The following is a 56,702-nucleotide window of genomic DNA, read 5'->3' as shown; positions in this document are numbered from 1 at the left end:
GCCGAAGGTACCGCCGAGCAGGAACGCCGCGAAAGCACCCACAGCGAGGGGTCCCCATCCGAGGTACGCGAGGACGAGCCCGAGCACGCCGGCCAGCTTCACGTCGCCGAGGCCCATCCCGCGGGGGACCGCGAGGGCCAGGAGCAGGTAGACGCCGCCGAGGACGACCATCCCGACGAGGCCCCGGAGCAGTGCGCTCCACTCGCCGGTGAGCGCGGACGACAGCGTCAGCAGGACGAGCAGGACCGGGTACGCCGGGAGCACGATGCGGTTCGGCAGCCGCTGGGTGTCCAGGTCGATGAGGGCCAGCGCGACACTGCCCGCCATCGCCGTGAGCAGGGCGGCGAGCAGGACGAGCTGCCCGGCGAGCACGGCGGGGGTCGACCCGGCCCCCGGGAGGAAGCGGACCGCGACCAGGACGAACAGGACCGCGGTGGCCGCCTCGACCAGCGGGTAGCGGACGGAGATCGGCGTCGCGCAGTCGCGGCAGCGTCCGCGGAGCACGAGCCACGACACCACGGGGACGTTGTCACGCCTGCGGATCGGGTGCGCGCAGCGCGGGCAGGCCGAGGCCGGCGCCACCACCGAGAGCCCCGCGGGCACCCGGTGCACCACGACGTTGAGGAACGACCCGAGCGCCAGTCCGAGGGCAGCGGTCAGGCTGCCGATGAGCGTCACGGCAGCGGTCACGGGATGGCCGTCCCGCTCGCGGTGTACGCCGTCCTCGACTCGACCTGTGTGGCGACACGGTACGTCGTGACGGTCGGCTGCGGGAACTTCGGGGGTGTGTAGACCGCGAGACTCGAGTCGAACTGGTACGCCTTCGTGTACCCCTGACCGCTGGCCAGTCCGACGGCTCCACGGAAGTTCTGGGCGATCGAACCGTTCACGGTGAGGAGGCCACGCCCGTAGGCCGAGCCCCGCGTCCAGTTCTGGACGACGAACGTTCCGGTGTTCGAGAGGATCGCAGCGTCGATCTCCCGGTTGCTCGGCAGGACGGCGTTGCCGTCCGGACGGATCGGGTTCCACACCCACACGGCGCGCTGCCCGATCAGCCCGAGGACCGTCGAGGCCGAGCGGTTCGCGCTGTAGGTGATGTCACCCGTGACGTAGAGGTAGTTCTCCGCCGCGATCGTGACGGCCTTGTCGACGGTTCCCTGGACGAAGACGTCCCCGCGGTCGCAGCCGTACGGGTTCGACACCGCCGCACCGGCACCCGCGGTCGGGTCGGTCTCGGAGACGCTCGTCGAACTCCCCACGTACGGGTAGCCGACGCCGTTGCCGCGCAGCGACGTCGCGCTGTCGCGACCGACGGTCGGGTTCGGGACGGAGCACGCCGTGGCCGTGGTCTTCATCGGCGACCCGTTCCAGTAGTTCGGGTCCTGTGCGGTGCCGGCCGGTCGAGCGCTCGGCTCGTTCTGGACGTAGACGAGGTTGTTCTTCGGCACGGCGATCGTCGCACCCGAAGCGCTGCGCAGGGCGGCGACCGCCCCGCACTTCGCGACCGCGTCACCGCTCGTGATCTGTGCTCCCGGGACGGCGCTCTCGCCGCGCACCTGGGTCACGATGGTGAGCGGTGACCGGACGGTCATCGTCCCGTCACCGTTGAAGACGATCTTGGTCGGCCCGGTGTACAGGCAGCCGGCGCCCTCGACCGTCTCGGTCGTCGACGGGAGGTCCGAGCGGGTGTAGTCCCGCAGGTCGCCGATGGTCGCCGGCGGTGTGAGCGTGGACGACGTGGTGGGGTTGGACGCGTAGTTGCCCGTCGAGCATCCGCTGCTCGAGACGCCGAACACGCTCTGGACGGTGTTCTTGAAGGTCGCGCCGCAGACCTTGATCTGGTCGTTCGAACGGACCGGCCCCTTCAGGACGTCGCCGGACCCGAACTGGATCTGGTCGCAGGTCGACGTCGTCGCGAGCGGACGGTACGCCGAGGTGCACGCGGCGGAGCCGATCCCCTTCTCGTTGGTCACCGACGGGTCACCGGACTCGTAGTTCGTGAAGTACAGGTAGTTCGAGAAGCCGTCCGGGCGGACGTTGGCGACGACGGTGCGGGTGGTGGTTCCCGAACGACCGGTCGACTGCACACGGATCACGCCCTGCGAGGACAACTTGCTGTTGTCGACGGCGTACCGGAACGCCGAGTCGCTCGCGGAACCGTCGCCCGTCGGCACCGACACCCACGCGTCCTGCGCGCGGTACCCGAACGCCGGGTTGCCCCCCGACCCCTTGGCGAAGACACTGCCGGAAGCCGCGCTGAAGGGCGCGTCCGCCTGCCCGTAGTTGCCGTAGGAGTTGTCCGCGTTGAGACGGGACTGGTAGTCGGCGACGCCCGCGTAGGCCGCGGCGATCGCACGGTTCCAGGACCGGTCCGTCGAGGTGACGCGGGCACCGGACGTCGCGACGGCGACCATCGTCCCGACGAGCAGCATGACCACCGCGCCGATGCCGACGACCGCGACCAGGGCCATGCCGCGGTCGTCGTCGCGGCGGCGGAGCGCGCGGAGCAGACGGATCACGACGAGGCTCCCATCACGATGTTCGGCAGGCTGACGGTGCTCGCCAGGGTGACCGCGTTCGGGTCGTCCGTGCGGGCGCCGACCGTGACGGAGACGTCGACGGAACGGATGTTGGCGAGCTCCACGGCGGAGACGGCCGCCCCGGTCGCGTTCAGCACGTCGCCGTCCGCGTTCTTGAGGCGGAACGCGACGGGGCTGACGGCGGACGAGACGAGCGTGCGCTTGTTCGTCGGTGTGGCGGACAGCGTCGCACCCGTGGCGAGCGGGAAGGCGTAGTACGACGAGTTGCCCGCGATCGCCGTGCCCTTCCAGGTGGTCTCGGTGATGCGCTTCGTCGCAGGGTCGAGGGTGAGCTGCACCTCGACCGGCTGCGAGAGCGTCGAGTCGAGGTTCACGTACGCGAAGAAGCGCAGCGACGTGGCGCTGGCGTACTGGAACGCGAACTGCGAGTCGTCCCCGGTGGGCACCGGGTTGTCGGTCGCCGCGCGGAGCATGCGGCTCATCTCGTTCATGGCGACCGACGCGGCGCGGGTGTTCCCGCTCGTCGATGTCGCCGTGACCGCGGCCTTCTGCGCCGAGACCAGGAACGACCCTGCGATGGTGAGCACCAGCAGCGAGAGGCTCATCGCGACCAGGAGCTCGACCAACGTGAGACCACGGTCGTCGGCCGCCCGGTCGATGCGACCGCGGAGGGAGGCGATCACGGGCTCACCACCGTCCGCGGATCGAGGGTGACGACCTTGCCGCTCGTCGAGACCTTGAGGTTCATCACGTCCGGGTTCGCGGCCACGTTCACCGAGCCGTTGCTCAGCAGGCCGCCGAGCACCGTGGTGCCGGCGAGGGTGTAGGTCCCGAACGGCAGCGCGATCGTGGTCGCCTTGGCCGAGTTCAGCCCGGTGAACCAGTAGGTCGTCGTGTTGCAACCGGGGTCGCCGTTCGGCACCGCGGTCGTGTTCTTCACCGTCGCCGAGAGCACGGTGTCGAGGCCGTTCGTCTTCACGTCGATGACGCCCATCGGCGCTCGGGCCGTCACGGTCAGGTCCGTCGTCGGGTTGAAGCCGGGCGTCGTGCCGTCCGTGCCGTTGAAGATGTTCGGCGACGCCGTGAAGCCGCCCGCCGCGGGCCACTTGGTGGGGTCGACGTTCGGACAGGTGCTCGAGAAGGTCCCCGCGATCGCCGTCCACTGGTACGGGTACAGCAGCGTCGGGGTGGTCGTGGCGGTCCGGACGGTGTCGCCGGAGACGTAGGTCATCGGCAGTGACGTCGGGAGCTTCGCGCTGACGCCGTCCTTGAGGTTGAGAGGCCCGCCGGTCGTCACGCTGATCGCGCGGTCGAACGCGAACGTCTTGTTGCCGACTCCGCCGGCGATGGTCTTCACGACCGCGTCGGGCGTCGAGTCACCGGTGGGGTCGATGTTCCCGGCCTTGGCGATGGTCACCTTGTACGTGCCCGGGGTGACACCCACGGCGTAGCTGCAGCCGTTCGCATCGGTGACGGCGGGCGGCTTCGCGAGGCTCTTGGCGCCGTCGGAGCTCGGCGTGATCATCACGGAGACCCCGGGGTTCGCGGCACCGGTCGCGGTCTTGACGCCCACCACGATCGTCGACGCCGTCGCGCTCGACACGGCGGACGACGGGGAGATGAGGGTGTCGAGCACGACGTTCTTCCGGCGGGGCGACGTGCCGCTCGTCCACGAGACGGTGATGGCGACGCGCTTGTAGGCGAGGACGCCGGAGCCGGCCCCGCAGGTGTTGTCGGAACCGTCCGAGTTGATCCAGTTGGTCGTCTGCTTGACGGTGTAGTCCTGCTCGCCGACCGTCGCCGGCAGGATCTCGTCGTCGAGGGTGAAGACGTCCTTGGTGCTGCGTGCGGCGTCGAGCGCCTGGTTGGCGAGCTGGAGCGCGGCTTCGCGCGACCGGTTGTCCTGCGTCAGGTACATCGTCGAGACGATGCCGGCGGCGACGCCGGCCGCGATCATCGCGAAGATCGTCATCGCGACCATGACCTCGATGATCGAGAAGCCCTCGTCGGACTCTCGCGCCGCCCGGAGGCGGTCGACGATGCGCAGCAGCATGCTCAGCCTCTCGATCCTGGATGGGTGGGACAGGTGGACGGACCGTGACGAGCGTCACGGTCCGTCCTGATGCAGTGTCCTCAGCAGGTGCTGCCGCTGACGACACCCGAGCTGTCGGACGCGCAGAAGGTCTTGCCGGTCGAGCTGGTGCCCACGACGCGGAAGGTCGGGGCGGCCGCGGTGCCCCCCGTGGTGTACGCGATCGACGACGTGTCGGAGCCCTGGCTCGCACCCGCGCCCTTGAGGTCGGCGGTGAGGGCGTTCGTGCTCGTGTAGGTCGCCGCTGCCGGGAGGGTGCCGTTCGTGGTCTGCATGCTGACCACGGCGGTCTTGAAGTTGGTCAGGTCCGACTTGACGCTGGAGTCCTTCGCGTTGTTCTGCACACCCAGGTACACCGGGATGGCGATCGCGGCGAGGATGCCGATGATGATGACGACGACGAGGAGCTCGATGAGCGTGAAGCCCTTCTCCTTGTCCTCGAGGAGGCCCTTGCGGCGAGCGTCGAGCTTGCCCATGAGAGCGAAGTACATGGTGTTTTCCATTCTTCTGGGAAATGCGTTGGGGGATGTGCCGCAGACTGCTCCGCCGCCGCTGGCAAGCGTATTCACGGCATTCAGGGGACATAATCCCGAGAACGGGGGTGATCTGTGCTACGAAATGCCCCCAGTACCGGGGGTGCGGATCACCTGACGGCCTCCGGAACGAGGGACGTCGGTCGTCGTTCTACTTGACGAGCGAGGAGATCTGGAAGATCGGCAGGTACAGCGCGACGATCATGCCGCCCACCACCACGCCGAGGAAGCCGATCAGGAGCGGCTCGATGAGCGACGTCAACGCTTCGGTCGACGCCTCGACCTCGTTGTCGTAGAAGACCGCGATGCGTTCCAACATCAATTCCATGGAACCCGCGTCCTCGCCGACCGCGATCATCTGCGCGACCATTGCCGGGAACACCGTTTCGCGTTCCAGTGGGGCGGCGATGGATTCACCTTTCCGCACCGCTTCGGAAACCCGTCGCAACGCCCGTTCGACGACGATGTTGTTCGACACCTTGCCGGCGATCTGCAGCGCCTCGAGGATCGGGACGCCGGCGCCGATCATGTTCGACAGGTTCCGCGAGAACCGTGCCATCACGATCTTCCGCGCGAGTTGACCGAACACCGGCATCCGCAGCTTCAGCGGGTCGACGAGACCGCGGACCCGATCGGTGTTCTTGTTCGCGCGCCACCAGACCCACCCGACGATCAGGAGCACGGCGAGCACGGGACCGATGTAGACCATCGCGTGCGACAGCCAGACGAGCATCATCGTCGGCAGCGGCAACTGCCCGCCGAGCGACGCGAACATGTCCTGGAAGATCGGGACGATGAACACGAGCATGATGACGACCGCCAGCAGCGACATCACGAGCACGACGACCGGATAGGTCATCGCCGACCTGATGGTCGAGCGGAGCTTGTGCTCCTTCTCGAAGTTCGTCGCGATCGAGTCCATGGCCTGGTCGAGGAACCCGCCGGTCTCCCCCGCCCGGATCATGTTGATCATGATCGGCGGAAAGTCCACCGGGTACTTCGCCACCGCGTCGGAGAACGAGACGCCGCGCTCGACGTCGTCGCGGACCTTCCCGAGGATGTCCTTCAGCTTCTTGTTGTCCGTCTGGTCGGCGAGGATCGTCAGCGCACGGAGCAGCGAGAGCCCCGACGACAGCATGGTCGAGGCCTGACGGGACATGATCGCGAGGTCCTTGAGCCCGACGCCCTTCTCGAACCCGGGGATCTTGATCTCGGTCTGCAGCCCGGTGCCGGGCTTCGCCTCGGTGATCGCGATGGGCGAGACACCCATGCCGCGCAGGCGCTGGACGACCGCCCCCTCGGAGGCGGCGTCGAGTCGGCCCTTGACGAGCTTCCCGGCGCCGTCGCGACCCCGGTAGTCGAAGGCGAGTGACATCAGTGGCCTCCCGAGTACTTGTCGCCGAAGTCGATCTCGGACGCTGCGATCGCCGCGGCGGACGAGTCGGACGGCGACTCGACGCGCTGCACGAGCCGGTCGAAGCCGTCCTCGTCGTGCACCTTCTCGAGCGCGGCCTTGCGGGTGATCGTGCCGACGTTGACCAGCTCGGCGAGGTCCTGGTCCATCGTGTGCATGCCGGCGTCGCGCCCGGCCTGCATGGCGGAGGTTATCTGGTACGTCTTTCCCTCGCGCACCAGGTTCGCGATCGCCGGCGTGGTCTTCATGATCTCGGTGGCGACGACCCGGCCCGCTCCGTTGGCCTTCGGCACGAGCGTCTGGCACACGACGCCCTCGAGCGTCGCGGCGAGCTGCGTGCGGATCTGCCCCTGCTGGTGCGGCGGGAACACGTCGATCACGCGGTCGATCGTGCCGGGCGCGCTCTGCGTGTGCAGGGTCGCGAAGACGAGGTGGCCGGTCTCGGCGGCGGTGAGCGCGACGGAGATGGTCTCGAGGTCGCGGAGCTCGCCGATGAGGATGACGTCGGGGTCCTGGCGGAGGACGTGCTTGAGCGCCCGCGCGAACGAGTGCGTGTCCGCACCGACCTCGCGCTGGTTGATGATCGCCTTCTTGTGCTCGTGCATGAACTCGATCGGGTCCTCGACCGTCACGATGTGGTCCGCACGGGTCTCGTTGACGAGGTCGATGAGCGCCGCCAGCGTGGTGGACTTGCCGGAACCGGTCGGACCGGTCACGAGCACGAGACCACGGGGCAGCTTCGCGAAGTCGCCGACCTGCTCGGGGATGCCGAGCTGCTTCAGCGTCTTGATCTTGGTCGGGATGATGCGGAAGGCGGCACCCCAGTTGCCGCGCTGCTGGTAGTAGTTCACGCGGAAGCGGTACTCGGGCGACAGCGAGTACGCGAAGTCGAGCTCCTGCTCGTGGTCGAACTGGCCGGCCTGCTCGGCGCTCAGCAGCGTCTTGAGTGCCGCGACGACCTTGTTCCGCGCCCACGGGCCTCCCGGCACGGCCGGTCGGAGCGAGCCGTCGACGCGCACGGTGGGGGCGGCGTCGGCGGTGACGTGGAGGTCGGACGCACCCTGGTAGACCACCTGGGCGAGCGCCGTGACCAGGTCGGCGTCCGCGACCTCGCGTGCGTGCCGGGTGAAGGCGATCTCGGCCTGCCCCTCGGGGGCACGGCCGCGCAGCGTGGCAGTCGACGCGACCGGAGCACCGAGCGCCTCGGTCTCCGCCTGCGCGTAGCCGTAGGAGGCCGTGGACGGCGGGACGGCGGCGGGGGGCGTCGCGGGGACGGAGTGCGGCTGCGCGACGGGCACGGCGACGGCCTGGCCGGTCGGTGCCGGCCACGAGGCGGCGTCGCTCTGCAGGTCGTAGACCGGGCCGGCCGCGGCCGGGGCGGTCTGGTGTCCGTGCGTGGCGGGCGCCAGCGGAGCCGAGCCGGCGGCGAGCCGGGCGGCACGGCGGCCGCCGATCGCGCCGGCGGGCTGCGCGGGATGCCAGCCCGCGACGGGCTCGCCCTCGGGCACGGAGATGTCGTAGACAGAATCGGTCATCGTCCCACTCCCACGCCTACGCGACCACGCGCAGGATCTCGTCGATGCTCGTCATCGCGAGCTTCGCCTTCTCGAAACCGTCCTGCCGGAGCGTGAGCATGCCCTGCTCCTGCGCGACCCGGCTGATCTCGGCGCTGGACGCCCGCGCCACTGCGAGCCGCTCGATCTCCTCGGTCACGGTCATCACCTCGTGCAGGGCGATGCGGCCCCGGTAGCCGGTGTTCGAGCAGACGGCGCAACCGACCGGCCCGAAGAGCGCCGGCGCCTGGTCACCCGGCGCGATGAAGCCCATCGCGACGAGCTGCTCGGCGCTGTACACCGACGGCGCCTTGCACCGGTCGCAGAGGCGGCGTGCGAGACGCTGCGCGACCACCGAGTCGAGCGCGGACCCGACGAGGAACGGCTCGATGTCCATCTCGGTCAGTCGCGTCACGGCCGAGGGGGCGTCGTTCGTGTGCAGGGTCGAGAGCACGAGGTGGCCGGTCAGCGAGGCCTCGATCGCGATCTGCGCGGTCTCGTGGTCGCGGATCTCACCGAGGAGCACGACGTCCGGGTCGGAGCGCAGGATCGAGCGCAGCGCGGATGCGAAGGTCAGGCCGGCCTTCGGGTTGACCTGCACCTGGTTGATGCCGCCCATCCGGTACTCGACCGGGTCCTCGACGGTGATGACGTTGATCTCGGGCTTCGCGACGGCGTTCAGCGTCGTGTACAGGGTCGTCGACTTGCCCGAGCCGGTGGGGCCGGTCACGAGGATCATGCCGTACGGCTTGGAGTACGAACGCCGGTAGGCCTCGGCGTTCTGCTCGAGCAGGTTGAGGTCCTTGAGCGTCAGCGAGGTGTTCGTGTTGTCGAGGATCCGCATGACGACCTTCTCGCCCCACACGGTCGGCAGCGTCGCCACGCGGAGGTCGATCTGCCTGCCGCCGTGCCGCACCGACATGCGGCCGTCCTGCGGCTTGCGTCGCTCGGCGATGTCGATGTCGCTCATGATCTTCAGGCGGCTGATGACGCCGTTCTGGATGTTCTTCGGCGCCGGGGCCATCTCGTGCAGCACGCCGTCGATGCGGTAGCGGACGCGCACCTCGTGCTCGCCGGGCTCGATGTGGATGTCGGACGCGTGGTCCTGGATCGCCTGCGAGACGAGCAGGTTCACGAACCGGACGATCGGGACGTCGTCGAGCGAGCCGTCGGTCAGGTCGGCCTGCTGCTGTGCCTGCGCGCCCGCTTCCTCGCCCATCGACGAGGTCAGGTCGCTGAGCTCGTCGTCGGCGCGCAGGTAGCGGTCGAGCGCGGCCTGCAGGTCACGCTCCTCGACCTGCAGCGGCTTGACGGTCCGGCCGGAGGCGGCACGGGCGTCGTCGATGGCGAGGACGTTCGTGGGGTTCACCATGGCCAGGACGAGCGTCTCGCCCTCGAACCCGATGCCGAGCACCCCGTGGCGACGGCACAGTGCCGCGGGCAGCATCGACACCGCGGTGCCGTCGACCGGGTAGTCGGTCAGCGGGACGGTCCGGGAGTTGTGCGACGCGGCGCGCGCGGTGACGAACTGCGCCTCGCTCACGACCCCTTGGTCGACGAGGGTGCGGATCGCGCGCTCGTCGATCTCCTCGTCCCCGGTCATGGCGTCGAGGTGCTCGATCGGGAGCGCGCCGTTGAGGATGAGGATCTCGGACAGCGTGGCCATGTGCCCCGCACCTCCTTGGACTCGCTGGTGCGAGGGTCTTCGGGTAGTGCGCCGCCAGGGACGCGACGCCCGATCACGGTACTTGCGCGACAGTCGTCGAATGCAGTCCCACAACGAGGGGGCGGGGCCGCGAGGGGTGGCCCCAGTGCGGGGGTACCGGTGGGTATCGGGCTGCGCGGAGGGGGTCGTCATGCCGGGATCATCGCGCTCTGCACGCCCCGACGAGCGGCCCGGGGACGGTCCTGTGGAGGCGGGTCCGGAGGGCGAACCTGTGCAGGAAGACCCTCGACGCGCGGGCCACCGGCGGGACATGATGGGGCATGGACATCACGAGCGTGACCGTGGGGTTGCCCGTCTCCGACATCGAGGCGTCCTGCCTCTGGTACGGCGCCGTGTTCCAGCGCTCCGACCCGGACCTCGAACCGGAGGACGGCGTCGTCGAGTACGAGATCGGCGGCATCTGGCTGCAGCTGTTCCGGGCATCGGACGCCGAGCAGCGTCCCGCGACCGTCCGCTTCGGCGTCGACGACGTCCGCGCGCAGCACGCCCGCATCGGCTCGCTCGGCATCGACGTCGGCCCGGTGGAGTGCGTCGACGGCGCGGTCGACTGGTTCGACGTCCGCGACCCCGACGGCAACGTGCTCAGCCTGTACTCGCTGGTCGACGAGAAGGGCCGCACCGCCTGACGGCGGGACCACCTGACGGACGGGAGGCGCGGGTCGGGCCCGCACCGCGCCTCCAGGCCGCCACCGGTACCGTCCGGCAACGAGGAAGGCCCCCGCATCCGAGGATGCGGGGGCCTTCCGGGTTCAGCTCAGACTCAGTTGTAGGTCCCGGGCGTGAAGTCGTCCGACGAGAAGCTGTCGAAGTCGACGAAGCTCAGGTCGGCGTCCGAGAACGAGGAGTCGTCGGCGAAGATGCGGTTGGGGTACCGCTCCGCCTTGGCTTCCTCGGTCGCGGCGACGTCCACGTCACGGTACCGGCTGAGGCCCGTCCCGGCGGGGATGAGCTTACCGATGATGACGTTCTCCTTGAGGCCGACGAGGTGGTCCTGCTTGCCCTCCATGGCCGCCTGCGTGAGGACGCGGGTGGTCTCCTGGAAGGACGCGGCGGACAGCCACGACTCGGTCGCGAGGGACGCCTTCGTGATGCCCATGACCTCCTGGCGAGCCGAGGCGGTCTTGCGACCCTCCTGCAGCGCCGCACGGTTCAGCGCGTTGTAGCGCGACCGGTCGACGAGCTCACCCGGCAGCAGGTCGGTGTCGCCGTGGTCGACGACGGTGACCTTGCGGAGCATCTGGCGGACGATGACCTCGATGTGCTTGTCGTGGATCGGCACGCCCTGCGAGCCGTACACGTCCTGCACACCGTTGACGAGGTGCTTCTGGACCTCGCGCACACCCTTGACCCGGAGGACCTCCTTCGGGTCCACCGTGCCGGCGATGAACTGCTCGCCGAGCTCGACGTGCTGGCCGTCCTCGATGAGGAGGGTCGCACGCTTGAGCACCGGGTAGATGAACGGCTCGTCGCCGTTGTCCGGCGTGAGGATGATCCGACGACCCTTGTCCGTGTCCTCGATCGTGACGCGGCCGGGGGCCTCGGCGATCGGGGACGCGCCCTTCGGGGTGCGGGCCTCGAAGAGCTCCGTCACGCGGGGCAGACCCTGCGTGATGTCGTCGGCCGAGGCCGAACCACCCGTGTGGAAGGTACGCATCGTCAGCTGGGTACCGGGCTCACCGATGGACTGGGCGGCGATGATGCCGACCGCCTCGCCGATGTCGACGAGGTTGCCCGTGGCGAGCGAACGGCCGTAGCACTTCGCGCAGACACCGACGGCCGACTCGCAGGTCAGGACCGAGCGCACCTTGATGCTCTCGACACCGGCAGCGAGCAGCGTGTCCAGCAGGACGTCACCGACGTCCTCGCCGGCCTCGGCGACCTGGGTGCCCGAGGCGTCGGACGCCGGGGTGGCCAGGGTGCGCGAGTACACGGTGTTCTCGACGCGCGGGTCGCGGACGAGGGCGCCGTCGGCACCCACGGTCGCGATCGGCAGCTCGAGGCCACGGGTCGTGCCGCAGTCGTCCTCACGGATGATGACGTCCTGCGAGACGTCGACGAGACGACGCGTCAGGTAGCCCGAGTCGGCCGTACGGAGAGCCGTGTCGGCCAGACCCTTGCGGGCACCGTGCGTGGCGATGAAGTACTCCGCCACGGTCAGGCCCTCGCGGTACGAGTTGATGATCGGGCGGGCGATGATCTCGCCCTTCGGGTTGTTCACCAGACCACGCATACCGGCGATGTTGCGCACCTGCAGCCAGTTACCACGAGCACCCGACGACACCATGCGGTTGATGGTGTTGTCGACGGGGAAGTTGTCGCGCATCTCCTGCGCGATCTCGTTCGTGGCCTCGGTCCAGATCTTGATCAGGTCGGCGCGGCGCTCCGCGTCGGTGATCAGACCCTTGTCGAACTCGCCCTGGACCTTGGCGGCCTGGACCTCGTAGCCCGCGATGATCTCCTTCTTGCGAGGAGGCGTCACGACGTCCGAGAGCGCCACGGTCACACCGGAGCGCGTGCCCCAGTAGAAGCCCGCGTCCTTGATCCGGTCCAGCGCGGCGGCCGTCTCGGTCTTGGAGTAGCGCTCGGCGAGGTCGTTGACGATCGCGGAGAGGGTGCCCTTGTCGGTGACGCGCTGGACGAACGGGTAGTCCGCCGGCAGCGTCTCGTTGAAGAGCGCGCGGCCCAGGGTGGTCTCGAGGAGGATCGGCTGACCGACCTCGTAGCCCTCCGGCGCCTCGCCCTCGGCGAAGTGGACACCCGACATGCGGATCTTCACCATCGCGTTGAGGTGCAGCGTGTTCTGGTCCTTCGCGAGGATCGCCTCGGCGACGGAGGAGAACGCACGGCCCTCGCCCGTCGCACCCTCGCGCACCGTCGTGAGGTGGTGCAGACCGATGATCATGTCCTGCGCGGGCAGGGTCACCGGACGGCCGTCGGACGGCTTGAGGATGTTGTTCGAGGCGAGCATCAGGATGCGGGCCTCGGCCTGGGCCTCGACCGACAGCGGCAGGTGCACGGCCATCTGGTCACCGTCGAAGTCCGCGTTGAACGCAGCACACACGAGCGGGTGGAGCTGGATGGCCTTGCCCTCGACGAGCTGCGGCTCGAACGCCTGGATGCCCAGACGGTGCAGCGTCGGCGCACGGTTCAGCAGCACGGGGCGCTCGCGGATGATCTCCTCGAGCACGTCCCACACCTGCGGACGCGAACGCTCGACCATGCGCTTGGCCGACTTGATGTTCTGCGCGTGAGACAGGTCGATGAGGCGCTTGATGACGAACGGCTTGAACAGCTCGAGCGCCATCTGCTTCGGCAGACCGCACTGGTGGAGCTTGAGCTGCGGGCCGACGATGATGACCGAACGGCCCGAGTAGTCGACGCGCTTGCCGAGCAGGTTCTGGCGGAAACGACCCTGCTTGCCCTTGAGCATGTCGCTCAGGGACTTCAGGGCGCGGTTGCCGGTACCGGTGACCGGACGACCACGACGACCGTTGTCGAACAGCGCGTCGACCGCTTCCTGCAGCATGCGCTTCTCGTTGTTCACGATGATCTCGGGGGCGCCGAGGTCGAGCAGGCGGCGGAGACGGTTGTTGCGGTTGATCACACGACGGTAGAGGTCGTTGAGGTCCGACGTGGCGAAGCGGCCACCGTCGAGCTGCACCATCGGGCGGAGCTCCGGCGGGATGACCGGCACGACGTCGAGCACCATCGCGGCCGGCGAGTTGCCGGTGGCGAGGAAGGAGCTGACGACGCGCAGGCGCTTGATCGCGCGGATCTTCTTCTGGCCCTTGCCCTCGGCGATCTGCAGACGCAGCGCCTCGGCCTCGGCGGCCAGGTCGAAGGCCTCGAGCCGCAGCTTGATCGCCTCGGCGCCCATGTAGGCGTCGAAGTAGATCCCGAAGCGGTCCTGGAGCTCGTGGAACACGGCGTCCTCGGGCTTGAGGTCGCCGACCTTGAGGTTGCGGAAGTCCTCCCACACGCGCTCGAGCCGGGTGATGTCCTCGTCGAAGGACTTGCGGACCTGGGACATCTCCTTCTCGGCGGTGTCCTTGGTCCGGCGCTTCACGTCGGCCTTGGCGCCCTCCTCCTCGAGCGCTGCGAGGTCGTCCTCGAGCTTCTTGAGGCGGTCGGCGATGATCGAGTCGCGCTGACCCTCGAGGTTCTTGATCTCGAGGCGCATCTCGTTCTCGAGACCGGGCATGTCGGCGTGACGGCCCTCTTCATCGATGTCGATGATCATGTACGCCGCGAAGTAGATGACCTTCTCGAGGTCCTTCGGCGCCATGTCGAGGAGGTAGCCGAGGCGCGACGGGACGCCCTTGAAGTACCAGATGTGCGTGACGGGCGCGGCGAGCTCGATGTGGCCCATGCGCTCGCGGCGGACCGAGGACTTGGTGACCTCGACGCCGCAGCGCTCGCAGACGATGCCCTTGAAGCGGACCCGCTTGTACTTGCCGCAGGCGCACTCCCAGTCGCGGGACGGACCGAAGATCTGCTCACCGAACAGACCGTCCTTCTCGGGCTTCAGGGTGCGGTAGTTGATGGTCTCCGGCTTCTTGACCTCGCCGTACGACCACTGACGGATGTCCTCGGCGGTCGCGAGGCCGATCCGGATGGCGTCAAATGACGTTGCTTCGAGCAATGTTCTTCTCTCTTGCTGAGTTCGAAACGTGTTCGGTACGGGCCGGCTCAGATGTCGTCGACGGACGACGACTCGAACCGCGAGGAGATGTTGATGCCGAGCTCTTCAGCGGCACGGAAGACCTCGTCGTCCGTGTCGCGGAGGCTGACCGCCTGGCCGTCCGCCGAGAGGACCTCGACGTTCAGGCAGAGCGACTGCATCTCCTTCATGAGGACCTTGAACGACTCGGGGATGCCGGGCTCCTGGATGTTCTCGCCCTTGACGATCGCCTCGTAGACCTTCACGCGGCCGAGGATGTCGTCGGACTTGATCGTCAGGAGCTCCTGGAGGGCGTAGGCGGCGCCGTACGCCTCGAGCGCCCACACCTCCATCTCACCGAATCGCTGGCCACCGAACTGCGCCTTACCACCCAGCGGCTGCTGCGTGATCATCGAGTACGGACCGGTCGAACGGGCGTGGATCTTGTCGTCGACCAGGTGGTGCAGCTTGAGGATGTACATGTAGCCGACCGAGACGGGCTCCGGGAACGGCTCGCCGGAGCGGCCGTCGAAGAGCTGCGCCTTGCCGGAGGAGCCGATCAGGCGCTCCCCGTCGCGGTTGGGGAGGGTGCTGTCGAGGAGGCCCTCGATCTCACGCTCGTACGCACCGTCGAACACCGGGGTGGCGACCTTCGTGCCGGGCTCGGCGCTGTGCGCCGCTTCCGGCAGGGCGGATGCCCACTCCTGGATGCCCTCGACGTTCCAGCCCTGCTTAGCGAGCCACCCGAGGTGGATCTCGAGGACCTGGCCGAAGTTCATGCGGCCGGGGACGCCGAGCGGGTTCAGCACGATGTCGACCGGGGTGCCGTCCGCGAGGAACGGCATGTCCTCGACCGGCAGGATCGTCGAGATGACGCCCTTGTTGCCGTGACGACCGGCGAGCTTGTCACCCGCGGTGATCTTGCGCTTCTGGGCGATGTAGACGACCACGCGCTGGTTGACGCCCGAGCCGAGCTCGTCGTCGCCGTCCTGCGCGTCGAAGACCTTGACACCGATGATCGTGCCCTCTTCACCGTGGGGCACCTTCAGCGAGGTGTCGCGCACCTCGCGCGACTTCTCGTTGAAGATCGCGCGGAGCAGGCGCTCCTCGGCGGAGAGCTCGGTCTCGCCCTTCGGCGTGACCTTGCCGACCAGGATGTCGCCGGGGCGGACCTCGGCACCGATGCGGATGATGCCGCGCTCGTCGAGGTCGGCCAGGAGGTCCGGGCTGACGTTCGGGAGGTCGCGGGTGATCTCCTCCTTGCCGAGCTTCGTGTCGCGGGCGTCGACCTCGTACTCCTCGATGTGGATCGAGGAGAGCGTGTCGTCCTTCACGAGGTTCTGCGACAGGATCATCGCGTCCTCGTAGTTGTAGCCCTCCCACGGCATGAACGCGACGAGGAGGTTCTTGCCGAGCGCGAGCTCGCCGTTCTCCGTCGCGGGACCGTCGGCGATGACCTCGCCCTGCTCCACGCGCTCGCCTGCGGAGACGATGACGCGGTGGTTGTAGCTCGTGCCCTGGTTCGAGCGGTCGAACTTGCGCAGGTAGTAGGTCTGCGTGCCGCCCTCGTCGAGCTGCAGGGTCACGGCGTCGGCCGAGACCTCGGAGACGACACCGGCCTTGTCGGCGGTGACGACGTCACCGGCGTCGATGGCGGTGTAGCCCTCCATGCCGGTGCCGACGAGCGGCGACTCGGAGCGGAGGAGCGGCACGGCCTGGCGCTGCATGTTCGCACCCATGAGGGCGCGGTTCGCGTCGTCGTGCTCGAGGAACGGGATGAGCGAGGTCGCGACCGACACCATCTGGCGCGGCGAGACGTCCATGTAGTCGACCTCGTCCTTGCCGACGAGCTCGACCTCGCCGCCCTTCTTCCGGACGAGCACCTTGTCGTCCTGGAAGTGGAAGGAGTCGGTGAGCGGCGCGTTGGCCTGGGCGACCACGAAGTCGTCCTCTTCCGAGGCGGTCAGGTAGTCGATCTGCGTCGTGACCTGGCCGTCGACGACGCGACGGTACGGGGTCTCGATGAAGCCGAAGGAGTTGATCCGACCGAACGACGCGAGCGAGCCGATCAGGCCGATGTTCGGGCCTTCCGGGGTCTCGATCGGGCACATGCGGCCGTAGTGCGACGGGTGGACGTCGCGGACCTCGACGCCGGCACGCTCACGGGACAGACCACCCGGGCCGAGGGCCGACAGGCGACGCTTGTGCGTCAGACCCGCGAGCGGGTTGTTCTGGTCCATGAACTGCGACAGCTGGGACGTCCCGAAGAACTCCTTGATCGCGGCGACGACCGGACGCACGTTGATGAGCGTCTGCGGCGTGATCGCCTCGATGTCCTGCGTGGTCATGCGCTCGCGGACGACGCGCTCCATGCGGGACAGACCCGTGCGGACCTGGTTCTGGATGAGCTCGCCGACGGCGCGGATGCGACGGTTGCCGAAGTGGTCGATGTCGTCCACGTCGAGGCGGAGCTGGACGGGCTCGCCGTCGCGGACGCCGTCGAGGTTCGTCTTCTCGGCGTGCAGCGAGACGAGGTACTTGATCGTGCGGACGATGTCCTGCACGGAGAGCACCGAGTCCGACAGCGGCGCGTCGATGCCGAGCTTGCGGTCGAGCTTGTAGCGACCGACCTTCGCCAGGTCGTAGCGCTTCGGGTTGAAGTAGAAGTTGTCGAGGAGCGCACGCGCGGCCTCGGCGGCGACCTGCTCGCCCGGACGCAGCTTGCGGTAGATGTCCTTGAGCGCCTCTTCCTTCGTGAGGACGGCGTCCTTCTCGAGCGTCGACTCGATCGAGGCGAAGCCCTGGAACTCCTCCATGATCTCCTCGCTCGTCAGGCCGAGGGCCTTGAGGAAGACGGTCACGGACTGCTTGCGCTTGCGGTCGATGCGCACGCCCACCTGGTCGCGCTTGTCGATCTCGAACTCGAGCCAGGCACCGCGCGAGGGGATGATGCGCGCGGAGTAGATGTCCTTGTCGGACGTCTTCTCCTGCTGGCGCTCGAAGTACACGCCCGGCGAGCGGACGAGCTGCGAGACGACGACGCGCTCGGTGCCGTTGATGATGAACGTGCCGCGCTCGGTCATGAGCGGGAAGTCACCCATGAAGACGGTCTGCGTCTTGATCTCACCGGTCATGTGGTTCATGAACTCGGCGTTGACGTAGAGCGGCGCGGCGTAGGTCTTGCCACGCTCCTTGCACTCGTCGATGGAGTACTTCGGGTCCTCGAGCTCCGGGGACGTGAACGAGAGCTGCATGGTCTCGCCGAGGTCCTCGATCGGGGAGATCTCCTCGAAGATCTCCTCGAGGCCGGAGTGCAGCGCGAGGTCGGTGCGACCCTGCTCCTGTCCTTCGGCGAGGCGGGCCTTCCAGACGTCGTTGCCGACGAGCCAGTCGAAGCTCTCCGTCTGGAGGGCGAGCAGATCAGGAACCGTGAGGGTGTCCGTGATCTTGGCGAACGAGAGTCGCGAGTGGTTGCGACCGTTCTTGGGGTTGGTGGATGCGTTGGGCGCAGCAGCCAAGGGTGTGACCTCCGGTAGGCCCCGTCGGGCCGGTACTGACGAGCAGCACGTAGGTGAGTGGATTGATCGCTCGGCGCGACCCCGGGACCGACGCACGTTGTACCCCGCGACCTGCACGCCAGGGGGCGTGCCTGCCGGTGGGCTGTGCGAAGATCAGTGAGCGGGTCCCGCCGCCATATACGGGACCGGCTGACCAGGGCGCGTGTTCGACCGCAATATGACGACACACGAATGCCAGGGAGCGCGAACTGCAAGCATAGGTCGCCCTGCGTGCGCTGTCCAGTCCTGGCTTGACCGGATTCGTCGGAGGCGTGTATAAGCACGCCGACCACCCTGCGGCGGGGGACACCGCGTGCCGCGGATCCCGCTGTTCAGGCGGCCAGGGCGAGCACCAGCCGCTCCGGGTGCTCGGCCCGCACGAAGGTCACGCGCCCGCGGTCGTCCGTGATGCGCACGCCGCGACCGGGCGTCAGGATGAGCGCCCGGACGCCGCGGTGCAGCCGGAGCCCGATGCCGCCGTACGTGCGCGCGTCGGCCTCGACGACGGTCACCTCGGCGATGCGACGGCGGGCGATGCGGCGCGCGGGCAGCGGTCGGAAGCCCAGGACGACGTCGGTCTCGGTCACCGCGATCCGCGTCCGGGCGAGCAGCAGCAGCGCACCGGCGACGAGCGCGACGACGCCCGGCACGAGCAGGGCGACCTCGGGCGCGTCCCCCGGCCAGCCGAGGACGGCCGCCGTGAGCACGCCGCCGGCGAGCAGGAGGGTCGCACCGAGCAGCCGCATCCACGCGGGCGCCGTCTCGCCGTCGCTGGGCGGCGCGGGACGCCGGGGACGGGACGCGTCGACGGGCAGCGGCCGGGAGGCGCGGGTCGCCCGGTCGCGTCGGGTCGGTTCGACGAGGCCATGCGTGGGCAGGCTGACGGTGTCGGTCACGGGGGACTCCAGGGGTGGATCCGGTCCGCGTGCCGCGCAGGGTGGGGTCCGGGCGCACGCGTGGGGGCGGTGCGCCGTCGCACGGGGCGGCGCACCGGGACGCGCGCCGTCGGCGGGGCGGGACCGTGCCGTGCGGCACCCGTGTGGGGAGGGTGCCGATCGGCGGCCGGTCGGGGCCGCGCCGTGGTCACGACGGCGGGTGCGGAGCTCCTGCGTCCGGCGCTGCCGGGCGGAGTACTCGACACCTGTCGGGTGACGACCGAGTGAACGGTACGTGACGATCCTCGAAGCCGGCTGGGTGGTGTCGCCGGGTGGTGGTCAGCGGAGGACGAGGGCCACGGCCTCGGCACGGGTCCGCACGCCGAGCTTCGCGAAGACCTGGTTGACGTACGACTTCACGGTCGGCACCGTCAGGAACAGCTCTGCGGCGATCTCCGGGTTCGTCCGGCCGTCGGCGATGCGCTCGAGGACGTCGGCCTCACGCGGGGTGAGCGCGGGGAACCGGTCGCGCAGGTCGGTCCCGCGGCCCTCGTCCGACGGGGTCGCCGCGGGCCCCCCTTCGGCCAGCCGCGCGACGAGCCGGGCCCCGACGCCGGCGTCGAAGGTCGCCTGGCCCGTGGCGACCGCACGGACGGCCGTGGCGAGCTCGGCCCGGCCGGCGTCCTTGGTCAGGTACCCGCGGGCGCCCGCCCGGAGCGCCCCGACGATCGACTCGTCGTCGGCGTAGGTGGTGAGCACGAGCACCGCGACCCCGGGGTGCGCGGCCGTGATCGCCGCCGTCGCGGTCGGACCGTCCGTGCCCGGCATGCGCAGGTCCATGAGCACGACGTCCGGCGGGTCGGCCGCGACCATCGCGACCGCCTCGGCGCCGTCGGTCGCCTCGCCGACGACCTCGAGGTCGGGCACGAGCGAGAGCACCGTCACCAGGCCGTCCCGGACGATGGCCTGGTCGTCCACCACGAGCACGCGGATCGTCACCCGGTCACCGCCGGGAGCCGCATCGCGACGACGAACGAGCCGTCGACCGGCCCGGCCTCGACCGAGGATCCGTCGCCGAGCTCCGCGAACCGCTCCCGCATCCCGGCGAGGCCGTGTCCGTCGGCGGCGGGAGGGACCGTCCCGCCGGGAGCCGCGCCGGAGCCGTCGAGGGCGTTCGACACCATCACCCGCACGGCGGGACCGTCCCGGTCGACGGACAGCACCACGGGACGGCCGGGGGCGTGTCGGCGGGCGTTGCTCAGTGCCTCCCGGGCGGCCGCGACCACGACGTGCCGGTGGGCCCCGTCGACGGCGGTGAGCGCCGTGTCCCCACGCGTCGTGACGGTCCCGCCGAACGAGCGGTGGGCGGCGACCAGGCCGGCGAGGTCCGTCGACAGCTCGGGTGCTGCGGAGACGGTGTCCTCGCGCAGGGCGTGCACGGCCCGCCGTGCCTCGGCGAGACCGCTGGCGGCGAGGGCCCGCGCGTCGCCCGCGCGCCGGGTGGCCTCGTCGACGCGGCCGGCCTCGAGCAGGGCCTCCACAGCGTCGAGCTGGAGCACGAGGCCGCCGAGGGAGTGGGCAAGCACGTCGTGGACCTCCCGGGCGGTGCGCGACCGGTCCGCCAGGAGCTCGGCGCGCTGCCGCTCGACCTCGGCACGGCGGGTGCGCTCCTCGACGATGCGGGCCTGCCGGCGGCTGAACCCGACCACGGCGGCCAGGAGCAGCCCGGCGCCGGCGCCGAGCACGGTGCCGACGGGTGCGTCCGTGACGGCGGCGGTGGCCGCGACCACCACGAGCGACACGGTGGCGGCGACCGGTCCGTCCCACACCGGGCGGGACCGACTCGCACCGAGGGCCACGACGGCCACGATCGGCACGGCGACCACCACCGCGCCCGACGGCACGACGACGGCCGACCCGGCGAGGACCATGCCCCACGTCGCGACGAGCCGCACGCGCTCGGAGCCGGCGGCGACCCGCAGCGCCCACGCGGCGAGCGCCACGGTCTCCAGGACCCACACCCACACGGGTGCGTCCCCGGCGAGCGCGGTCCGGACGACCCAGTACGTCACGACGGCGATGCCGAGGAGGTTGAGCACCGGGGCGAGCGCCGAGCCGGAGCGGTCCTGCCCGGGCTCGGCGCGCACGGCGGTGGACTCGTGCGGGCCGGTGGTCACCGGACCATCATGCCGCGCGCGGTGTGCGGGATCCGCTGGTCGACGACGAGGGCACGGGCGGCCCGGTTCAGCGCCAGGACGAGCAGGACCGCACCCGTCGACGTGAGCAGGTGCGCGCCGAGGTGCCCGCCGACGACGTCGAGCCCGATGCGGACGACGACGACGAGGACCCAGAGCCCGGCCCCGGCCCAGCCCGTGCGCGCCTGCAGCGTCCGGCCGTGGGCGTCCGGCGTCGGGGCGGTGCGGAAGCGGGTCATCGCGCCCATCGCCAGTCCGGCGGCGACGGAGACCAGGGCCTCGACGCCGAGCAGGAGGACGTCGAGCGTGGTCACCACGGCGACGGACTGCGCGAGCACGACCACCCCGACCACGCCGAGCACGATCGGCGTCCGCCAGACCCGTGCGGGGTCGAGGGAGCGCCAGGTGGCCTGACGGTACGCCAGGAAGCCGACGAGGACGATGCCGACGACGGTGTTCGCGAGCAGCTGGGCGGTCATGGTGTGCCTTCCGGGAGCGGGGGTCCGGCGGGGGTCCCCGACCGGTGGAACCAGCCTCGCGAGCGGACCGCGACGGGCACACCACCCACGGGTGGTGGTCCGGGTGGGGATCGACGGTGGTGTTCCATGGAGGCATGGCTGATGCGTTCGACGGGTTCCGGATCGGTGCGGGCTGGGCGTCGGTGGAGCCGGACCGGCACCGACCGGGCTCGTTCACGCTCGTCGTGGACGGGACGCCGCAGTCGCACGTCGACCTCGAGGACCCCACGCATCTGGCCTTCGAGTACATCCGGCGGATCGGGCACGCGATCGACCTGCTGCCGGAGGGGCCGGTCACGGCACTGCACCTCGGCGCCGGTGCCCTGACGCTGCCCCGCTACGTCGCGGTCACCCGCCCGGGCTCGCGACAGCAGGTCGTCGAGCTCGAGCGCGACCTGGTCGAGCACGTCCGCGAGGTCCTGCCGTTCCCCCGCGGCGCCTCGATCCGGGTGCGGTACGGCGACGCCCGCGAGGTGCTCGGCAAGCTGCCCGCCGGCCTCCGCGGGACGGTCGACCTGGCGGTCGTCGACGTCTTCGGCGGCTCGCAGATCCCCGCACACGTGACGAGCGTCGAGTTCTACCGGAGCGTCGCCGAGTTCCTCTCCCCCACCGGGATCGTCGCGGTGAACGTCGCCGACGGTGCGGGCCTCGCCTTCGCGCGGGGACAGGCCGCGACGCTCCAGGCCGTGCTGCCCTCGGTCGCCGCCGTCGCCGACACCGGGATGCTCAAGGGGCGGCGCTTCGGCAACATCGTGCTGCTCGGGTCGAAGGCCGACCTGCCGGTGGCGGACATGCCCCGGCGGTACTCGTCCGACCCGATGCCCGCCAAGGTCGTGCACGGCCAGGAGCTGCGGGCCTTCACGGCCGGGGCGCCGATCGTGACGGACCAGACGGCGGTCGCGTCGCCGGAGCCGAACCGCAGCGTGTTCGGCGGCTGACGGCGCGGTCGCGACGCGACCACCCACCGGACGGGAGGCACGGGGCGGTCGTGCGCCGCGCCTCCCGTCCGACGGCGGTCACCGCACCCGCCCGCCCCACCTGAACGTTCCCGGCGGTCGGCTGCCAGGATGGAGCGACGACCGCGCAGCAGCGCGACCGAGCAAGGGAGCCCCCTGATGACGAACGACGACCGGAGCAACGACGACCGGACGGGCGGCGGCGACGCGCCGGTCTGGGGCCGTCCCCAGGACCACGACCGGTCGGACGCCGACCGGAGCGGCTCGGACCAGGACCGACCGCGCTACGGCGAGTACGACCAGCAGCAGCCGCGGTACGGCGAGCGCGACGAGCAGCAGCCGCGGTACGGCGAGCGCGACCAGCAGCAGCCGCCGCGCTACGGGCAGCAGGACCAGCAGCAGTACGGACAGCCGCAGTACGGGCAGCAGCAGTACGGGCAGCAGGACGACCGTCGGGCGGACTCGCCGACCTGGGGTGAGCACCAGGGCTCGCACCAGCCGTACGCGGCGTCGTCCGCCCCGGCCAGCGCCGGGGGCCCGTCGTGGCACCAGGCCGAGGAACCGAAGCGCAAGAAGAAGACCGTCGGTGTCGTGGCCTTCGTCCTCGGGCTCGCCTCGCTCGTCCTCGGCGTCGTCGGCGGGTACCTGATGGGCACCGCCCTCGCCAGCAGCAACGTCCTCGGCGAGATCGCCCGCAACGGCAGCAACGGCTCGGTGGAGCAGCAGCAGCAGCTCCAGCAGCAGCTCATGAGCGACCCCGCCGTGATGGGTCAGCTCGGCGGCGGCCTCGTCGTCGTCGGCATCGCCGCGATCCTCGGCCTCTGGGCGCTCGTGCAGGGCATCATCGCCGCCGTGGTGAACCGCGGCCGTGGCTGGGGCGTCTTCGCGATCGTCCTCGCGGTGGTCGCCACCCTCGCGACCTTCGGTACGTACATCGGCGTCGCCGCCGCAGCGGCGGTGAACGGCGCGAACTGAGCGTCCGCACACGCGTCCCCGACGGCCCGTCCCGCAGCAGCGGGGCGGGCCGTCGGCCCGTTCTCGCGCCCCCCGTGCGCGTGGCACCGCCCGCTCACGGGAGCACGCGGTTACCCTCGAACCGATGTCCCTCCCGCCCGACGACAGCCAGCAGCCCGACCGCGCCGACCGCGCCCGGGAACCCCGTCACGCCGCACCGGCCGGCTCGGCGCCCGTCACCGCGGGTGTGAGCCCGGGGAGCACCTTCGCGCCGATCAGCCTGCGACCGGCGGTCGACGCCGACGCCGTGCAGCAGCGCCTCCGTGACCTCGGCCAGAGCCGGAGCACGGACGCCCTGGCCGAGCGTGCGGAGCTGCTCCGACTGCTCGGCCGACTCGACGAGTCGCTCGTGGTCGCGGAGGAGGTCTTCCGCCTGACGATGTTCACCGGCGAGCGCTCGGACAAGGTCGCGGCCCGCATCCGTCGTGCGCACGTGCTGCACGACCTCGGCCGCCACGAGCGCGCCGCCACCGAGGCCGCGATGGCCCGTGACACCGCGCGGACCGAGGAGTGGCCGGAGCTCGAGGGCGCCGCCGCCGAGCTCGAGGGCTGGTCGCTGTTCGAGCTCTCCCGCTTCGAGGAGGCCCGTTCCGCGCTCTCGCGGGCGTACCAGGCATTCCGCCAGGCCGGCGCCCCGTCGGAGCGTACCGAGGCGCTCCGCACCGCGGTCGAGGCCGCGCTCCGGGCCTCGGTCGCCCAGCCGAAGGTCGCCGACGACCGGCCCCGCAGCGCCCGGGACGTCGCCGCACGCCGGGCCGAGGACGACGCCCCGCCCGCCCGCGCGGCCGAACTCGTGCAGCAGGACCCGCCGGTCCGCCGTCGTGTGCTCGGCGCACCGGACGCGGCACGCACCGAGGCCGACCAGCTCTGGGGGCGCATCGCCGCCAAGGCCGCCCAGAAGGGCCAGGCGCCGCGCGACGACCCGGACGCCGACGGTCGGTGACCGCCCGTCCCGCGGTGGTCACCGCGCTCGAGCACGTCCGCGAGCGCGCCGAACAGCTGCTGGCGGCGCACCTCGGACCGGGTGACTGGACGTTCGCGTTCGACCACGCCAAGACCCGCGCCGGCCAGTGCGACTTCGCCCGCCGGCGCGTCACGGTGAGCCGGTACATCGCGGCCCGGGTGTCGGGGGACGACGTCGAGCAGGTCCTGCTGCACGAGGTGGCCCACGCCCTGGCCGGACCCCGGGCCGGGCACGGACCGGTGTGGCGGCGGACGGCGGCGGCGATCGGGTACACCGGGTCCCGGTTGTACGACGGCCCGATCGCGTCCGAGCTCGCGCCGTGGGTCGGCACCTGTCCGGCCGGGCACGAGCACGTCCGCTACCGAACGCCCACGCGGCCGTTGGCGTGCGCCCGGTGCTCTCGGCGGTTCGACGGACGCAACCTCATCACGTGGCGGCGGCGGGGAGCGGTGACGGCCTGAGCCGCCGCGTCGTCCGTCGTGGTGCTGGCGGGAACCGCACGGTGCGGCTGCCGATGCCGCACGGATGCCGCTCGGCGCCGCCGCTGATACCGCATGGATGCCGCTCGACCGGGAGGCGCGCCGGAGAGCCGTTAGCCTGGACGGATGCACACGGGGCAGCACATCCGGACCGACAGCGGGTCGTCGTGGTTCTTCGACGCCGGCCGGATCGCGCTCGACTTCGCCCACACCGGCGGCTTCGCGGACGACCCCGACGCGCGCCGCCCGCGGGCCCGCCTCGGTGAGCTGCTGGTGACCCCCGCCGATCTGGACGAGTGGCTCGGCGACCACACCGAGCCCATCGACCTCGGTGCGACGGCCCGTGAGCTGCAGGACGCCCGGGCGCTCCGCGCCGCGATCGGTCGGCTGGCGGTGGCGGCGGCGGCGGCGCCCGCGGCCTCGACGGACCCGGCCGCGCGCACCGCGGTCGCCGCCGGACTCCGCGCCGGCACCGGTCGGACCCGTCCGGCACCGGACGACATCGACACCGTGAACCTGTTCGCCGCGCTGCCGGACGTCCCGCCGGCGCTGCCCGGCGGTCGCCGCCGCGCCGGGGCGAACCGCGTCCGGCTGGCGCAGGCGCTGTCGAGCGTGGCCCGCGACGCCGTGGCGTTGTTCACGGAGGTGGGGTTCGACGACCTCGCCGCGGACGGTCAGCCCACCCGCTTGAGCCGCTGCTCGGCCGACGACTGCGGCCTCGTGTTCTACGACTCGTCGCGCGGCGGGACCCGCCGGTGGTGCTCCATGCAGCGGTGCGGCAACCGGGCCAAGGTCCGCGCGCACCGTGCCCGTCGCGCTGCGGCCTGAGCGGAGCCGCCGCGACCGCTCGGGTGCCGGCGACGCCCACGACTGCCCGGACGCTGGAGCGTGCCGGACGCGACGAGGGGCCCCGCGGTCGCGGAGCCCCTCGTCTGTCCGGTCGCGCTCGCGACCGGCTGCGGGTCAGAAGGCCAGGTCGGACTCGACCGACTTCGCCTTCATGCGGGCCAGGGCGAGGTTCGCCTTCGCGCGGTCCAGCACGTAGTAGATGAAGACCTCGGGGTGCGAGGCCAGCGGGCGGATGATGTGGAACTGCGACGACAGCGTGATGAGGATGTCGTCGATCGAGTCGGCCAGGCCGAGGGACCGGGCGGTCTTCAGCTTCGCGCGGACGACCTCGGTGTTGCCCGCGGCGGCGAGCTCCAGGTCGATGCCGCTGCCGGCGCCGCCGAGCAGCATGCCGGAGCCGCTGTCGACGACGGCCGCGGCCATCGCGCCGTCGACGGTCAGCAGGTCGTTGAGGGAGTCGTGCAGGGTTGCCATCTGGGGTTCCTTCTCGGGTTGTCCGGTGTGTCGGGTGTACGGGCAGGGGTCGCCGGGGCGGCGCCCGCGGCGGGACGGGAGACCCGGGTGCGGTCTGCCGTGGTCCGGGTGTGGTGCGGCTGCGGCGCGGGTCAGACCAGGCCGGCGACGGCGGCGGCGCGGGCACCGGCTGCGGCGTGCGCGGCCAGCTGCTCGCCGAGGCGGGCTGCGGAGCGCCGGGACACGGTGAGGGCCTTGCCGAGCATCTCGTCCGTGTCGAAGAGCGCGGCGAGCACGATGGTCGAGCCGGGGATGCGCATCTGCACCAGGTGCCCGCGGTCGGCCGCGATGATGACGTACTCGCCCGTGCCCATCGGCAGCTCCCGGGCGACGGCCTCGCTCAGCGCCTGGATCGAGCTCGCCATGCTGGCGAACCGCGCGCCGTCGGTGGTGCCGGCGGCACCCTCGGCGACGCGGACGACCTCGAAGCCGTCGTCGGTCAGGAGCGACGCGGTGAGCATCGAGCTCGACGAGGACCGGAGCGCCGCGAGTTCGGCGCTGCCGAGTCCGACGACGACGGGGTCCAGGTGCGGGGCGAGGGTCATCAGTGCACTTCCTGGGCGGCGGTCATCGCCGCACGCATCTCGATGTTGGCGACGAGGGTCAGCAGGACCGTCGTCATCTGGTCCGTCTGGCGCGGGTCGACCGTGAACACGGGGACGAGCATCTCGGGGTGCGCGGCCTGCAGGGCGTCGGAGAACACTCCGGGGCCGGGCCCGGCGACGACGTCCGAGCGGGTCACCCCGACGACCACGCCACCGCGGTCGTGCAGGTCGCTGAACTCGTCGAGGTACTCGAGCATGCTGGCGACCGGATCGGGGGCGTCGGCGTTGACGAGCACGACGAGTCCGCGGGCGCGCTCCTTGAGGATCTGCCACATGAAGTCGAAGCGTCGCTGCCCCGGGATGCCGTACAGCCGCACCTTGTCGGAGTCGCCGACGGTGATCTCGCCGTAGTCGAGCGCGACCGTGGTCGTCGCCTTGTCGGCGGTCTCCCGGTCGGTGTTCGCCGCCTCGGTCCGGACGACGGGCACCTCGCTGAGCGCCTCGATCGCGGTCGTCTTGCCGGCGCCCATCGGGCCGGCGAACAGGATGACGTGCTCGGCCATCAGCGGGCCAGCCGGTCGAGCAGGCGACGGAAGAGGCCGCTCCGCTGCTGCACGGGCGCCGCGGTCGGCACCGGCCGGTCGAAGGCCGGGCGCGCGAGGGCGATGTCGGGCGTCTGCGAACGGAGGATGCGCATGAGGCTGAAGGCGTTGATGAGGCGGCGGGCCTCGGCGGGTGCGACGTTCGCCTGCTCGGCGAGCTCGTCGACCGTCAGGGCGGCGTACCCGAGGAGCGAGGTCATCCGCACGTGGTCGGGAGTGTGCGCCAGCGTGGTGAAGTTCGGCCACCGCTGCAGGCGGTAGCGGTCGTCGCGCTGCAGCCACCAGGCCAGTTCGCCCGGGAAGGAGTGCAGCCCGATGTGCCAGAGCAGGCCGTGCAGCTCGTTGCCCGGACCGAGGTCGACGGCGGCCTCGACGTCACGGTCCTCACGGCCGACGCGCACGTCCTCGGGGTCGATCGGCAGGTCGCCGAGCGGGGTGGACCACCAGTAGGAGTCCGAGGCGACGTCGATCACGAGCGGCCCGTGCCCGGCGATCTCGACGCGCAGCACCTCGCCGTGGGTCTCCCACAGCGGGCGGAGCGCCATCGCGACCCGGGTCCAGCCGAACCGCGGCATCGGTGTCGGGTCGACGGTCTGGGCCCCCGGGTGGACGAGCTCGTCCCCCGGTCGTCGCGATGCATCCATGCCTCGGTCACCTTCCTGGTACCGGTTCCCCGGCTGTCGTCCCGCGGCGGTTCACCGGCCGCGCGGACCCTTCGATCCAAGTGGAGGCGAGGGTGCGTCAGGTAGCCCCCGTCTGGGCGGCACCTGTCGGGGAGGCATGCGCGCAGGCTCCGAAACCCAGGATTCGGCGTGCCGAATCCTCTGGCATGCTGGGCGGGTGACCGACACCGCAGCCAGCCGCCGACCCCGCCCCGGTCGCCCGCACACGGCGCCGGACCGCGGGCCCGGCGGTCCCCGGCGCCGAGCGGCCGGTCTCACCCTGCTCGGTCCCGCGTTCGTCGCCGCGATCGCGTACGTCGACCCCGGCAACGTCGCCGCGAACCTGACCGCCGGCGCGCAGTACGGCTACCTGCTGCTCTGGGTGCTCGTCGCGGCGAACGCGAGCGCGGTCGTGGTGCAGTACCTCTCCGCGAAGCTCGGCGTGGTGACCGGCCGGTCGCTCCCGGAGCACCTCGGCCTCCGCATGCGACGCGCCCCCCGGCTGCTCTTCTGGGCGCAGGCCGAGGTGGTCGCCGCGGCCACCGACGTCGCCGAGGTTATCGGCGGCGCACTCGCGCTGCACCTGCTGTTCGGGCTGCCGCTCGTCGCCGGCGGCGTCCTGACCGGCGTGGTGTCGATGGCGATCCTGCTGCTGCACAGCCGACGCGGCACCCGCACGTTCGAGGCCGTCGTCACGACGATGCTCGCGATCCTGACCGTCGGGTTCTGCGCCGGGCTCCTCTTCGCGCAGGTGTCCCCCGGCGAGCTCGTCAGCGGCCTCGTCCCCCGGTTCGAGGGCTCGCAGTCGGTCCTGCTCGCCGCGTCGATGCTCGGCGCGACGGTCATGCCGCACGCGGTCTACCTGCACTCGGCGCTCGCGCGCGACCGGCACGGCGACGTGCCCGCGGGTCCGGAGCGCCGCCGGGTCCTCGTCGCGACGCGGTGGGACGTCGGACTCGCGCTCGTCGTCGCCGGCGGGGTGAACGTGTGCATGCTCGTGCTCGCCGCGGCGACGCTGCCCGGGGTCGCGGGGACGGACACCATCCCCGGAGCACAGCGGGCGATCGAGGCGAACGTCGGCCCGGTCGTCGGCGTCCTCTTCGCGGTCGGCCTGCTCGCGTCCGGACTCGCCTCGACCTCGGTCGGCTGCATGGCGGGCGCGGAGATCATGCACGGCCTGCTGCACGTACGCGTCCCGGTCGTCGCGCGGCGGGTCGTGACGCTCCTGCCCGCGGTGGCCCTGCTCGCCCTCGGGGTCGACCCGACGATGCTCCTCGTGCTGAGCCAGGTCGTGCTGAGCTTCGGGATCGCCTTCGCGATCGTGCCGCTGGTGGTCTACACGTCCCGTCGCAGCATCATGGGCACGGACGTCAACGCCGTGCCCACCCGCGTCGTCGCGGGGGTCATCGCATCGGTGATCGTCGCGCTCAACGTGGCCCTCGTGGTGCTGACCCTGGCCGGCTGACGGCGCCCGTCCGGGTGCCGCCGCCCGCCGGCCGGGTCGGCGTGCCGGGTGTCAGTCGACGACCCGCACGTCCTTCCAGAAGGCGTAGTAGCCCGAGTAGTCCTTGCCCACCCGGTCGAAGGACGACGGGATCGGGGTCGGGTACGACCACGCGCGGTCCGGCAGCGGCTGGCCGTCGACCGTGACGGTGTAGTACTGCGTGTCGCCCTTCCACGGGCAGTGGTACTGCGTGTCGCTCTCCGAGAAGAACTCGGGCTTCACGCTCGACGGCGGGAAGTACCAGTTGCCCTCGATCTGGATGAGGTCCTCCTGCGGGGCCTCCGCGATCACGGTGTCACCGACGACTGCCTTCATGACGTGCTCCTTGCGATCCACGGCGTCCAGGCGACGCCTGCGATCCGGAACGCTACGCCGCAGCGCTCGATTCCCGCAGGACGACCAGGTCCGGTCCCGCGGCGAGCGCCCCGCGCACCGTCTCGGGGTCGAGGTCCGACGCCCACTCCGCGGCGCTGACCAGGTGCCGCACCGCGCGGCGCAGCCCCGTGTACGCCGCGCAGGCCACCGCCGCCTCGGGCGAGGTGTGGTCGATGCCGGTGGCGACCAGGGCGTCGACGACCGCGCCGGCCGCGAGCAGGTCCTCCACCGTGCTCTCCGGCACCTCGGCGGTGTCCGCCGGCTCGCCGGCGTCGTCCGCCACGGCGGCTCCGCCACCCGTCGAGCGTCCGGCCGCCACGACCGCGACGACGCACCGGTCGCCCCGCTCGGCCTGGAGGCACGTCACCCGCTCCGCCACCGCCGTCGCGTTGTCGAGGTGGCCGAGCACGACCTCCGGACCGTCCGGCAGCAGCGCTGCCGCGGCCCGCGCCCGCGCGGTACCGTCGGTCCCGCGGGAGGCGTCACGGCCCGGCTCCGGGAGCACGTCGACCCAGACGACGAGGTGGGCGTCGCGGGCGATCCGCTCGGCGCCGCCGACGCCCCACGCGAACCGGACCTGGTACTTCCCCTGGGTGCCTGCTGCCACCCGACCACGATAACCGGGCACGCGCCCTGTCCGTCCTCACAGGTGGGCGTCGACGGGCGGTCCGGCCGGTGCCGCGACCGTAGGATCGAGGACCATGGAGATCGCCACCGTCCCCACCCTGACCGGCGACCGTGTCACGCTCGAGCCCCTGGCCGCCGAGCACGCGGACGACCTGCGCGCGGCGGTGACGGACGGCGACCTCTGGCGCACCTGGTACACCTCGGTGCCCGCGCCCGACGCGGTCGACGACGAGATCGAGCGCCGGCTCGGCGAGCACGCCGCCGGTCGGATGCTGCCCTTCGCCGTCCGGGACCGTCCGACGGGTCGCGTGGTCGGGTCGACGACCTTCATGAACGTCGACACCGCCAACCGCCGCGTCGAGATCGGGCACACGTTCCTCGCCCGGGCGGCGCAGCGGACCGGCATCAACACCGAGGCGAAGCTGCTCATGCTCTCGCACGCCTTCGACGCGTGGCAGTGCATCGCGGTCGAGTTCCGCACGCACTGGCACAACCACCAGTCGCGCGCGGCCATCGCGTCCCTCGGCGCGAAGCAGGACGGCGTCCTCCGCAGCCACTCGATCGGTCGCGACGGCACCCTCCGCGACACGGTCGTCTTCTCGATCACCGCCGCCGAGTGGCCCACCGTGCGGCTGGCACTGACCGAGCGGCTGCGCACGCGCGACCGGGCCGAGGGGTCCCGACGTCGCGCAGCCCGGCACGCCTGAACCGAGCGCCTCGGCTGAGGCGCCCCGTCCCCCGCACGGGCAGCGGCCCCTCGGTGCTCCGGCGTACCGTGCGGGGCATGCACGTCGGTCTCCGCATCGTCCTCGACGCCCCCGTCGACGCCGTCCGCGACGCCCTGCTCTCGCCGTCGGTGATGGTCGCCGTCACGAAGCCGTTCCTCGTCTACCGGTCACGCTCCCTCGAGGGCCTGCCCGAGCGGTGGACGCCGGGCGTCCCGCACCCGATCACGGCGGACGCCTTCGGCATCGTGCCGAGCGGTGACACGCACGTCGACCTCGACCTGTACGAGGTGGAGGGCGTCCCGGTGCAGCGCGACAACGGCGGCGGCGTCTCCGGCCTGTTCGGTCGCATGACGATGCGGCACCGGATGGCGACCGTGGACCTCGGCGACGGCCGGACCCTGCTGCTCGACCGACTGTCCTACCGGATGCGCCCCGCGGCGCTCGGCGCCGCGCTCTGGCCCGGCATGTGGGTCATCTGGCAGTGGCGTGCCCTGCGGATGCGCCGACTCGCCCCGTCCTGGCGCTCGTCCTCGTCGTAGCCGTGCCTCCTGGCGCTCCCGCCGCTGCAGCGCCGGGTCGCCCGACGACGTCCGTCGGCCGGGTCCTCCGCGGGTGAGCGGCACGAACGGGCACCCCGTCCCTAGGCTGCACCCATGACGACCGTTCCCCCGCACCGCCCCGCAGCCGAGGTCGAGCAGGCGCTCCTCGCCCTGAACGACGGGTCCCACCCCTTCGAGGTCCGGAAGGACGACGACCGGATCGTAGCGGTCTGGCGTCACCGGCTCCAGGGCGCCCAGCTCGCCTGGGGCAAGGCCGAGTGGCGCTACCGCGTCACGCTCCTCGACGACAGCGGGGAGTACACGACGAGCGTGGTGCAGAAGAACTGGGACGGGGAGAACACCGCCTTCTCGTTCCGGTCGAGCGACGTGACCGGACCGGTGGACGACGTCCTCGCCCGCGCCGGTTGGACGAAGCGACGGAGTGCGGTGGGGCGGATGGTCGGCAGACTCCTCGGCCGCGACTGATCCCGCTGCCACGATGAGCGCTCCTCGGCTAGGGTGGCCGGGTACTCCGGGGGGCCGGCTCGGAGTGCGATCGGAACGATCAGAGGGGGATCACCGTGGACCAGTACGCGATCGACCCGGGCGGGGTGCTGTCCGTGCTCGTGGGTGTCGACGGGCGACTCGAGCGACTCCGCGAGGCCGACGCGGCAGTCGTCGCGGCCGTCGAGGCAGCGCTGACCGCGGTGGGTTCCTCGAGCGCGCGAGGAGGCCTCGAGCGTCTGGCGGAGGACTTCCGGTCCGTCGTCCCGAACCTGCACGAGCACATCGCTGCGGCCAGGACTGCGGCGACCACCGCGACGCAGGCCTACGACGCCGCTGACGCCGAGATGGCCGGACGGACCCCGCGGGTCCGACTGCCCGAGGACGAGCGGTGAGCGGCGCACTCGTCGACGCGTCGGCGTTCCCCGCCGTCGACGCCGACGCGGACGGGCTGCGCACCGCCGCGTCCGACATGCGGTCGGCGACGAAGACCGTCTCCACGGTCACCGCCGAGGTCGACGACCGGTGGAGCGGACTCGGCCTGGTGTACGTCGCCCAGGAGAGTGCCACGCTGATCGACGCCACGCTCGCTCCGAAGTGGGCTGCCGAGGCGCTCGCCGGCGCCTTCGACCGAGCGGCCACCGCGCTCGAGACGTTCGCGGACGCGGTCGACACGGCGAAGCGGTCCCTGGCGTCCGCGGCGACCGCGGCCTCGGAGCTCCGCAGCGAGGTCGGGCGGGCGTCGGACGACCCCACCTACGACTGGCACGACGACGACGACGTGACCAGTCGCAACGCCGCGGTCGAGACGAGCGTCCTGCAGGCGGTCGAGGCCTACGAGACCGCCGCTGCCACGTGCGCGGCCGCGCTCGACGCCATCGGTCGTGAGACCGCACCGACGCACGCGAGCGGGTCGTCGTCCGCGCACGGCTGGGAGGCCGACACCGGCGCCTCCGCGTCCGCGACGGCGTCCGACCAGCAGGCCTCCGCGCACGCGAAGGCCGGCGTCGGCGCATCAGCCGAGGGTTCGGCGTCGCTGGACGGTGTCGGATCGGTCCGAGGAGACGCCGACACCTTCGCCGGGGTGGGGTCCGAGGCGAAGGCCGAGGCGCACGAGGACGAGGACGGGTTCTCCGGCTCCGCGTCGGCCGAGGCGTTCGCCGGGGGCAAGGCGGACGCACACGGACACTACGAGGGACTCGGCGGGTCGCTCGACGGCGCGGCCGAGGCCTTCGGTGGTGCGAGCGTGGCCGCCGCTGCGTCCGCGAAGGCCGACCGCGTGAACGGCGTCTCGGCCGAGGGCTCCGTCGACGCGTTCGCCGGCGCCCGGGCGAAGGGCTCGGTGGACTACCAGAACGGGTTCGTGGGCGCGAAGGCCTCCGGCCACGCCGACGCGGGCGCGGGAGCGTCCGCGAGCGGCAAGGTCGAGGCGGGCCCCAAGGGTGCGAGCGCCGAGGCCGGCGCGAGTGCCTTCGCCGGCGCGAAGACCGGCGTCGACTACAGCACCTCGTTCATGGGCGTCTCGATCGGCAGCGGCGTCGACGTCCGGGCAGGAGCCGGCGGCGAGGTCAAGGCCGCAGCCGAGGTCTCGGCGGACGACATCGACCTCGAGGCGAGGCTCGCCGGAGCACTCGGCGTCGGAGCCGGTGGCAACGTGCACATCAACATCGACCCGAAGGAGTTCGTCGACGACGTGGGCTCCTTCTTCGGGTTCTGACCCACCGGACCGACGAGCAAGAGGACAGCATGCCCACCACGAGATCCGACGCCGCCCCGTTCGCACCGATCCCCGTCGTCGCGGTCGACCACCCGGCCGACTGGGAACCGCTGATCGTCGCCGATGCCGCACTCGCCGTCGCGGAGCGCGAGCAGCGCGGTGCCTTCCGGGCGAACGTCGCCGTGACCGTCCGACGGGTCGCGACGGCCGGGGGCGAGGACGCTCCCGCCCTCGCGACGGCGATCGCGGAGAACACCGCGGCACTCGAGGGTGCCGAGCGGTGGGCCGAGCTCGGGAGCGAGTACCGGACGGTGCTCGGGCTCGACGGCTACCGCATCGAGGGTGCGTTCGTGCTCCCGGGGACGGGCACGGTCTTCCAGGCGGTCCAGCTCACGGCGGTCCAGCACGACGGCTTCGCCGACGTCGTCGGCATCACCGGGACCTGCGGCGCCGACGAGGGCGAGCGGCTCGTCCCCGTGCTCCGCGGGATCATCGAGTCGGCGCGGCTCGTCTGAGGGCCGTCCGGGCCCACCGGTCCTCGGGCCCACCGGTCCTCGGGCCCGTCGGTCCTGGTGCCCGTCAGCCCTCGGGGGTGTCCGCGACCTGCACGTCCACGGAGTACTTGCTGCCGTCGACGTCCCCGATCTCGACCGTCGCGTCGTACTTCGTGTCGAAGCCCGCGGTGTTGACGTCGCAGTGCACGACGTTCCCGTCCTTCAGGTCGACGGAGTCGTCGCCGCAGTCGACCTCGGGACGCTGACCGACGCTCTTCTCGAGCGAGTCGGCGACGACGCGGGCCAGCCCCTCCGGAGACGTCGTCCGGTTCGCGGACACCGTGCACCCGCTCAGGACGACCACCAGTGCCGCCACGGTCGACCCGACCAGTGCGCTCTTCCGGGCACTTCGCAACATCCACGTCCCCCTCGTGTTCTCCGACATCGGGCCCATCCTGCCACGGCCCGTCGGCCCGCGGGCCCCGGGCTCTCCCGACCCACCGACGACCGCTGGCGGGTCCGGAGGAGCCGGGCGTACGCTCGCCGTGTGAGCCAGACGCAGGAGCCGAGGGCCCGGGAGCGCGTGCACAGCACGCTCGCCACCGTGGACTGGCGGCGGATGACCTTCGACCTGTACCGCCGCGTGCGCGCCACGTCGGACCCCGAGACCGCCCACGCGATGTGGCGCGAGACCCGCGACGCGATGTTCGGTGAGCACCCGGCCAGTCCGCTGCTCGACGAGGACGCGCGCGACTTCGAGGCACTGCCCGTGCCCGACTACGACCCGGAGTGGCGGTTCCGCGCCCGGATCGAGGACGCGGACCCGCAGGCGATGGACGTCGAGACCGGCACCGACGGGATCGTGCACTTCGACCGGCTCGGCGTCGTCCGGCTGCCGGGCATCGGCACGCTCGACGTCTGGTCGCACGGCGGGTACGCGGGCGGGATCTTCGTGCCGGTGAAGGACGCCAGCGCCGGCAGGGCTCGTGGCACGTACGGCGGCGGGCGCTACCTGCTCGACACGATCAAGGGTGCGGACCTCGGCGGCGACGACGGCGAGCTCGTCCTCGACTTCAACTTCGCGTACAACCCGTCGTGCGCGTACGACCCGGCGTGGGCGTGCCCACTCGCACCCCCGGGCAACACCGTCGCCGTGCCGATCCCGGTCGGCGAGCAGTACGACTTCTGACACCGACCAGCAGACACGCAACGGACAGGACGCAACGGTGGAGCGCATGACGGGACTCGTGGCCCTCGACGTGGGCGGTCGCGTGCCGCCCTTCGAGCAGGTCCGCTCGCAGATCGCCGCGCAGATCGCGGCCGGGTACCTGGTGGACGGGGAGCGCCTGCCGAGCGTGCGGGCCCTCGCCGAGGAGCTCGGCCTGGCTGCCGGGACGGTCGCGAAGGCCTACCAGCTGCTCGAGGAGACCGGACTCGTGCACACCGCACGCGGCGCCGGGACCCGGGTGGTCCGGCCCGCCGCGGTGCCGGACGCCGTCGCTGACGCCGCACGCGCCCTGGTGGCCGCGGCGAAGGAGGCGGGGCTCTCCGCCGACCAGGCCGCGGCAGCCCTGCGCGAGGCCTGGCCCGCCTGAGGCGACCACCCGGTCCGAGGCGACCGCGCTGTCCGAGGCAACCGCCCCGTCACGCGACGCAGGCGCCGGAGACGAGCCGGGCCTCCCGGCCGTCCGTCCCCACCGCACCACCGCGGCGTGCGCTCAGCAGTGTTCCGAGACGTACGCGTCGTCCGACGGAGTGACCAGGTCGCGGTCCCGCAGGATCGTCATCGCCGGACGGTCCCGCAGCGCGCACACCGACGACCACGGGCGGTCGAGGGTGTCCGCGTACTCGATGTCGATCACGCGCTTCCCGTAGACGTCCGTGTAGGCCGAGCACTCCTCGTACTGCACGCACTCCTCGGCGACGACGAAGTCGAAGCCCGTGGTCTGCCGCCCGGCCGTCCCGAGCTGCGGCGTGTTCTTCTGCCCGACGGCGAGCCCGTGCGCGTGCCCGACCCGGACGAGCGACGCGGCGAGCGCGAGGTTCCCGGACCGGGTCAGCCGCTTCCCGGAGCGCGTCCACGAGTCGAGGTTGTCGAACTCGACCGCGTCGAACCCCCGGTCGGCACACCGGGCGACCGACCTGGTCAGGACCTTCGTGATCGCCGTCCGCTTCGCCGCCGTCCGGGTGTCGAGGAGCACCTCGTCCGGCCAGCCCGGGTCCGACACGGTCTTCCCCGCAGCGTCGCGGAGGAGCGCCGACGGTGCTGCGCGCTGCCAGTCGGCCAGCGTGCCCGGCTGCGTCTGGAAGCCGTTGACGTAGCAGATGCCGTACGTCCCGGGGGCCGGCCGGTCGGTGCTGTCGCGCTCGACGATCGTGACGCCCGCGGCCGGGGTGTACCCGCCGCCGAGCTGGTAGTCCGGACGGCCCGACGTCGGCAGGTTCGCGTACGACGCCGCCCGTGCGGTGGGCGCGGTGGCGGGGGCGGCACCGGCGGCGCAGCCCGTGCTGCCGAGCACGGCGACCAGGGCGACCGCGGCGGTCAGCAGGACGGATCGGGTGTGCACCACGGGATCATCGCACGCGCTCGGCGAACGGTCCGGCCCGGATCCGGCACCCGCACGCTATGCTGGAGGTACTCGAGGCGCCGATCGCCTCGTGCGTCGTACGGACGCCCCCGACTCCCGACCCTCATCCGGTCGATGATCGCGCACCGACATCCCGGTGCCAGGCTCTCTGCTGCGGCGACCGCGTCAGCCTCTGCTGACGCGGGGTTCCCGCCCGCGCGCCACATGCCAGCGCGCCCACGGCCGGCACGAGCCGGCTCGAAAGGTCACCATGACCAACCAGGACATCCGTTTCACCGATCTCGGCGTGCCCGCGCCGATGGCCCAGGTCCTCGCCCAGCAGGGCAAGGAGACCGCCTTCCCGATCCAGGCCGACACGCTCCCCGACTCCCTGCAGGGCAAGGACGTGCTCGGTCGCGGCCGCACCGGCTCCGGCAAGACGATCGCGTTCGCGATCCCGCTGGCCGCCCGCCTCGCCGCGAGCCGCCGCCCCCGTCGTGCCGGCCGCCCCCGCGCGCTCGTGCTCGCCCCAACGCGTGAGCTCGCGACGCAGATCGACGCGACCCTCGCGCCGCTGGCGAAGTCGATGGGTCTGAACACCACCACGATCTTCGGCGGTGTCGGCCAGGGCCGTCAGGTCGACGCCCTGCGCGCCGGCGTCGACGTGGTCGTCGCCTGCCCGGGTCGCCTCGCCGACCTCATGCAGCAGGGCCACGTGCACCTCGGCGACATCGAGGTCACCGTCCTCGACGAGGCCGACCACATGGCTGACATGGGCTTCCTGCCCGGCGTGACGAAGATCATGCAGGCGACGCCGGAGCAGGGGCAGCGTCTGCTCTTCTCCGCCACGCTCGACAACGGCGTGGACAAGCTCGTCAAGAAGTTCCTGCACAGCCCGGTGATGCACTCCGTCGACGACGAGACCAGCCCCGTCGAGGCGATGACCCACCACCTGTTCGAGGTCGCCGACGCCGACGCGAAGAAGGACCTCGTCCGCGTGCTCGCCTCGGGCACCGGTCGTCGCATCATGTTCATGCGCACGAAGCACCACGCGAAGCGCCTGGCGAAGCAGCTCAGCTCGCAGGGCATCCCCGCGGTCGACCTGCAGGGCAACCTGTCGCAGGGCGCCCGTGAGCGGAACCTGGCGAAGTTCTCCTCCGGCGAGGCCCTCGTGCTCGTCGCGACCGACGTCGCCGCCCGGGGCGTGCACGTCGACCACGTCGAGCTCGTCGTGCACGTCGACCCGCCGACCGAGCACAAGGCGTACCTGCACCGCTCGGGTCGCACCGCGCGCGCCGGTTCGTCGGGTGACGTCGTCACCGTGACGATGCCGGCCGAGCGCCGCGACGTCGCGCAGATGATGCGTGCGGCCGCGATCAAGGTCACGCCGCAGCAGGTCACCGCGACCTCGCCCGCCGTCACGACGCTGGTCGGCGAGGTCGCCCCGATCCGCCACGTCGAGGAGGCCCCGGTCCAGCAGCAGCGCCAGCGCCAGCCGCGTGCGGCCGAGTCGTCCCGCTCCGAGACCGCGGGCAGCGGTCGTCGCCGTGGTCGCGGCGGACGGTCGGGAGGCGCGGCGCAGGCCCCCGAGACCGCGTCGGCCGGTCGCGGCTCGGGTCGGAACGGCGGCGGTCGCGGTGGGCGTCCGGTCACCGAGGGCGCCGGCGCTGCCGGTTCCCGCGGCGGTTCGGCCCGTGGTGCGTCGGCGGGCGGTGCCGCTGCCGGCGGTCAGCGCCGTTCGGGCGGCAGCCGCCGGGCGTCGAGCGACGTCGTGCGCGGTGGGTCCGCTCCGGTGTGGTCGTCCGAGGGCGGCTACGCGGCGGGTCGTGGTGCCGGCTCCGAGTCCGGCGGCGGTCGTCGCGGCGGCTCGCGTCGCGCCTCCCGTCCGGCGGGGGCGGCCGACCGCCACTGAGGTCGCGGTCCACGCCGGGATCCGAACCTGAATGGTCGCTGCGCGCAGCGCGACGCCGGACGCGTACGTTCTGGGTCACCGAAGGCCGCGTGAGTGGCCGACGGGGAATCGTCCGTCGTTGGAAGGAGACCGTATGGCTGGCAGCGAAGAGAACCACACCGGCGAGAAGCTCGGCGGGAAGCTCAAGGAAGGCATCGGCAACCTGACCGGCAACGACAAGCTGAAGGCCGAGGGTCAGACCGACCAGGCCAAGGCGTCTGCCAAGCAGGGCGTCGACGACGTGAAGGACGCGGCGCACGGCGTCGCCGACAGCCTCCGCGACGAGAAGCACTGAAGCCGGTCCACGACCGCGCTGCGAAGCCCCCGGATCCGATCGGATCCGGGGGCTTCGTCGCGCGTGCGGGCACTGCGTCGGTCCGTTCGCCCGCCCACCCGCGGGTCGAACCACGGGGCCGACATGAAACCGGGCCGCACCGGTGGTTCGATGTCGCTTCCGTGGTTCGGAGCAGGCCGGCATCGTCGCGGGCTCGGCCCGGCAGCGCCCCGGTGGTGGCTAGTGCAGGGCGCCGACCGAGGCGAGGCCGGCGCGGAGCAGGGTGCCGCGACCACCCTCCATCTCCTCGGCGACGGCGTCGGAGGCCGCCTCCATCGGGCTCATCCACGTGAGCTCGAGGGCGTCCTGCCGCGGCTCGCACGTCCCGGTGACCGGGACGACGTACGCCAGCGAGATCGCGTGCTGCCGCTCGTCGGTGTAGACCGAGGCGCCGGGCAGCGGGAAGTACTCCGCCACCGTGAACGGCGTCGGGCTCGAGGGCAGCTGCGGGAAGGCCATCGGGCCGAGGTCCTTCTCGAGGTGCCGGAAGAGCGCCGTCCGGATCGACTCGCCGAACATCACGCGCCCGGAGACGAGCGTCCGGGCGATCGAACCGCTCGGGGACACCCGGAGCAGCACGCCGACCTCGGTCACGACACCGAGGCCGTCGGTGCGGACGGGGAGTGCCTCGACGTAGCAGATGGGCAGCCGACGGCGGACGTTCGCCAGTTCCTCGTCGGACAGCCAGCCGGAGTCGGGGTCGGGGGTGCGCAGCGAGGCCATGCACCGTGTCTACCAGGCACCGCGGCGAGTTCGACGCACGGCGCGGTCACTGTGGACGGCTAGCGTCGTGCACATGATCGATGCGGACATCGTGCAGTGGACCCGATCGGCCGGGGAGCGGAGCGGCACACCGCTGCTCGTCGCCCTGCACGGGGTGGGGTCGAACGAGCGGGACCTGCTCGGACTGGCCCCGGCGCTGCCGCCCGAGTGGACCGTCGCCTCGCTCCGCGCACCGATGCCGTGGGGGCCGGGGTACTCCTGGTACCCGCTCGGGACACCGGGGTCGCCGGCGCTCGGACCGGTCGACGCCGCGGTCGACGGGGTCCTCGACTGGATCGACGCCGTCGCCGCGGAGCACACCGGGGTGGGGCTGCTCGGGTTCTCGCAGGGCGGATCGATGGCGCTGCAGCTCCTCCGCGCCCGGCCGGAGGCCTTCGCGTTCGCGGTGTCCCTGTCGGGGTTCGTCGTGCCGGGTGTGACCGACGCGCGCGACGAGGCCGTCGCCAGCGTCCGCCCGCGGGTGTTCCTCGGGCACGGCGACCTCGACCCGGTGATCCCGCCCGAGGCCACCGCCCGCACGCAGGCCTGGGCCGCCGCGCACACGGACGTGACCGACCGGTCCTACGCGGGACTGCCGCACGCGGTGTCAGCCGAGGAGCTCGCCGACGTGGCCGCGTTCATCGCGGCGGAGCAGTCGACCAGGTGACCGGACGACGGACGGGAGGCGCGTGGCGGGCCCGCCACGCGCCTCCCGTCCGTCGGTGGGTGCGTCGAGACGCGTGCCGCTAGTCGGCGAGGATCTGCAGCAGGTCCTTGCGGAGCTGGTCGATCTTCGCGGTCGCCGCCTTCGTCTGCTCGTCGTCCGCGTTCGACCGGTAGACGTGCAGCACGCCCATGGTCTTGCGGAGGGCCTCGACGAACTCGCGCTGCGTGTCGGGCATGCCCGGTGCGGCGTCGAACGCGGCGGTGATCTCCTCCGCCTTCGCCTCGGCCTCGGCCCGGCCGGCGTCGGTGAGCTCGAAGAGCGTCTTGCGGCCGTCACCGGTCGAGACGACGAGGTCCTCGTCCACGAGCTGCTGGAACGTCGGGTAGACCGAGCCGGGGCTCGGCTTCCAGGCGCCGCCGGTGCGCTCGGCGATGGTCTTGATCACGGCGTACCCGTTCTGCGGCCCCTCGGCGAGGAGGCCGAGGATCGCGAGGCGGACGTCGCCGCGACGGCGGCGCTCGCGGCCGAAGCCGGGGCCGCCGCCGAAGCCGGGACCGAAGCCCGGGCCGAAGCCGCGGCCGGGGCCGAAGCCGCCCCGTCCGCCGTGGTCGTGGTCACCGCGGTCGCGGCCGGGGAAGCCGTGGCCGTGGTGCTGCCGCGCGCCGCCGAAGCGGGGGCCGCGCGGACCCGAGCCGCGCTGGCCGCGGCGGGGCGTGGTGCTGTCGAGGTCATCGTACGAGGGGCGCATGATGACTCCTTCCTGTCGGTGGTGAAGTTGGCTCGCGATCTGTTCCGTTCGTATCGCGATGTAGTAACGATAGATCGCTACCGATCGGCTTGTCAAGCGGTCGGTCGCACTCGGTCTGCTGTCGGTGGCGGCGGGCAGGATGGGACGGACCATGACGGACGTCCTCGAGCGCTTCTCCCCCGCGACCGCGGAGTGGTTCCGCGGCGCGTTCCCCGCACCGACCGCCGCGCAGGCCGGCGCCTGGGACGCGGTCTCCACCGGGCAGCACGCCCTGGTCATCGCCCCGACCGGGTCCGGCAAGACGCTCGCGTCGTTCCTCTGGTCGATCGACCGGCTCATCAGCGCGACGGATCGTCCGCCCGCCAAGCAGCGCACCCGCGTGCTCTACGTCTCCCCGCTCAAGGCGCTCGGCGTGGACGTCGAGCGCAACCTGCGCAGCCCGCTGGTCGGCATCACGCAGACCGCCCGCCGGCTCGGCACCGAGCCGCCCGAGGTCACGGTGGGCGTCCGGAGCGGTGACACGCCCTCGTCCGACCGGCAGCGCCTGCTCCGCCAGCCGCCGGACATCCTCATCACGACGCCCGAGTCGCTGTACCTGATGCTCACGTCGAGCGCGCGCGAGACCCTGGTCAACGTCGACACCGTCATCGTGGACGAGGTGCACGCCGTCGCGTCGTCGAAGCGCGGCGCGCACCTCGCCGTCTCGCTCGAGCGGCTCGACGACCTGCTCGAGAAGCCCGTGCAGCGCATCGGCCTGTCCGCGACGGTGCGTCCGGCGGAGGAGGTCGCGCGCTTCCTCGGCGGCCGCGCACCGGTCACGATCATCGCGCCGCCGGCGCAGAAGACGTTCGACCTGCGGGTGGTCGTGCCGGTGGACGACATGACCGAGCTCGGCGCCCCGCCCGTCGGGGCCGACGCGACCGAGTCGCCGACGAACGGGTCGATCTGGCCCCACGTCGAGGAACGGGTGGTCGACCTCATCGAGGAGCACCGCTCGACGATCGTGTTCGCGAACTCCCGGCGGCTGGCCGAACGCCTGACCGCCCGGCTCAACGAGATCCACGAGGAACGGGTGCTCGCGGCCGCGGAGACCCCCGTCGCGGTGGCCGCCGGTGGGGCCGCCGTCACGCAGTCCCCGGGGCGCGCCTCCGCGCACGCACCGGTCGCCCAGCCGAAGCGCCCGCCGGCGCAGCTGATCGGGCAGTCCGGGCAGACCGAGGGCGGCGGGTCGGACCCCGCCGTGCCGGTCCTCGCCCGGGCGCACCACGGTTCCGTGTCGAAGGACCAGCGCGCGATCATCGAGGACGACCTGAAGTCCGGGCGGCTCCGCTGCGTGGTGGCGACGAGCTCGCTCGAGCTCGGCATCGACATGGGCGAGGTCGACCTCGTCGTGCAGGTCGAGGCCCCGCCGTCGGTCGCCAGCGGCCTGCAGCGCGTCGGTCGCGCCGGGCACCAGGTGGGCGAGATCTCCCGCGGGGTGCTCTTCCCGAAGCACCGCGCCGACCTCGTGAACAGCGCTGTGACGGTCGAGCGCATGGTGTCCGGGCAGATCGAGTCGATCTCGGTGCCCGCGAACCCGCTCGACGTCCTCGCGCAGCACACCGTCGCGGCCGGGGCGATCGACACCGTCGACGTCGAGCACTGGTTCGAGCTGGTCCGCCGCAGTGCCCCGTTCAGCTCCCTCCCCCGCTCCGCGTTCGAGGCGACGCTCGACCTGGTGACCGGTCGCTACCCGAGCGACGAGTTCGCCGAGCTCCGCCCGCGCCTGGTGTGGGACCGCGTGCACGGCACCCTGACCGGTCGTCCCGGCGCCCAGCGACTCGCGGTGACGAGCGGTGGCACGATCCCCGACCGCGGCATGTTCGGCGTGTTCATGGTCGGCGAGAAGGCGTCCCGCGTCGGCGAGCTCGACGAGGAGATGGTCTACGAGTCCCGCGTCGGCGACGTCTTCGCCCTCGGCGCCACGAGCTGGCGGATCGAGGAGATCACGCACGACCGCGTGATCGTCAGCCCGGCGTTCGGGCAGCCCGGACGCGTGCCGTTCTGGAAGGGCGACGGCATCGGTCGGCCCGCCGAGCTCGGCCGCGCGACCGGCGCCTTCGTTCGCGAGGTCGACGCCGCGTCCGACGACGACGCCCGGGTCCGCGTGGCCACCGCCGGCCTCGACGACCGCGCCGTGACGAACCTGCTGACCTTCCTCCGCGACCAGCGTGCGGCGACCGGACACGTGCCGAACGACACGACGCTCGTGGTCGAGCGCTTCCGTGACGAACTCGGCGACTGGCGGCTCATCCTGCACTCGCCGTACGGCATGCAGGTGCACGCGCCCTGGGCCCTGGCGGTCGGTGCGCGCCTGCGCGAGCGACACGGCATCGACGGCGACGCCATGGCGGCGGACGACGGCATCGTCGTCCGGATCCCGGAGACCGACGCCGAGCCGCCCGGCGCCGACCTGTTCGTGTTCGAGCGGGACGACCTCGAGGCCCTCGTCACCGACGAGGTCGGGGGCTCGGCACTGTTCGCCGCGCGCTTCCGCGAGTGCGCGGCGCGGGCGCTCCTCCTGCCGCGCCGGAACCCCGGGCAGCGCTCCCCGCTCTGGCAGCAGCGCCAGCGGGCGTCGCAGCTGCTCGAGGTCGCCCGGAAGTACCCGACGTTCCCGATCGTGCTCGAGACCGTGCGCGAGGTCCTGCAGGACGTCTACGACGTGCCGGCGCTCCTCGGCATCTCGGACCAGATCGCCGAGCGGCGCATCCGCCTGGTCGAGCGCGAGACCGAGCAGCCGTCGCCGTTCGCGCGGTCGATCCTGTTCGGGTACGTCGCGGCGTTCATGTACGAGGGCGACTCACCCCTCGCCGAGCGGCGAGCCGCCGCCCTGTCGCTCGACTCGACCCTGCTCGGGGAGCTCCTCGGCCGGGCGGAGCTCCGCGAGCTGCTCGACCCCGCCGTGATCGCCTCCGTCGAGCGCGACCTGCAGCGGCTCTCGCCGGACCGGCGGGCGCGCGATGCCGAGGGCGTCGTCGACGTCCTGCGGCTCGTCGGGGCCCTCGAGCTGTCCGAGGTCGTCGAGCGGAGCTGGCTGGCCCCGTCCGTCGCGGGAGAGACTGCGGGTAGCGCTGACGCTGCGGGCGGCGCCGACACTGCGGAGGACGCAGACGTCGCGGACGACGCGTCCGCCACTGCCACCACGCTCCGCAGCGCGCTCGAGACCCTGGAGCGCGACCGGCGCGTGCTGTCGTTCTCGCAGGGCGGCACCACGCGGTGGGCCGTGATCGAGGACGCCTCCCGCCTCCGGGACGCCCTCGGTGTCCCCCTGCCGATCGGCGTCCCCACCGCCTTCGTCGAACCCGTCGCCGATCCGCTCGGCGACCTGGTCGGCCGGTACGCCCGGTCGCACGGCCCGTTCTCCGCGCAGGAGGCCGCCACGCGCCTCGGCCTCGGTGTCGCCGTCGTGCAGGACACCCTGCGGCGCCTCGTCGCCGACCGCCGTGTCGTCGAGGGCGAGTTCCGCCCGGACCGCCAGGGCGCCGAGTGGTGCGACGCCGAGGTCCTGCGCCGCATCCGCACGAAGTCGCTCGCGGCGCTCCGGCACGAGGTCGAACCGGTCGCCCCGGACGCCCTCGCCCGGTTCCTGCCGGCGTGGCAGCACGTCCAGGCGCCGGGCACCCGTGGGGGGCTGCGCGGCGTCGACGGCGTGCTGCAGGTCATCGACCAGCTCGCCGGGGTCGCCCTGCCCGCGAGTGCGTGGGAGACCCTCGTGCTGCCGTCGCGCGTGACCGACTACTCCACGAGCATGCTCGACGAGCTGACGGCGACGGGCGAGGTCCTGTGGTCCGGCGGCGGCACGCTGCCGGGCAACGACGGCTGGGTGCGGCTGCACCTCGCCGAGTCCGCGGCGACCACGCTGGCCGAGCCGGCGGGCGACGAGACCACCGAGCTCCAGCGTGACGTGCTCGGCGCCCTGGCCGGCGGCGGCGCGTACTTCTTCCGGCAGCTCGGCCAGGCCGTCGGGAGCACCGACGACCAGGCGCTGACGACCGCGCTCTGGGACCTCGTCTGGGACGGGCAGATCACGAACGACACCTTCGCGCCGCTGCGGGCGATGCTCGGCGGCAGGGCGAAGAGCACGAGCGCGCCGCGGGCACGGGCCTACCGCGGTCGTCGACGCCCGACGCTGCCGTCCCAGTCCGGGCCGCCCTCGGTCGGTGGACGCTGGTCGATCCTGCCCCTGGCGGAGTCCGACTCGACCCTGCGTGCGGCCGCCACCGCGGAACAGCTGCTCGAGCGCTACGGGGTCGTCACCCGCGGCGCCGTGCAGGTCGAGGGCGTCCGCGGCGGGTTCGCCGGCGTGTACCGCGTCCTCAGTCGCTTCGAGGAGTCCGGACGAGCCCGTCGCGGGTACTTCGTCGAGGGGCTCGGCGCGGCGCAGTTCGCGACCGGCCCGACCATCGACCGCCTCCGCACCCACGCCCGCGACCTCGAGGACGACGAACGCGCCGACCCGGACCGCGAGCGCCAGGCACTGACCCTCGCGGCGACCGACCCGGCGAATCCCTACGGTGCCGCGCTGCCGTGGCCGTCCGAGGACGCCCCGGCCGACCCGGACGCCGGACCCGGCACGGACCCGGCACCGGCGGCGACCACGACGACCGGCCGCGGCCACCGTCCGGGGCGCAAGGCCGGCGCCCTCGTCACGACGGTGGACGGGCGGCTCGCGGTCTACGTCGAGCGCGGGGGCAAGTCGGTGCTGACCTTCACCGACGACCCGGCGGACCTGGCGGTCGCGGCGCGCTCGATCGCCGGTGTCGTGCGCAGCGGGCTCCGGAAGCTCGCGGTCGAGCGGGTGGACGGTGACTTCGTGCTCGAGTCGCAACTCGGGTCGGCACTGCGGGAGGCGGGGTTCACCGCGACCCCGCAGGGACTGCGGCTGCGTGTCTGAGGCGACCAGGGCCTCCCGACCGGACGAGCGGGACGCACGACGACGGACGGAGGTGCGCCGTGCCCGAGGGTGACACCGTCTTCCGCGCCGCCCGACGTCTGCACGAGGCGCTGGCCGGCAAGGTCCTGACCCGGTCGGACTTCCGCGTCCCCGCGTTCGCGACGCTCGACCTGGTCGGCCGCACCGTCGACGAGGTCGTGCCGCGCGGGAAGCACCTGCTGCACCGCATCGGCGACCTCACGGTGCACTCGCACCTCAAGATGGAGGGCCGGTGGGACGTCTACGCCCCCGGGGAGCGGTGGCGACGGCCGACCCACCAGGCGCGTGTGGTCCTCGACGCGGCAGACGTCTCGACCGTCGGGTTCACGCTCGGGGTGCTCGAGGTCGTCCCCCGCGACCAGGAGTCCGAGGTCGTCGGACACCTCGGGCCGGACCTGCTCGGCCCCGACTGGGACGCCGACGTGGCACTCGCCAACCTGACCGCCGACCCCGAGCGGCCGATCGGGCTCGCCCTGCTCGACCAGCGCGTGCTCGCGGGCCTCGGCAACGTCTACCGGAACGAGCTCTGCTTCCTCCGCGGCGTCCTGCCGACGCGACCGGTCGACCAGGTGCAGGACCCGGCGCGGGTGATCGGGCTCGCCAGCCGGCTCATCACGACGAACCGCGACCGGAGCCACCGCGTGACCACGGGCGTGGACCGCCCGGGGCGGCGGTTCTGGGTCTACGGCCGGGCGGGCAAGCCGTGCCTCCGTTGCGGCACGCCGGTGCGGCGCGGTGAGCTCGGCGACTCCGAGCTCACCCTTCGGGACACCTACTGGTGCCCGCGCTGCCAGAGCTGACGGACGGGCAACGACCGCTCAGCGGCACCGGTGCGTCAGCGGTCGGCGGCCTCGACGGCGCAGCTCTCGGCGCGCTTCGCGGCGTCGGAGTCGGCGCTGAACGAGCTCGGTGCCGGCGAGGCCGACTGCGACTCGTCCGCGGTGGCCTCCTTCGCGGTCTGGTTCACCGCGTAGATCGTGCCGTCGAAGTCCTCGGCGGTCGGGTCCGACGTGGTGGCCCAGATCGTGAGCTCGTCGTCGTTCGCGTCCTTGCTGTCCGACGGGACGATGGACGCCGCCAGGTACCAGCCGCCGTCGCCCTCGGCCACGCTCGCGATGTCGGTGGTGTCGTGCGGACCGACCGCGGTACCGATGGCGTCGACGGCGTTGCTCGAGGCGACCGCACAGTCGGCGGACTGCGACTTCTCCTGGTCGCCCGGGACCTTGCCCACCGGGTCGATGTTCTGCGCGCCCCCGGGGTCGCACGCCGTCAGGAGCAGGGCGAGGGTGGCAGCGCCGAGCAGCGCGGTGGCAGTCTTGGCTCGCGTGGTCATGCCGTGCACGGTAGGCGGCGGTGCCCGAGGAACATCCCAGAGCGTCCGGGAAGCGAATCGACACACATCCTCACGCCAGGTCGACGAGTCGTCGGTCCCGGATGAGGACTCGTCGGGAGCAGCGCTCCGCCACTCGCGAGCTGTGCGTCGCGATGACGAACCGCATGCCGGTCGACTGCAGGTCGTCGAAGAGCTGCAGGACGTCCAGCTCGGTCTCCTCGTCGAGGGCACCCGTCGGTTCGTCCGCCAGCACCACTGCCGGTCGACCCACCACGGCGCGGGCGATGGCAACGCGTTGCGCTTCGCCACCCGAGAGCCGTGCTGCCCGCCGGGAGGCGAGGTGGCCGGCACCGACGAGCCCGAGTGCACGTCGTGCGAGGGCGGCAGACCCGGACCGCTGCGGACACCCGAGCTGGACGTTCGCGAGCGCCGTCCGGTCGGACAGGAGGTCGTACGACTGAGTGACCACACCGATGTGGTCCCGGCGGTAGCGCGCCAGGTCGCCCCGACGTCTCGGCAGTCGGCTACCGACGAACGTGTGCACGCCGCTGTACTCGAGGTCCAGTCCGCTCAGGATGCGCAGGAGCGTGCTCTTGCCCGAACCACTCCTGCCGAGCACCGCCACGGAGCGGTCGTCATCGGCCAGCGTGAACCGGAGGTCCTCGAAGATCGACCGCACCTGTCCGTTGGGCTCGCGGACGGACTTCGAGATCGAGTCGAGCGAGATCACCGGGGGACTCCTGATCGTGGGGAGGTCGCTCGCGCGACGGCGTGGATCTGGGCGCCGACGTCGATGGCCGCCCACACGGCGCCGAAGGCGAGGACGGTGAGGAAGGGGACGCCGTGACGATTGGGCAGTGCCGAGCAGACGAGTGTGAAGCCGGCGAGTCCGACGACGTGTTCTGCGAGCCAGAGCGGTGCCCACATGCGAGCCAGCGCGGCGGTGTCGCGACCGGTGACCCAGTACGCGGACCAGACCGGCAGACGGCGAGCAGCGACGAGTCGGCCGAGGAACGCGGACGCCGTCCCGCCGGCGAGGACGATCAGGACGAGGACCGCGCCGAGGAGGTGCAGGTTGTCCTGTACGAGCTGACGGACCGACGCGAGCTGCACGACGTACGTCGGGACACCGGTCAGTGAGTACTCGGTGAACCCGGTCGCGGCACCGATCGCACCGAGGCTCGCGAGGACGTCGTCGACGGTCAGGTCACGGTCGACCGCGAGATCGCCGTTCAGCACCTGGAAGCCCAGCAGACCTGCGAACTCCAGGTCCGACCGAGCCAGGCCGGCGAGACGGGCCGGGTAGGGCAGCAGCACGGCGTCGTCCACCTGGTGCTCGAGGTCGCCCCGGAAGTACATGTCGGCGTCGGGACGGAGGAAACCGGCGACCACGAGACGGAGTTCGCGGAAGAGCAGGGTCGCCGAGAGCTCGTCTCCGATCGAGTACCTTCCCGCGTAGTCCGCGCCGAGGACGACGGGCACGGAGCGTCCGTAGTCGACGGCGTCCCACGACGGTTCCGTGCCCTCGGCCACCTCGAGACCGGCGAAGTCCCATGCCTGTTCGTCGAGTTGCACGGACTTGACGTCCCGCACGGTCCTGCCGCGTTCGTCGTGGTACTCCCCGCGCAGCGTGTACTCCGTGCCGTAGCCGACGTCGAACCGATCGTCCGCCGGAGGGTCCGTCAGGACGAGCGGTTGGTCGTACGCCGAGATGCGCTTGATGCCCTGTTGCTCGTCGAGGGCATCGACGAAGGCCGCGAGCCGCCCGACGTCGGCCTCGGAAGCACGGAACCGCTCGAAGCCGTCGGGGTCCCCGGTGAAGCGGTCGATGATCGTGTAGAGGTCGACGTCCGCGCGATCGGACAGACGGCGGTCGACCGCGAGGGCGGTGGACTGCACGAAGGTGCCGAAGCCGTACAGCGAGAGCGACACGAGCACCAGCACGACCACCTTCGCGAGCACCAGCAGGCCGGTCCGCCGGACGTCCCGCATCAGCTCCACCGGCGGCGTCCCGTCCACAGCAGACCACTCACGGCCATCAGGAAGCCGCATCCGAGCGCGCCGAGGCACGGCGCGACGTCCGGACGGACGAAGAGCGAGCCCGCGACGGCGTTGCTCGTGACCGAGACCGCGCCCGCGCACACGACCAGGACCGTCACCGAGCGCAGGAGCACGCCGACCACGAGCGAGGACGGAGCGGCACCGACGAGGTTCCGGACCCGCAGGACCCGCTGTTCCGCGGCCGCTGCAGCCACGGCCGCTGCGATCAGGACGACGACGGCGGCACCCCACCCTGCTGCCGTCAGGACCGGCGTGACGACGTCGACGTTCGTCCGACGCTCGGCACCCGACCCGACGATCTCGACTGAGTGGTCCGGGAACACCGACCGGAACCGCTGCGCGACCTGCGGACCGTCCACCCGCAGGCGCTCTGGAGTGTCGGCGAACAGCGTCGGCCGGACGATGACCGCCTGCTCCTCGAGCAGGCTCGCTGCTCGGACGCCGAGACGACCGACCACCGTGGATCGCTCTCCCGCGACGTCGACGGTCGTCTCCCCCCGAGCCCGACCGGCACCCACCAGTGCTTCACCGGGGGTGCCGGTCAGGGCTCGCCCGGCATGCAGCGGCACGTCGGTCCAGCCACCGGAGACGAACGCGACGACGCGGGTGTCGGGATCGATCTCCTTGAAGACCCGCGTTCCCGTCGCGAACCGATCGGCGTGCGCGAGGATGTCCTGCAGTCGTGCGTCGACGAGGATGCTCTCCGACGTCGCGAGATCGGCTCCCTCGGCGACCAGCACGTCCTTGCGTGCCGAGAACACCGAGAGCAGGGCGACGAGCACCATCGCGGTGCTGACGAGCGCTGCGACCAGGCAGGCCTGACTCCTGCTCACCGGCCGTAGTAGGTCCGCGCCTGACCGTTGCCGTTGCTCGGGGCGTTCGGGTTGAACGCCTTCCAGGGCGAGACCGCCTCGGTCCCGCCGGTGCCGTACTTCCGCCCGGACGTCGCGATCACGCCGCTCGCCGGCCAGTAGTGTTCGAGCTGCGCCGTGGTGTAGTGGCGTACACCCGCCCAGGTCGTCCAGCCGTGCGCGCGCTTGTGCGACGTCCCGCCGATCGTGGTCGACTCGGCCGTCCCCCGGTGGTTCGGGCCCGCGCGCAGGTCCTCCCCGACCAGCGGTCGGCCCTGACCGATGGTGCCGTCACGCTCGCTCCAGCCGCCGAGGATCCCCCGCTCTGCCGCGTCCGCCGGCGCGACCCCGATGACGACTCCCGCGACGATGCCGATGCCGCCGATGGCGGCGGAGATCTTCTGTGCAGTGTGCTTCCTCATGACCCCTCCAGTCCTGCCGGTGAAATGTGGAAGATCACCGGCAGGACCACTTTGCAGAGGTGGGACGGGGTGTCTACCCCCGGGTCATGATCCAGGCCAGCAGGTACGACCGGGTGTTCGCCGAGTCGATCACCGCGTCCGGCAGCCGCTCTGCCGCCGTCAGCGCCGCCGCCGCCTCGGCCTTCCCGCCGAGCGCCCGGTACATGAGCAGGTAGTCCCCGAACTGCACGTCGTAGCGACCGTCCGGGACGGCCTCGTCGAGCACCCGCTGGATCTGCCGCTGCCCGCCGGCGCCGACGTACTCGCCGGCCATCGCGGGCATCGGGATCAGCTCGATGCCCGCCGGGGCCGCCGCGGCCGCGCTGAACCAGGTGGCGTGGTCGCGCTTGCCGCCCCAGGTCAGCGAGACCACGCGGTGCGTGAAGCCGGGGAACGACGACAGGTCCGGGTCGAGCACGTCGCGCTGCGCGGAGGCCGCCTCGTTGGACAGCAGCCAGGTGCCGGTCGACTCGAGGGACGACGAGCCGGACACCGCACCCCAGCGGGCGACACCGTTCCAGGCCGAGACCGCCTCGGACGACGACTCCTGGTTGTTGCCGTCGGCGAAGGGCGAGTACCCGGACGCCCACGAGTGCTGCACGTACGGGTCGTACACGCGGAGCGCCGGGAACGACTCGGTCGCGGTGGGCGAGGCGATGTCCGCGGCCACGAGGTCGGCGACGGTCCGCCACCGGGACACGAGCCCCTCGTCGCCGTCCGCCACCATCGCGGCCGCCGACAGGAGGTACCCGTAGTGGAAGTGGTGGTCGTTGAACTCGTCGGAGCCGAAGGACGCCTGCTGCCCGACGAGACCGTGGACGGTCGGGTCGGCGAGGAAGCACCGCGCGGTGCGGTCCCCGCAGCCGGCCGGGTCGAACCACTGGTCGAGCTCGCCGACGATCGAGGTCCGGAGCGCCGAGGCCTGGTCGTCGAGGCCGAGGGACACCGCCAGGCGGTACAGGGTCGCGACGCGGTACAGGTCCTTGCCGCCGCCGTAGGTGTCCGCGGCGTACGACGACGCATCGACCTCCGCGGCGTCCTTCCGGACCTGTGCCGCCAGGGTCGCGCGTTCCCCGGACGGCAGCCCGGACAGGTCCAGCCGGTCCGAGGGCGTCACGGTGTCGACGGCGAAGCGGAGTGCCGTCCCCGTGCACACCGGCGCCGGGCCCGTGAGCGTCGCGACCCGGAGTCCGGTGCACCGGAGGCCCGTCGTGCCCTGCCCCGGCTGCGGGACGAGCACGCCGGCGCCGCCGTCGAAGTCGTACGACAGCGTCGTGCGCTGCGACCCACCCGACGCGCGGCGTTCGAGGGTCGACCCGCCGAGCGGCCGGGCGGCGTCACGGAGCGTGGCGACCTGCGCAGCCGACGCGCCGTCGGGCGTCGGCAGCAGCACCACCGAGCCGCCCCGCCGCAGTGTGACGCCGGTGGTGTCGAGCGACCCGTCGCGGACGACGACCTGCCAGGTCCGGCCGCCGCCGGACAGCGTCGCCGTGTCGTCGCTCGTCGGGGTCATCGGCGAGGTTGCCGTGATCGTCTCGCCGCGTGCTGCCGTGTAGGTGACGAGGGGCGAGCCCTCGGCGACCACCGAGTGCCCGAGGACCGTGTCGCCGTCGCGGTGCTCGACGGTCACCGAGACCGCGTCGTACGCCGACACGAGCGTGGTCGTCGCACCGAGGTCGAACCCGACCTGCGGCACCGCGCCCGCAGCGATCGTCTTCTCGGTGGCGGTGACGTCGGGCAGCCCCGCGGCGAAGCCGCCGCCGGTGACCTGCCACGAGATCGGCGTGGGGAACACCGGCTGCGGGGCGTCGCCGAAGACGAGCCCCGAGAACCAGCGGTTGGTGGGCGGGGTCAGCCCGTCCGCCAGGCGCATCGCGCCGACCGTCGACGTCGCGACGTCGCCCAGGGCGGCGACTGCGCGCGCCTGGGCGGCCCCGTCGGTGGTGGCAGCCGCGTCGGTGGCGGCGGCCGACGGGGCCTGGTGATCCGCGCCTCCCGGCCCGGTGCACGCGCTGGCGAGCAGGGCGACGGCGGTCAGCACGGGGACGAGCAGGAGCGGACGGGAGGCGCGGCGAGCGCCCGCAGGGCGGCCTGCGGTCCGGAGGGGTCGACGCACCGGCTACAGCCCGATCTGCCGGGAGAAGTCGCGGACCATGTCCGAGACGCCGGCGAGCGCACCGTCGTCACGCAGGTGCAGCGTGGCGTCGACGGGGGTGCCGGGGCTCGTGATGCCGGAGGACGGCGAGGCGGACAGCTCGGGGCTCTGCACGTCGACGGTGGTCTTCGCCCGGCCGTCGTCGCTCGTCTCGACGCTGACGCTCTGCACCGTGCCGCGGACGGTGCGGTCGTCGGGCAGGCGCAGGTCGACCTGGGCACCGTTGCGGATGCGGCCGTAGTCGCGCGCGGTGACCGTGAAGGTCGAGGTGACGAAGAGGCTGTCCTCCTTGTGGATGGTGCCGAGCTCGGAGCCGGCCTGCACGTAGCCGCCGGTCTTGACGTCGACCTTCGCGACCGTGCCGGAGACCTCGGCCTTGAAGGTGATGAGGCCGTCCTCGCCGATGTCGTAGGCGCTCGTCTGCGTGTCCGCGCCGACGACGCCCTTCCGGATGTCCTGCGCGAGCTGCAGGCTCTGCACCTGCAGGAGCTTCGCGCCCTTCGTGACCGAGTCGCCCTCCTCGACGTACTCCTCGGTGACCGTTCCGCCGTAGTCGGTGCCCACGGCGTACTCCTGGGCGGCGATCGCGGCGGAGGTGCTCGCGACCGCGCTCTGGCGCTGGTTGAAGACGAGCGTGCAGGCGGCGACGATCACGAGCACGACCACGAGGCCGCCGAACAGTCGGAGTCGGTTGGTCCAGGTCATGCGCGGTGTCCGTCCTGCATCGCGACGCCGGCGATCGCGGCGCGCTGGGGTTCGAGGGTGTCGGGCCGGACGACGGTCGTCCGGAGGGGGCTGGCCGAGGCCTGCGCCAGCGGGGTCACCGGGCGGACCGCCTCGCCGGGGGTCTGCGCGCGGTCGGCGACGCGGTTCCGGGCCTGCTCGCGGAACGCCGCGACGATGAAGGCGGCGAAGACGAGCGTGTTCGTGATGTTCCAGGCGGTGGCGAGCGTCAGCTGCCCGTTGCCGAGGTCACGCCAGACGGCGACCACGCTCGTCAGCGTGAGGAAGACGAAGACGAGGACCTGCGGCACGATGAAGTTGAAGGGCGAGGGGGTCCTGCCGCGTCCGGCGCCGGTCACGTGCCACGCCTGCTCCTTGCCGCACAGCACGTTCCAGAGCGCGCTCGCGTAGATCGGGAACGACACCGCGGCGAGCAGGAGCGTCTCGTACCGGAAGGACCCGAGGGCGTAGAACGCGAGCAGGACCTGCGTGAAGTAGAAGCCGAGGTAGAACAGGACCCACTCGCCGGCGCCGATCGACAGGTTCATCGGGCGGAGGTCGAAGTAGATCTCGAGCGGCGGCACGAGGAGCAGCAGCCCGGGGACGATGCCCGTCAGGTAGAAGCTCGCGGTGACGAGGTACTGCAGGCGCTGGTCCATCGTCAGCCGGTGCTTCGGGTTGAACGGGAAGTGCGTGAGCAGGATCTCGAAGCCACCGGTCGCCCAGCGCAGCTGCTGCTTGGTGAAGCCCTCGATGGTCTCCGGCGCGTCGCCGACGGCCAGGGTCATCGGGATGAAGACCGACTTCCAGCCGCGCTCGTGGAGCATCAGGCTGGTCCAGACGTCCTCGGACTTCGAGTCGGTGTGCATCCCGCCGATGTCGTCGATCGCACTGCGGCGGAAGATGACGTTCGTGCCGACGCAGAACGCGGCGTTGAAGCGGTTCCGGCCGGGCTGGATGAACTTGTAGAACACGGTCTGCATGTAGCCGGCGCCGCGGGAGACGAGGTTGTGCAGGTTGCCGTAGGTCTGCGGCGTCTGCACGAACGCGATCGAGTCGTCGGCGAAGAACGGGACGGTCTCGAACAGGAAGTCCGGTGCCGGCACGAAGTCGGCGTCGAACACCGCGTAGTAGTCGCCCTTCGCCAGCGTCAGGGCGTGGTTGATGTTGCCGGCCTTGGCCCCGTGCGAGGACAGGCGGCGGACGTACCGGGCGCCGAGTTCGGCGGCGAGCGCCTGCACCTCGTCGCTCCGACCGTCGTCGAGCACCCAGGTGCGGTGCTCGCCGCGCATCGCCACGGCGGCCTGGACGGTCGCGGCGATCTTCGACAGCTCCTCGCCGTACACCGTGATGAAGACGTCGACCTCGACCTGCTGCCCGCGGACGTGCATCGGCCAGCGGTGCGGCTGGTCGGCGAGCCCGTCGTGGCTGATCGCGTCGCGGTCGAAGAGGGTGTCCTGCGTCTGGTGGAAGGCGAAGTCGCGGGGGTCGGCACCACCGGACAGGATCGTCCACATCGACAGCAGGGCCTGGCCGACCAGGACGCTCTCCGCCACGATCACGAGCCCGTACGGCAGGAAGTCACCGCGGTTCGCGGGGTCGAGGAGGAACACGGCGTACGCCATCACGCCGAGCGTGGCGACGAGCACGATGAGCACCATGACGGGGCTGTGCGCGCGGCTCTCGGAGCGCGGGCGCACGTTCGGCACCTGCACGGAGGCGCGGCGACGACGTGCGCGGTCGCGGTCGCGGGTGACGAGCTGCTGCGGGAGCGCCGTGCCGACGTCGCTGCCGGGCAGCAGGGCCGGGACGTCGGGTGACTGCGGCGGGACGCTGCGGCGGGCCGGCACCGGGGTCGGCGGCGCAGCGGTGGCGGTGTGCTGGTCGGCGGTGTGCGTGCTGACGTCGTGCTTGCTGGCGTCGTGCTGGCTGACGTCGTGCTTGCTGACGTCCGCGCGCGAGCGACGGACGTCCGTGGGTGCGGACATGCGGGTCTCCAGTCGGGTCGGGAGAGACTCGCGGGCCGCGGGCAGGGACGCCGGTGGAACGCGAGACGGGCGTCGGCGGCTGTGGCGACATGGGTCGGACCCCGGAGGGCCGGACCGGCGGGGCTTCGGGGCCCACGCCGGGGTCCGCGACCGAGGGTGCGGTCGCGGTGTTCGGTGTGTCGGAGCGGTCGTGCGTCGACGGCCCGTCGCCGTCGGTCCTTCCGAACACTACGAGCCGCCCGACCGGCTCCGCGCCTGGCCGCGGAGAAGTCGGCACGGTCCCGCCGCTTCTTGCGTGATCCCGCAAGACGCGACGTCGGCGGCACCTCGCAGCGGGATGACGCTGCGAGGAACCGCCGACGTTGCGTGTTGCGGCGGGGGGGGGGGGGGG

General features: G+C 72.0%; 52 protein-coding genes (1 of these 52 running past the window's edge). 20 read left to right on the top strand and 32 right to left on the bottom strand.

From position 1 onward, the window contains the following. The 8 genes from Cus16_RS11465 to Cus16_RS11430 form a co-directional block, all read right to left on the bottom strand. Positions 1-690, bottom strand: partial view of a prepilin peptidase gene (locus tag Cus16_RS11465; protein ID WP_069712795.1) — the 5' portion only. It extends 141 nt beyond the left edge of the window; the window shows 690 of its 831 coding nt (coding positions 1-690); its start codon is at positions 688-690; the stop codon falls past the left edge of the window. Continuing rightward, the gene (locus tag Cus16_RS11460; protein ID WP_083263917.1) at positions 687-2,519 is read right to left on the bottom strand and encodes a hypothetical protein; all 1,833 of its coding nucleotides are present in this window, start codon (positions 2,517-2,519) and stop codon (positions 687-689) included. Before Cus16_RS11460 ends, Cus16_RS11465 begins: the two co-directional genes overlap by 4 nt. Next, positions 2,516-3,223, bottom strand: coding sequence for a prepilin-type N-terminal cleavage/methylation domain-containing protein (locus Cus16_RS16710; protein WP_069712794.1), 708 nt, complete (start codon positions 3,221-3,223; stop codon positions 2,516-2,518). Before Cus16_RS16710 ends, Cus16_RS11460 begins: the two co-directional genes overlap by 4 nt. After that, positions 3,220-4,593 (bottom strand): prepilin-type N-terminal cleavage/methylation domain-containing protein, encoded by a 1,374-nt coding sequence (locus tag Cus16_RS11450; RefSeq protein WP_069712793.1) that lies wholly within the window; start codon positions 4,591-4,593, stop codon positions 3,220-3,222. Before Cus16_RS11450 ends, Cus16_RS16710 begins: the two co-directional genes overlap by 4 nt. Before the next feature lie 80 nt (positions 4,594-4,673). Further along, positions 4,674-5,123 (bottom strand): type II secretion system protein, encoded by a 450-nt coding sequence (locus Cus16_RS17060; RefSeq protein WP_069712792.1) that lies wholly within the window; start codon positions 5,121-5,123, stop codon positions 4,674-4,676. 193 nt (positions 5,124-5,316) lie between these two features. Further along, complete coding sequence (locus Cus16_RS11440; protein WP_083263916.1) at positions 5,317-6,540, bottom strand: type II secretion system F family protein; 1,224 nt, start codon at positions 6,538-6,540, stop codon at positions 5,317-5,319. Beyond that, entirely contained in the window at positions 6,540-8,114 is a 1,575-nt protein-coding gene (locus tag Cus16_RS11435) for a type IV pilus twitching motility protein PilT (protein ID WP_083263915.1), read from the bottom strand. The genes Cus16_RS11440 and Cus16_RS11435 overlap by 1 nt, the downstream gene beginning before the upstream one ends. A gap of 16 nt (positions 8,115-8,130) precedes the next feature. Beyond that, the gene (locus Cus16_RS11430) at positions 8,131-9,798 is read right to left on the bottom strand and encodes a GspE/PulE family protein (protein ID WP_069712791.1); all 1,668 of its coding nucleotides are present in this window, start codon (positions 9,796-9,798) and stop codon (positions 8,131-8,133) included. 320 nt (positions 9,799-10,118) lie between these two features. Here Cus16_RS11430 and Cus16_RS16705 point away from each other — a divergent pair, with 320 nt between their 5' ends. Then, positions 10,119-10,484 carry a VOC family protein gene (locus Cus16_RS16705; protein ID WP_069712790.1) on the top strand — a complete coding sequence of 122 codons (366 nt, stop codon included), beginning with the start codon at positions 10,119-10,121 and terminating at the stop codon, positions 10,482-10,484. A gap of 134 nt (positions 10,485-10,618) precedes the next feature. Here the strand turns inward: Cus16_RS16705 and Cus16_RS11420 are convergent, their stop codons facing one another. From Cus16_RS11420 to Cus16_RS11395, 6 genes are all read right to left on the bottom strand, one after another. Then, positions 10,619-14,500: a DNA-directed RNA polymerase subunit beta' gene (locus tag Cus16_RS11420; protein WP_069712789.1), complete on the bottom strand. Its 3,882-nt coding sequence runs from the start codon at positions 14,498-14,500 to the stop codon at positions 10,619-10,621. 47 nt (positions 14,501-14,547) lie between these two features. Beyond that, complete coding sequence (gene rpoB / locus Cus16_RS11415) at positions 14,548-18,036, bottom strand: DNA-directed RNA polymerase subunit beta (protein WP_069712788.1); 3,489 nt, start codon at positions 18,034-18,036, stop codon at positions 14,548-14,550. Positions 18,037-18,407: 371 nt separating this feature from the next. After that, positions 18,408-18,971, bottom strand: coding sequence for a hypothetical protein (locus tag Cus16_RS11410; protein ID WP_069712787.1), 564 nt, complete (start codon positions 18,969-18,971; stop codon positions 18,408-18,410). Between the two features lie 318 nt (positions 18,972-19,289). Next, a complete protein-coding gene (locus Cus16_RS11405; RefSeq protein ID WP_069712786.1) occupies positions 19,290-19,949 on the bottom strand; it encodes a response regulator transcription factor in 660 nt (219 codons plus the stop codon). Beyond that, the gene (locus tag Cus16_RS11400) at positions 19,946-21,127 is read right to left on the bottom strand and encodes a sensor histidine kinase (RefSeq protein ID WP_083263914.1); all 1,182 of its coding nucleotides are present in this window, start codon (positions 21,125-21,127) and stop codon (positions 19,946-19,948) included. The genes Cus16_RS11405 and Cus16_RS11400 overlap by 4 nt, the downstream gene beginning before the upstream one ends. After that, complete coding sequence (locus Cus16_RS11395; protein WP_069712785.1) at positions 21,124-21,624, bottom strand: hypothetical protein; 501 nt, start codon at positions 21,622-21,624, stop codon at positions 21,124-21,126. The genes Cus16_RS11400 and Cus16_RS11395 overlap by 4 nt, the downstream gene beginning before the upstream one ends. A gap of 134 nt (positions 21,625-21,758) precedes the next feature. Between Cus16_RS11395 and Cus16_RS11390 the strand changes: the two genes are divergently transcribed. The 5 genes from Cus16_RS11390 (at position 21,759) to Cus16_RS11370 (ending at position 25,904) form a co-directional block, all read left to right on the top strand. Further along, positions 21,759-22,601, top strand: a complete 843-nt coding sequence (locus Cus16_RS11390; RefSeq protein WP_069712784.1) for a spermidine synthase — start codon at positions 21,759-21,761, stop codon at positions 22,599-22,601. 177 nt (positions 22,602-22,778) lie between these two features. Then, positions 22,779-23,594: a DUF4064 domain-containing protein gene (locus tag Cus16_RS11385; protein ID WP_069712783.1), complete on the top strand. Its 816-nt coding sequence runs from the start codon at positions 22,779-22,781 to the stop codon at positions 23,592-23,594. A gap of 124 nt (positions 23,595-23,718) precedes the next feature. Further along, complete coding sequence (locus tag Cus16_RS11380; RefSeq protein WP_069712782.1) at positions 23,719-24,576, top strand: hypothetical protein; 858 nt, start codon at positions 23,719-23,721, stop codon at positions 24,574-24,576. After that, positions 24,573-25,058, top strand: coding sequence for a SprT-like domain-containing protein (locus tag Cus16_RS11375; protein ID WP_223246600.1), 486 nt, complete (start codon positions 24,573-24,575; stop codon positions 25,056-25,058). Before Cus16_RS11380 ends, Cus16_RS11375 begins: the two co-directional genes overlap by 4 nt. A gap of 144 nt (positions 25,059-25,202) precedes the next feature. Beyond that, positions 25,203-25,904, top strand: coding sequence for a CGNR zinc finger domain-containing protein (locus Cus16_RS11370; RefSeq protein WP_069712781.1), 702 nt, complete (start codon positions 25,203-25,205; stop codon positions 25,902-25,904). A 135-nt stretch (positions 25,905-26,039) separates the two neighbouring features. Here Cus16_RS11370 and Cus16_RS11365 read toward each other — a convergent pair whose 3' ends face one another. The 4 genes from Cus16_RS11365 to Cus16_RS11350 form a co-directional block, all read right to left on the bottom strand. Continuing rightward, positions 26,040-26,399 carry a hypothetical protein gene (locus Cus16_RS11365; protein ID WP_069712780.1) on the bottom strand — a complete coding sequence of 120 codons (360 nt, stop codon included), beginning with the start codon at positions 26,397-26,399 and terminating at the stop codon, positions 26,040-26,042. A gap of 131 nt (positions 26,400-26,530) precedes the next feature. After that, entirely contained in the window at positions 26,531-26,983 is a 453-nt protein-coding gene (locus Cus16_RS11360; protein ID WP_069712779.1) for a roadblock/LC7 domain-containing protein, read from the bottom strand. Continuing rightward, on the bottom strand, positions 26,983-27,546 hold the full coding sequence (locus Cus16_RS11355; protein ID WP_069712778.1) for a GTP-binding protein: 564 nt from the start codon (positions 27,544-27,546) through the stop codon (positions 26,983-26,985). Before Cus16_RS11355 ends, Cus16_RS11360 begins: the two co-directional genes overlap by 1 nt. Then, complete coding sequence (locus Cus16_RS11350; protein WP_069712777.1) at positions 27,546-28,229, bottom strand: hypothetical protein; 684 nt, start codon at positions 28,227-28,229, stop codon at positions 27,546-27,548. Before Cus16_RS11350 ends, Cus16_RS11355 begins: the two co-directional genes overlap by 1 nt. A gap of 196 nt (positions 28,230-28,425) precedes the next feature. Here Cus16_RS11350 and Cus16_RS11345 point away from each other — a divergent pair, with 196 nt between their 5' ends. Continuing rightward, the gene (locus tag Cus16_RS11345; protein ID WP_223246599.1) at positions 28,426-29,712 is read left to right on the top strand and encodes an Nramp family divalent metal transporter; all 1,287 of its coding nucleotides are present in this window, start codon (positions 28,426-28,428) and stop codon (positions 29,710-29,712) included. Between the two features lie 51 nt (positions 29,713-29,763). Here the strand turns inward: Cus16_RS11345 and Cus16_RS11340 are convergent, their stop codons facing one another. Both Cus16_RS11340 and Cus16_RS11335 read right to left on the bottom strand, forming a co-directional pair. After that, positions 29,764-30,066, bottom strand: coding sequence for a DUF427 domain-containing protein (locus Cus16_RS11340; protein ID WP_058742825.1), 303 nt, complete (start codon positions 30,064-30,066; stop codon positions 29,764-29,766). A 52-nt stretch (positions 30,067-30,118) separates the two neighbouring features. Next, positions 30,119-30,733, bottom strand: a complete 615-nt coding sequence (locus tag Cus16_RS11335; RefSeq protein WP_141718950.1) for a 2-phosphosulfolactate phosphatase — start codon at positions 30,731-30,733, stop codon at positions 30,119-30,121. Positions 30,734-30,827: 94 nt separating this feature from the next. Between Cus16_RS11335 and Cus16_RS11330 the strand changes: the two genes are divergently transcribed. The 6 genes from Cus16_RS11330 to Cus16_RS11305 all read left to right on the top strand — a co-directional run bounded on the left by Cus16_RS11330 (position 30,828) and on the right by Cus16_RS11305 (position 34,756). Next, the gene (locus Cus16_RS11330) at positions 30,828-31,460 is read left to right on the top strand and encodes a GNAT family N-acetyltransferase (RefSeq protein ID WP_069712775.1); all 633 of its coding nucleotides are present in this window, start codon (positions 30,828-30,830) and stop codon (positions 31,458-31,460) included. Between the two features lie 77 nt (positions 31,461-31,537). Beyond that, the gene (locus Cus16_RS11325) at positions 31,538-32,020 is read left to right on the top strand and encodes a hypothetical protein (RefSeq protein WP_069712774.1); all 483 of its coding nucleotides are present in this window, start codon (positions 31,538-31,540) and stop codon (positions 32,018-32,020) included. 114 nt (positions 32,021-32,134) lie between these two features. After that, positions 32,135-32,506: a hypothetical protein gene (locus tag Cus16_RS11320; protein ID WP_069712773.1), complete on the top strand. Its 372-nt coding sequence runs from the start codon at positions 32,135-32,137 to the stop codon at positions 32,504-32,506. 95 nt (positions 32,507-32,601) lie between these two features. Next, positions 32,602-32,919: a DUF6507 family protein gene (locus Cus16_RS11315; RefSeq protein ID WP_069712772.1), complete on the top strand. Its 318-nt coding sequence runs from the start codon at positions 32,602-32,604 to the stop codon at positions 32,917-32,919. Further along, the gene (locus Cus16_RS11310) at positions 32,916-34,241 is read left to right on the top strand and encodes a hypothetical protein (RefSeq protein WP_069712771.1); all 1,326 of its coding nucleotides are present in this window, start codon (positions 32,916-32,918) and stop codon (positions 34,239-34,241) included. Before Cus16_RS11315 ends, Cus16_RS11310 begins: the two co-directional genes overlap by 4 nt. Before the next feature lie 29 nt (positions 34,242-34,270). After that, positions 34,271-34,756: a hypothetical protein gene (locus Cus16_RS11305; protein ID WP_069712770.1), complete on the top strand. Its 486-nt coding sequence runs from the start codon at positions 34,271-34,273 to the stop codon at positions 34,754-34,756. A gap of 64 nt (positions 34,757-34,820) precedes the next feature. Here the strand turns inward: Cus16_RS11305 and Cus16_RS11300 are convergent, their stop codons facing one another. Further along, positions 34,821-35,153, bottom strand: a complete 333-nt coding sequence (locus Cus16_RS11300; protein WP_069712874.1) for a DUF4333 domain-containing protein — start codon at positions 35,151-35,153, stop codon at positions 34,821-34,823. A 201-nt stretch (positions 35,154-35,354) separates the two neighbouring features. On the opposite strand from Cus16_RS11300, the gene Cus16_RS11295 reads away from it, so the two are divergent. Then, a complete protein-coding gene (locus Cus16_RS11295; protein WP_069712873.1) occupies positions 35,355-35,924 on the top strand; it encodes a DUF1684 domain-containing protein in 570 nt (189 codons plus the stop codon). Between the two features lie 46 nt (positions 35,925-35,970). Continuing rightward, complete coding sequence (locus Cus16_RS11290; RefSeq protein ID WP_069712872.1) at positions 35,971-36,330, top strand: GntR family transcriptional regulator; 360 nt, start codon at positions 35,971-35,973, stop codon at positions 36,328-36,330. A 123-nt stretch (positions 36,331-36,453) separates the two neighbouring features. Here the strand turns inward: Cus16_RS11290 and Cus16_RS11285 are convergent, their stop codons facing one another. Continuing rightward, entirely contained in the window at positions 36,454-37,302 is an 849-nt protein-coding gene (locus Cus16_RS11285) for an endo alpha-1,4 polygalactosaminidase (protein ID WP_083263926.1), read from the bottom strand. A gap of 271 nt (positions 37,303-37,573) precedes the next feature. Here Cus16_RS11285 and Cus16_RS11280 point away from each other — a divergent pair, with 271 nt between their 5' ends. Further along, a complete protein-coding gene (locus tag Cus16_RS11280) occupies positions 37,574-39,214 on the top strand; it encodes a DEAD/DEAH box helicase (RefSeq protein WP_069712768.1) in 1,641 nt (546 codons plus the stop codon). Positions 39,215-39,347: 133 nt separating this feature from the next. After that, positions 39,348-39,548, top strand: coding sequence for a CsbD family protein (locus tag Cus16_RS11275; RefSeq protein WP_069712767.1), 201 nt, complete (start codon positions 39,348-39,350; stop codon positions 39,546-39,548). Positions 39,549-39,767: 219 nt separating this feature from the next. On the opposite strand, the gene Cus16_RS11270 is transcribed toward Cus16_RS11275, so the two are convergent. Then, positions 39,768-40,310, bottom strand: a complete 543-nt coding sequence (locus Cus16_RS11270) for an NUDIX hydrolase family protein (protein WP_069712766.1) — start codon at positions 40,308-40,310, stop codon at positions 39,768-39,770. Between the two features lie 73 nt (positions 40,311-40,383). On the opposite strand from Cus16_RS11270, the gene Cus16_RS11265 reads away from it, so the two are divergent. Further along, complete coding sequence (locus Cus16_RS11265; protein ID WP_069712765.1) at positions 40,384-41,016, top strand: alpha/beta hydrolase; 633 nt, start codon at positions 40,384-40,386, stop codon at positions 41,014-41,016. 79 nt (positions 41,017-41,095) lie between these two features. Here the strand turns inward: Cus16_RS11265 and Cus16_RS11260 are convergent, their stop codons facing one another. After that, on the bottom strand, positions 41,096-41,764 hold the full coding sequence (locus tag Cus16_RS11260; protein WP_069712764.1) for a PadR family transcriptional regulator: 669 nt from the start codon (positions 41,762-41,764) through the stop codon (positions 41,096-41,098). Between the two features lie 151 nt (positions 41,765-41,915). On the opposite strand from Cus16_RS11260, the gene Cus16_RS11255 reads away from it, so the two are divergent. Both Cus16_RS11255 and Cus16_RS11250 read left to right on the top strand, forming a co-directional pair. After that, positions 41,916-46,700, top strand: a complete 4,785-nt coding sequence (locus tag Cus16_RS11255) for a DEAD/DEAH box helicase (protein WP_069712763.1) — start codon at positions 41,916-41,918, stop codon at positions 46,698-46,700. A gap of 59 nt (positions 46,701-46,759) precedes the next feature. Further along, on the top strand, positions 46,760-47,539 hold the full coding sequence (locus Cus16_RS11250; RefSeq protein WP_069712762.1) for an Fpg/Nei family DNA glycosylase: 780 nt from the start codon (positions 46,760-46,762) through the stop codon (positions 47,537-47,539). Positions 47,540-47,574: 35 nt separating this feature from the next. On the opposite strand, the gene Cus16_RS11245 is transcribed toward Cus16_RS11250, so the two are convergent. From Cus16_RS11245 to Cus16_RS11210, 8 genes are all read right to left on the bottom strand, one after another. After that, positions 47,575-48,072 carry a hypothetical protein gene (locus Cus16_RS11245; RefSeq protein ID WP_069712761.1) on the bottom strand — a complete coding sequence of 166 codons (498 nt, stop codon included), beginning with the start codon at positions 48,070-48,072 and terminating at the stop codon, positions 47,575-47,577. A gap of 70 nt (positions 48,073-48,142) precedes the next feature. Beyond that, a complete protein-coding gene (locus Cus16_RS11240) occupies positions 48,143-48,802 on the bottom strand; it encodes an ABC transporter ATP-binding protein (RefSeq protein WP_069712760.1) in 660 nt (219 codons plus the stop codon). After that, the gene (locus tag Cus16_RS16700; protein WP_189319580.1) at positions 48,799-50,064 is read right to left on the bottom strand and encodes a hypothetical protein; all 1,266 of its coding nucleotides are present in this window, start codon (positions 50,062-50,064) and stop codon (positions 48,799-48,801) included. The genes Cus16_RS11240 and Cus16_RS16700 overlap by 4 nt, the downstream gene beginning before the upstream one ends. Then, positions 50,064-50,966, bottom strand: coding sequence for a hypothetical protein (locus Cus16_RS11230; protein WP_141718948.1), 903 nt, complete (start codon positions 50,964-50,966; stop codon positions 50,064-50,066). Before Cus16_RS11230 ends, Cus16_RS16700 begins: the two co-directional genes overlap by 1 nt. Next, on the bottom strand, positions 50,963-51,406 hold the full coding sequence (locus Cus16_RS11225) for a hypothetical protein (RefSeq protein WP_069712757.1): 444 nt from the start codon (positions 51,404-51,406) through the stop codon (positions 50,963-50,965). The genes Cus16_RS11230 and Cus16_RS11225 overlap by 4 nt, the downstream gene beginning before the upstream one ends. 73 nt (positions 51,407-51,479) lie before the next feature. After that, entirely contained in the window at positions 51,480-53,486 is a 2,007-nt protein-coding gene (locus Cus16_RS11220; RefSeq protein WP_083263909.1) for a glycosyl hydrolase, read from the bottom strand. A gap of 78 nt (positions 53,487-53,564) precedes the next feature. Then, positions 53,565-54,305: an HlyD family efflux transporter periplasmic adaptor subunit gene (locus Cus16_RS11215; RefSeq protein WP_069712756.1), complete on the bottom strand. Its 741-nt coding sequence runs from the start codon at positions 54,303-54,305 to the stop codon at positions 53,565-53,567. Then, complete coding sequence (locus tag Cus16_RS11210) at positions 54,302-56,311, bottom strand: glycosyltransferase family 2 protein (RefSeq protein ID WP_069712755.1); 2,010 nt, start codon at positions 56,309-56,311, stop codon at positions 54,302-54,304. Before Cus16_RS11210 ends, Cus16_RS11215 begins: the two co-directional genes overlap by 4 nt. Positions 56,312-56,702 lie beyond the last annotated feature (391 nt).

Origin of the sequence: Curtobacterium sp. ER1/6, from assembly GCF_001742745.1 — a bacterium.
GTDB lineage: Bacteria > Actinomycetota > Actinomycetes > Actinomycetales > Microbacteriaceae > Curtobacterium > Curtobacterium citri.
This window is presented reverse-complemented; position numbering and strand designations above follow the sequence as displayed.

What these genes read in the sequence shown, in the direction of transcription:
- Cus16_RS11295 (WP_069712873.1), top strand. Translation starts at nt 35,355, where the DNA reads ATGACCTTCGACCTGTACCGCCGCGTGCGCGCCACGTCGGACCCCGAG.
- Cus16_RS11305 (WP_069712770.1), top strand. Translation starts at nt 34,271, where the DNA reads ATGCCCACCACGAGATCCGACGCCGCCCCGTTCGCACCGATCCCCGTC.
- Cus16_RS11450 (WP_069712793.1), bottom strand. Translation starts at nt 4,593, where the DNA reads ATGCTGCTGCGCATCGTCGACCGCCTCCGGGCGGCGCGAGAGTCCGAC.
- Cus16_RS11340 (WP_058742825.1), bottom strand. Translation starts at nt 30,066, where the DNA reads ATGAAGGCAGTCGTCGGTGACACCGTGATCGCGGAGGCCCCGCAGGAG.
- Cus16_RS11225 (WP_069712757.1), bottom strand. Translation starts at nt 51,406, where the DNA reads ATGAGGAAGCACACTGCACAGAAGATCTCCGCCGCCATCGGCGGCATC.
- Cus16_RS11280 (WP_069712768.1), top strand. Translation starts at nt 37,574, where the DNA reads ATGACCAACCAGGACATCCGTTTCACCGATCTCGGCGTGCCCGCGCCG.
- Cus16_RS16700 (WP_189319580.1), bottom strand. Translation starts at nt 50,064, where the DNA reads ATGCGGGACGTCCGGCGGACCGGCCTGCTGGTGCTCGCGAAGGTGGTC.
- Cus16_RS11430 (WP_069712791.1), bottom strand. Translation starts at nt 9,798, where the DNA reads ATGGCCACGCTGTCCGAGATCCTCATCCTCAACGGCGCGCTCCCGATC.
- Cus16_RS11275 (WP_069712767.1), top strand. Translation starts at nt 39,348, where the DNA reads ATGGCTGGCAGCGAAGAGAACCACACCGGCGAGAAGCTCGGCGGGAAG.
- Cus16_RS11395 (WP_069712785.1), bottom strand. Translation starts at nt 21,624, where the DNA reads ATGACCGCCCAGCTGCTCGCGAACACCGTCGTCGGCATCGTCCTCGTC.
- Cus16_RS11265 (WP_069712765.1), top strand. Translation starts at nt 40,384, where the DNA reads ATGATCGATGCGGACATCGTGCAGTGGACCCGATCGGCCGGGGAGCGG.
- Cus16_RS11370 (WP_069712781.1), top strand. Translation starts at nt 25,203, where the DNA reads ATGCACACGGGGCAGCACATCCGGACCGACAGCGGGTCGTCGTGGTTC.
- Cus16_RS11290 (WP_069712872.1), top strand. Translation starts at nt 35,971, where the DNA reads ATGACGGGACTCGTGGCCCTCGACGTGGGCGGTCGCGTGCCGCCCTTC.
- Cus16_RS17060 (WP_069712792.1), bottom strand. Translation starts at nt 5,123, where the DNA reads ATGTACTTCGCTCTCATGGGCAAGCTCGACGCTCGCCGCAAGGGCCTC.
- Cus16_RS11440 (WP_083263916.1), bottom strand. Translation starts at nt 6,540, where the DNA reads ATGTCACTCGCCTTCGACTACCGGGGTCGCGACGGCGCCGGGAAGCTC.
- Cus16_RS11350 (WP_069712777.1), bottom strand. Translation starts at nt 28,229, where the DNA reads ATGGATGCATCGCGACGACCGGGGGACGAGCTCGTCCACCCGGGGGCC.
- Cus16_RS11365 (WP_069712780.1), bottom strand. Translation starts at nt 26,399, where the DNA reads ATGGCAACCCTGCACGACTCCCTCAACGACCTGCTGACCGTCGACGGC.
- Cus16_RS11355 (WP_069712778.1), bottom strand. Translation starts at nt 27,546, where the DNA reads ATGGCCGAGCACGTCATCCTGTTCGCCGGCCCGATGGGCGCCGGCAAG.
- Cus16_RS11325 (WP_069712774.1), top strand. Translation starts at nt 31,538, where the DNA reads ATGCACGTCGGTCTCCGCATCGTCCTCGACGCCCCCGTCGACGCCGTC.
- Cus16_RS11270 (WP_069712766.1), bottom strand. Translation starts at nt 40,310, where the DNA reads ATGGCCTCGCTGCGCACCCCCGACCCCGACTCCGGCTGGCTGTCCGAC.
- Cus16_RS11215 (WP_069712756.1), bottom strand. Translation starts at nt 54,305, where the DNA reads ATGACCTGGACCAACCGACTCCGACTGTTCGGCGGCCTCGTGGTCGTG.
- Cus16_RS11330 (WP_069712775.1), top strand. Translation starts at nt 30,828, where the DNA reads ATGGAGATCGCCACCGTCCCCACCCTGACCGGCGACCGTGTCACGCTC.
- Cus16_RS11360 (WP_069712779.1), bottom strand. Translation starts at nt 26,983, where the DNA reads ATGACCCTCGCCCCGCACCTGGACCCCGTCGTCGTCGGACTCGGCAGC.
- Cus16_RS11380 (WP_069712782.1), top strand. Translation starts at nt 23,719, where the DNA reads ATGTCCCTCCCGCCCGACGACAGCCAGCAGCCCGACCGCGCCGACCGC.
- Cus16_RS11385 (WP_069712783.1), top strand. Translation starts at nt 22,779, where the DNA reads ATGACGAACGACGACCGGAGCAACGACGACCGGACGGGCGGCGGCGAC.
- Cus16_RS16705 (WP_069712790.1), top strand. Translation starts at nt 10,119, where the DNA reads ATGGACATCACGAGCGTGACCGTGGGGTTGCCCGTCTCCGACATCGAG.
- Cus16_RS11260 (WP_069712764.1), bottom strand. Translation starts at nt 41,764, where the DNA reads ATGCGCCCCTCGTACGATGACCTCGACAGCACCACGCCCCGCCGCGGC.
- Cus16_RS11210 (WP_069712755.1), bottom strand. Translation starts at nt 56,311, where the DNA reads ATGTCCGCACCCACGGACGTCCGTCGCTCGCGCGCGGACGTCAGCAAG.
- Cus16_RS11245 (WP_069712761.1), bottom strand. Translation starts at nt 48,072, where the DNA reads ATGACCACGCGAGCCAAGACTGCCACCGCGCTGCTCGGCGCTGCCACC.
- Cus16_RS11320 (WP_069712773.1), top strand. Translation starts at nt 32,135, where the DNA reads ATGACGACCGTTCCCCCGCACCGCCCCGCAGCCGAGGTCGAGCAGGCG.
- Cus16_RS11390 (WP_069712784.1), top strand. Translation starts at nt 21,759, where the DNA reads ATGGCTGATGCGTTCGACGGGTTCCGGATCGGTGCGGGCTGGGCGTCG.
- Cus16_RS11435 (WP_083263915.1), bottom strand. Translation starts at nt 8,114, where the DNA reads ATGACCGATTCTGTCTACGACATCTCCGTGCCCGAGGGCGAGCCCGTC.
- Cus16_RS11255 (WP_069712763.1), top strand. Translation starts at nt 41,916, where the DNA reads ATGACGGACGTCCTCGAGCGCTTCTCCCCCGCGACCGCGGAGTGGTTC.
- Cus16_RS11300 (WP_069712874.1), bottom strand. Translation starts at nt 35,153, where the DNA reads ATGTTGCGAAGTGCCCGGAAGAGCGCACTGGTCGGGTCGACCGTGGCG.